This window comes from Photobacterium gaetbulicola (genome assembly GCF_003025515.1).
In the GTDB taxonomy this organism is placed as follows: domain Bacteria; phylum Pseudomonadota; class Gammaproteobacteria; order Enterobacterales; family Vibrionaceae; genus Photobacterium; species Photobacterium gaetbulicola.
This window is the reverse complement of sequence record NZ_PYME01000014.1, coordinates 1-57,671: the sequence shown is the minus strand read 5'-3', so window position 1 is coordinate 57,671 and position 57,671 is coordinate 1. Positions and strand designations below refer to the sequence as shown.

At 49.4% G+C, this 57,671-nt stretch carries 54 protein-coding genes and 2 pseudogenes (1 of these 56 running past the window's edge); 30 read left to right on the top strand and 26 right to left on the bottom strand.

From position 1 onward, the window contains the following. A protein-coding gene (locus C9J03_RS13610; protein WP_044621439.1) for a PTS sugar transporter subunit IIA crosses the window boundary here: on the bottom strand, window positions 1–216 show its start. It extends 228 nt beyond the left edge of the window; 216 of the gene's 444 nt are visible here — the first part of the coding sequence; its start codon is at window positions 214–216; its stop codon lies off the left edge, out of view. A 313-nt stretch (window positions 217–529) separates the two neighbouring features. Here C9J03_RS13610 and C9J03_RS13605 point away from each other — a divergent pair, with 313 nt between their 5' ends. Next, a complete protein-coding gene (locus C9J03_RS13605; protein WP_044621440.1) occupies window positions 530–1,570 on the top strand; it encodes a LacI family DNA-binding transcriptional regulator in 1,041 nt (346 codons plus the stop codon). A 60-nt stretch (window positions 1,571–1,630) separates the two neighbouring features. Here the strand turns inward: C9J03_RS13605 and C9J03_RS13600 are convergent, their stop codons facing one another. Then, window positions 1,631–1,996, bottom strand: a complete 366-nt coding sequence (locus C9J03_RS13600; protein ID WP_039461939.1) for a DsrE/DsrF/TusD sulfur relay family protein — start codon at window positions 1,994–1,996, stop codon at window positions 1,631–1,633. Window positions 1,997–2,131: 135 nt separating this feature from the next. Between C9J03_RS13600 and C9J03_RS13595 the strand changes: the two genes are divergently transcribed. The 7 genes from C9J03_RS13595 to C9J03_RS13560 all read left to right on the top strand — a co-directional run bounded on the left by C9J03_RS13595 (window position 2,132) and on the right by C9J03_RS13560 (window position 9,645). Then, window positions 2,132–2,953, top strand: a complete 822-nt coding sequence (locus tag C9J03_RS13595; protein WP_044621441.1) for a TOBE domain-containing protein — start codon at window positions 2,132–2,134, stop codon at window positions 2,951–2,953. A gap of 631 nt (window positions 2,954–3,584) precedes the next feature. Next, window positions 3,585–4,004: a D-ribose pyranase gene (gene rbsD / locus C9J03_RS13585; protein WP_044621443.1), complete on the top strand. Its 420-nt coding sequence runs from the start codon at window positions 3,585–3,587 to the stop codon at window positions 4,002–4,004. Between the two features lie 40 nt (window positions 4,005–4,044). Next, window positions 4,045–5,550 carry a ribose ABC transporter ATP-binding protein RbsA gene (rbsA, locus tag C9J03_RS13580; protein ID WP_044621444.1) on the top strand — a complete coding sequence of 502 codons (1,506 nt, stop codon included), beginning with the start codon at window positions 4,045–4,047 and terminating at the stop codon, window positions 5,548–5,550. Next, window positions 5,547–6,530: a ribose ABC transporter permease gene (gene rbsC, locus C9J03_RS13575; RefSeq protein ID WP_044621445.1), complete on the top strand. Its 984-nt coding sequence runs from the start codon at window positions 5,547–5,549 to the stop codon at window positions 6,528–6,530. Before rbsA ends, rbsC begins: the two co-directional genes overlap by 4 nt. A gap of 66 nt (window positions 6,531–6,596) precedes the next feature. Continuing rightward, entirely contained in the window at window positions 6,597–7,475 is an 879-nt protein-coding gene (gene rbsB / locus C9J03_RS13570; protein ID WP_044621446.1) for a ribose ABC transporter substrate-binding protein RbsB, read from the top strand. A gap of 200 nt (window positions 7,476–7,675) precedes the next feature. Next, window positions 7,676–8,596 (top strand): ribokinase, encoded by a 921-nt coding sequence (gene rbsK, locus C9J03_RS13565; protein WP_044621961.1) that lies wholly within the window; start codon window positions 7,676–7,678, stop codon window positions 8,594–8,596. A 44-nt stretch (window positions 8,597–8,640) separates the two neighbouring features. Further along, window positions 8,641–9,645: a substrate-binding domain-containing protein gene (locus C9J03_RS13560; protein ID WP_044621447.1), complete on the top strand. Its 1,005-nt coding sequence runs from the start codon at window positions 8,641–8,643 to the stop codon at window positions 9,643–9,645. 491 nt (window positions 9,646–10,136) lie between these two features. On the opposite strand, the gene fabG is transcribed toward C9J03_RS13560, so the two are convergent. Further along, on the bottom strand, window positions 10,137–10,871 hold the full coding sequence (gene fabG, locus C9J03_RS13555) for a 3-oxoacyl-ACP reductase FabG (RefSeq protein WP_044621448.1): 735 nt from the start codon (window positions 10,869–10,871) through the stop codon (window positions 10,137–10,139). 262 nt (window positions 10,872–11,133) lie between these two features. Here fabG and C9J03_RS13550 point away from each other — a divergent pair, with 262 nt between their 5' ends. Continuing rightward, on the top strand, window positions 11,134–12,105 hold the full coding sequence (locus tag C9J03_RS13550; protein ID WP_044621449.1) for a LysR family transcriptional regulator: 972 nt from the start codon (window positions 11,134–11,136) through the stop codon (window positions 12,103–12,105). Continuing rightward, a complete protein-coding gene (locus C9J03_RS13545) occupies window positions 12,056–12,976 on the top strand; it encodes an alpha/beta fold hydrolase (RefSeq protein ID WP_044621450.1) in 921 nt (306 codons plus the stop codon). The genes C9J03_RS13550 and C9J03_RS13545 overlap by 50 nt, the downstream gene beginning before the upstream one ends. A gap of 73 nt (window positions 12,977–13,049) precedes the next feature. Here the strand turns inward: C9J03_RS13545 and C9J03_RS13540 are convergent, their stop codons facing one another. The 7 genes from C9J03_RS13540 to C9J03_RS13510 all read right to left on the bottom strand — a co-directional run bounded on the left by C9J03_RS13540 (window position 13,050) and on the right by C9J03_RS13510 (window position 19,633). Beyond that, on the bottom strand, window positions 13,050–13,571 hold the full coding sequence (locus tag C9J03_RS13540) for a DUF2058 domain-containing protein (RefSeq protein ID WP_044621451.1): 522 nt from the start codon (window positions 13,569–13,571) through the stop codon (window positions 13,050–13,052). A 144-nt stretch (window positions 13,572–13,715) separates the two neighbouring features. After that, window positions 13,716–15,203, bottom strand: a complete 1,488-nt coding sequence (locus tag C9J03_RS13535; protein WP_231580592.1) for an LruC domain-containing protein — start codon at window positions 15,201–15,203, stop codon at window positions 13,716–13,718. Beyond that, a complete protein-coding gene (locus C9J03_RS13530; protein WP_044621452.1) occupies window positions 15,200–15,580 on the bottom strand; it encodes a hypothetical protein in 381 nt (126 codons plus the stop codon). Before C9J03_RS13530 ends, C9J03_RS13535 begins: the two co-directional genes overlap by 4 nt. Window positions 15,581–15,823: 243 nt before the next feature. After that, the gene (astB, locus tag C9J03_RS13525) at window positions 15,824–17,158 is read right to left on the bottom strand and encodes an N-succinylarginine dihydrolase (RefSeq protein WP_044621453.1); all 1,335 of its coding nucleotides are present in this window, start codon (window positions 17,156–17,158) and stop codon (window positions 15,824–15,826) included. 291 nt (window positions 17,159–17,449) lie between these two features. Next, a complete protein-coding gene (locus C9J03_RS13520; protein WP_044621454.1) occupies window positions 17,450–17,836 on the bottom strand; it encodes a hypothetical protein in 387 nt (128 codons plus the stop codon). A 149-nt stretch (window positions 17,837–17,985) separates the two neighbouring features. Next, entirely contained in the window at window positions 17,986–18,909 is a 924-nt protein-coding gene (locus tag C9J03_RS13515) for a cation diffusion facilitator family transporter (protein ID WP_044621455.1), read from the bottom strand. 145 nt (window positions 18,910–19,054) lie between these two features. Further along, complete coding sequence (locus tag C9J03_RS13510; protein ID WP_107291721.1) at window positions 19,055–19,633, bottom strand: DNA-3-methyladenine glycosylase I; 579 nt, start codon at window positions 19,631–19,633, stop codon at window positions 19,055–19,057. Between the two features lie 363 nt (window positions 19,634–19,996). Here C9J03_RS13510 and C9J03_RS13505 point away from each other — a divergent pair, with 363 nt between their 5' ends. Continuing rightward, window positions 19,997–20,278 carry a hypothetical protein gene (locus C9J03_RS13505; RefSeq protein ID WP_039461888.1) on the top strand — a complete coding sequence of 94 codons (282 nt, stop codon included), beginning with the start codon at window positions 19,997–19,999 and terminating at the stop codon, window positions 20,276–20,278. A 136-nt stretch (window positions 20,279–20,414) separates the two neighbouring features. On the opposite strand, the gene C9J03_RS13500 is transcribed toward C9J03_RS13505, so the two are convergent. Continuing rightward, on the bottom strand, window positions 20,415–20,738 hold the full coding sequence (locus tag C9J03_RS13500) for a hypothetical protein (protein WP_044621457.1): 324 nt from the start codon (window positions 20,736–20,738) through the stop codon (window positions 20,415–20,417). An 89-nt stretch (window positions 20,739–20,827) separates the two neighbouring features. Between C9J03_RS13500 and C9J03_RS13495 the strand changes: the two genes are divergently transcribed. Then, window positions 20,828–21,481 (top strand): HD domain-containing protein, encoded by a 654-nt coding sequence (locus C9J03_RS13495; RefSeq protein ID WP_082060502.1) that lies wholly within the window; start codon window positions 20,828–20,830, stop codon window positions 21,479–21,481. A gap of 57 nt (window positions 21,482–21,538) precedes the next feature. Here the strand turns inward: C9J03_RS13495 and C9J03_RS13490 are convergent, their stop codons facing one another. The 4 genes from C9J03_RS13490 to C9J03_RS13475 form a co-directional block, all read right to left on the bottom strand. Continuing rightward, complete coding sequence (locus C9J03_RS13490) at window positions 21,539–22,726, bottom strand: cystathionine beta-lyase (protein WP_044621458.1); 1,188 nt, start codon at window positions 22,724–22,726, stop codon at window positions 21,539–21,541. Window positions 22,727–22,885: 159 nt separating this feature from the next. Continuing rightward, window positions 22,886–23,782 carry a protein translocase subunit SecF gene (gene secF, locus C9J03_RS13485; RefSeq protein WP_044621459.1) on the bottom strand — a complete coding sequence of 299 codons (897 nt, stop codon included), beginning with the start codon at window positions 23,780–23,782 and terminating at the stop codon, window positions 22,886–22,888. A 1-nt stretch (window position 23,783) separates the two neighbouring features. Then, entirely contained in the window at window positions 23,784–25,604 is a 1,821-nt protein-coding gene (gene secD / locus C9J03_RS13480) for a protein translocase subunit SecD (RefSeq protein WP_044621460.1), read from the bottom strand. 200 nt (window positions 25,605–25,804) lie between these two features. After that, window positions 25,805–26,446 carry a hypothetical protein gene (locus C9J03_RS13475; protein WP_146149083.1) on the bottom strand — a complete coding sequence of 214 codons (642 nt, stop codon included), beginning with the start codon at window positions 26,444–26,446 and terminating at the stop codon, window positions 25,805–25,807. Window positions 26,447–26,757: 311 nt separating this feature from the next. On the opposite strand from C9J03_RS13475, the gene C9J03_RS13470 reads away from it, so the two are divergent. The 5 genes and pseudogenes from C9J03_RS13470 to C9J03_RS13450 form a co-directional block, all read left to right on the top strand. Then, the gene (locus C9J03_RS13470) at window positions 26,758–27,630 is read left to right on the top strand and encodes an NAD(P)-dependent oxidoreductase (protein ID WP_044621461.1); all 873 of its coding nucleotides are present in this window, start codon (window positions 26,758–26,760) and stop codon (window positions 27,628–27,630) included. Between the two features lie 301 nt (window positions 27,631–27,931). Further along, window positions 27,932–29,374, top strand: coding sequence for a xanthine dehydrogenase small subunit (xdhA, locus tag C9J03_RS13465; protein ID WP_044621462.1), 1,443 nt, complete (start codon window positions 27,932–27,934; stop codon window positions 29,372–29,374). Beyond that, window positions 29,367–31,766 carry a xanthine dehydrogenase molybdopterin binding subunit gene (gene xdhB, locus C9J03_RS13460; RefSeq protein ID WP_044621463.1) on the top strand — a complete coding sequence of 800 codons (2,400 nt, stop codon included), beginning with the start codon at window positions 29,367–29,369 and terminating at the stop codon, window positions 31,764–31,766. Before xdhA ends, xdhB begins: the two co-directional genes overlap by 8 nt. A gap of 55 nt (window positions 31,767–31,821) precedes the next feature. Beyond that, entirely contained in the window at window positions 31,822–32,622 is an 801-nt protein-coding gene (gene xdhC, locus C9J03_RS13455; protein WP_044621464.1) for a xanthine dehydrogenase accessory protein XdhC, read from the top strand. Continuing rightward, window positions 32,619–33,896 (top strand): annotated as a pseudogene (locus tag C9J03_RS13450) (nucleobase:cation symporter-2 family protein); the annotation flags it as partial. The gene xdhC and the pseudogene C9J03_RS13450, both read left to right, overlap by 4 nt. A gap of 152 nt (window positions 33,897–34,048) precedes the next feature. Here C9J03_RS13450 and C9J03_RS13445 read toward each other — a convergent pair. Then, window positions 34,049–34,531 carry an outer membrane beta-barrel protein gene (locus C9J03_RS13445; protein ID WP_044621465.1) on the bottom strand — a complete coding sequence of 161 codons (483 nt, stop codon included), beginning with the start codon at window positions 34,529–34,531 and terminating at the stop codon, window positions 34,049–34,051. Between the two features lie 359 nt (window positions 34,532–34,890). Between C9J03_RS13445 and C9J03_RS13440 the strand changes: the two genes are divergently transcribed. Further along, window positions 34,891–35,103 (top strand): hypothetical protein, encoded by a 213-nt coding sequence (locus tag C9J03_RS13440; protein ID WP_044621466.1) that lies wholly within the window; start codon window positions 34,891–34,893, stop codon window positions 35,101–35,103. An 88-nt stretch (window positions 35,104–35,191) separates the two neighbouring features. Here C9J03_RS13440 and C9J03_RS13435 read toward each other — a convergent pair whose 3' ends face one another. The 3 genes from C9J03_RS13435 to C9J03_RS13425 form a co-directional block, all read right to left on the bottom strand. Further along, window positions 35,192–36,400 carry a NupC/NupG family nucleoside CNT transporter gene (locus C9J03_RS13435; protein WP_039461861.1) on the bottom strand — a complete coding sequence of 403 codons (1,209 nt, stop codon included), beginning with the start codon at window positions 36,398–36,400 and terminating at the stop codon, window positions 35,192–35,194. Between the two features lie 544 nt (window positions 36,401–36,944). Further along, window positions 36,945–38,879, bottom strand: a complete 1,935-nt coding sequence (locus tag C9J03_RS13430) for a monovalent cation:proton antiporter-2 (CPA2) family protein (protein WP_044621467.1) — start codon at window positions 38,877–38,879, stop codon at window positions 36,945–36,947. Beyond that, window positions 38,876–39,502 (bottom strand): NAD(P)H-dependent oxidoreductase, encoded by a 627-nt coding sequence (locus C9J03_RS13425; protein WP_044621468.1) that lies wholly within the window; start codon window positions 39,500–39,502, stop codon window positions 38,876–38,878. Before C9J03_RS13425 ends, C9J03_RS13430 begins: the two co-directional genes overlap by 4 nt. A 613-nt stretch (window positions 39,503–40,115) precedes the next feature. On the opposite strand from C9J03_RS13425, the gene C9J03_RS13420 reads away from it, so the two are divergent. Then, entirely contained in the window at window positions 40,116–40,652 is a 537-nt protein-coding gene (locus C9J03_RS13420; RefSeq protein WP_231580593.1) for a hypothetical protein, read from the top strand. A 166-nt stretch (window positions 40,653–40,818) separates the two neighbouring features. Here C9J03_RS13420 and C9J03_RS13415 read toward each other — a convergent pair whose 3' ends face one another. The 4 genes from C9J03_RS13415 to C9J03_RS13400 form a co-directional block, all read right to left on the bottom strand. Then, complete coding sequence (locus tag C9J03_RS13415; protein ID WP_039461843.1) at window positions 40,819–41,586, bottom strand: amino acid ABC transporter ATP-binding protein; 768 nt, start codon at window positions 41,584–41,586, stop codon at window positions 40,819–40,821. A gap of 15 nt (window positions 41,587–41,601) precedes the next feature. Continuing rightward, window positions 41,602–42,699 carry an amino acid ABC transporter permease gene (locus C9J03_RS13410; RefSeq protein ID WP_044621469.1) on the bottom strand — a complete coding sequence of 366 codons (1,098 nt, stop codon included), beginning with the start codon at window positions 42,697–42,699 and terminating at the stop codon, window positions 41,602–41,604. Window position 42,700: 1 nt separating this feature from the next. Beyond that, complete coding sequence (locus C9J03_RS13405; protein WP_082060504.1) at window positions 42,701–43,972, bottom strand: amino acid ABC transporter permease; 1,272 nt, start codon at window positions 43,970–43,972, stop codon at window positions 42,701–42,703. Window positions 43,973–44,070: 98 nt separating this feature from the next. Continuing rightward, window positions 44,071–45,060 (bottom strand): amino acid ABC transporter substrate-binding protein, encoded by a 990-nt coding sequence (locus C9J03_RS13400; RefSeq protein ID WP_419761167.1) that lies wholly within the window; start codon window positions 45,058–45,060, stop codon window positions 44,071–44,073. Window positions 45,061–46,344: 1,284 nt separating this feature from the next. Here C9J03_RS13400 and C9J03_RS13395 point away from each other — a divergent pair. Then, the gene (locus tag C9J03_RS13395; RefSeq protein ID WP_039461831.1) at window positions 46,345–46,788 is read left to right on the top strand and encodes an SRPBCC family protein; all 444 of its coding nucleotides are present in this window, start codon (window positions 46,345–46,347) and stop codon (window positions 46,786–46,788) included. A gap of 140 nt (window positions 46,789–46,928) precedes the next feature. Then, the gene (locus tag C9J03_RS13390; RefSeq protein ID WP_044621470.1) at window positions 46,929–47,480 is read left to right on the top strand and encodes a GNAT family N-acetyltransferase; all 552 of its coding nucleotides are present in this window, start codon (window positions 46,929–46,931) and stop codon (window positions 47,478–47,480) included. A gap of 22 nt (window positions 47,481–47,502) precedes the next feature. Here the strand turns inward: C9J03_RS13390 and C9J03_RS13385 are convergent, their stop codons facing one another. Continuing rightward, the gene (locus tag C9J03_RS13385; protein ID WP_044621471.1) at window positions 47,503–47,994 is read right to left on the bottom strand and encodes a GNAT family N-acetyltransferase; all 492 of its coding nucleotides are present in this window, start codon (window positions 47,992–47,994) and stop codon (window positions 47,503–47,505) included. Between the two features lie 609 nt (window positions 47,995–48,603). Between C9J03_RS13385 and C9J03_RS13380 the strand changes: the two genes are divergently transcribed. After that, window positions 48,604–48,912, top strand: coding sequence for a hypothetical protein (locus C9J03_RS13380; RefSeq protein ID WP_039461980.1), 309 nt, complete (start codon window positions 48,604–48,606; stop codon window positions 48,910–48,912). 91 nt (window positions 48,913–49,003) lie between these two features. On the opposite strand, the gene C9J03_RS13375 is transcribed toward C9J03_RS13380, so the two are convergent. Beyond that, window positions 49,004–49,555 (bottom strand): hypothetical protein, encoded by a 552-nt coding sequence (locus C9J03_RS13375; RefSeq protein WP_044621472.1) that lies wholly within the window; start codon window positions 49,553–49,555, stop codon window positions 49,004–49,006. A gap of 202 nt (window positions 49,556–49,757) precedes the next feature. Here C9J03_RS13375 and ovoA point away from each other — a divergent pair, with 202 nt between their 5' ends. The 8 genes from ovoA (at window position 49,758) to C9J03_RS13335 (ending at window position 57,545) form a co-directional block, all read left to right on the top strand. Beyond that, a complete protein-coding gene (ovoA, locus tag C9J03_RS13370) occupies window positions 49,758–51,878 on the top strand; it encodes a 5-histidylcysteine sulfoxide synthase (RefSeq protein WP_044621473.1) in 2,121 nt (706 codons plus the stop codon). A 146-nt stretch (window positions 51,879–52,024) separates the two neighbouring features. Then, complete coding sequence (locus tag C9J03_RS13365; protein WP_044621474.1) at window positions 52,025–53,197, top strand: carbohydrate porin; 1,173 nt, start codon at window positions 52,025–52,027, stop codon at window positions 53,195–53,197. A 149-nt stretch (window positions 53,198–53,346) separates the two neighbouring features. Beyond that, complete coding sequence (locus tag C9J03_RS13360; RefSeq protein WP_044621968.1) at window positions 53,347–53,652, top strand: DUF1289 domain-containing protein; 306 nt, start codon at window positions 53,347–53,349, stop codon at window positions 53,650–53,652. Window positions 53,653–53,882: 230 nt separating this feature from the next. Further along, complete coding sequence (locus C9J03_RS13355) at window positions 53,883–54,119, top strand: hypothetical protein (RefSeq protein ID WP_231580594.1); 237 nt, start codon at window positions 53,883–53,885, stop codon at window positions 54,117–54,119. Between the two features lie 104 nt (window positions 54,120–54,223). Continuing rightward, complete coding sequence (locus C9J03_RS13350; protein ID WP_044621476.1) at window positions 54,224–54,670, top strand: META domain-containing protein; 447 nt, start codon at window positions 54,224–54,226, stop codon at window positions 54,668–54,670. Window positions 54,671–54,750: 80 nt separating this feature from the next. Next, the gene (locus C9J03_RS13345; RefSeq protein WP_052829698.1) at window positions 54,751–55,854 is read left to right on the top strand and encodes a hypothetical protein; all 1,104 of its coding nucleotides are present in this window, start codon (window positions 54,751–54,753) and stop codon (window positions 55,852–55,854) included. Between the two features lie 82 nt (window positions 55,855–55,936). After that, entirely contained in the window at window positions 55,937–56,413 is a 477-nt protein-coding gene (locus C9J03_RS13340) for a CreA family protein (protein ID WP_044621969.1), read from the top strand. A 295-nt stretch (window positions 56,414–56,708) separates the two neighbouring features. Then, a complete protein-coding gene (locus C9J03_RS13335; RefSeq protein WP_044621478.1) occupies window positions 56,709–57,545 on the top strand; it encodes a hypothetical protein in 837 nt (278 codons plus the stop codon). Window positions 57,546–57,583: 38 nt separating this feature from the next. On the opposite strand, the pseudogene C9J03_RS27170 reads toward C9J03_RS13335, so the two are convergent. Next, window positions 57,584–57,671: pseudogene (locus C9J03_RS27170) on the bottom strand (group II intron maturase-specific domain-containing protein); the annotation flags it as partial.

Here is a 57,671-nt window from a genome sequence, read left to right as displayed (position 1 = left end):
ACCGTTTTCGGGGCGAGCGTGCGGCATTGCGATCCCTGGACCGATGACGTAATAAGGCCCCATTTCTTGGTGTGACTTGAAAATTGCCTCAACGTAGCTTGGTTCGATAGCACCATTGTCAATCAGCGGTTGGCAAGCCAACTCAATCGCCTGTTGCCAGTTTTCAGCCGAATCATGAAGGCTAATTACATCTTGGGTAAGCAGTTCTTTCAGCATCGCTCTTCTCGTTTCTTCAATGGGTAACTTGTGTCGTTGGGGCCACTTTAACGATCGGACTGGATAAATAAAGCGATCAAAATCACATTTGGTAGCGCTATCTGATAGCGCTACCAAAATTTGTGATAGCGCTACCATTTTTAATCTCACAGAGCTGGCAAACCAATTGGAACCTTGGTATCAACAAGGTTAAAATGCATGTTTCACAATAACGCAATCAGGATGTTAAAATTAAGCATCTGATTTTTAAATGAAAATAGCATTGCTAACCAACTTGAATTAGCAATGCTATTTTATGATGTAGGGAGATTCGATGGCTGAGCCTCGAAAACGTCGCAGCACAGGTCGTGCAACACTCGCGGATGTTGCCAAACTCGCAGGTGTGGGCTCGATGACAGTATCACGGGCACTGCGTACCCCAGAGCAGGTTTCTGACAAACTGCGCGAAAAAATCCAACAAGCCGTCGATGAGCTTGGCTATATTCCCAACAAAGCCGCCGGCGCGCTCGCTTCAGGCCAGAGCGATACGATCGCCATGCTTATTCCGTCGATGACGGAGAGTGCCTGCGGCCAATTCACTGGGCCGTTTCAATCCCACCTGGCTAAGCGTAATTACCAACTGCAAATTAGCTATACCGGCGGTGTGTTAGAGCAAGAAGAGAAAATCCTCACCAACATTCTGGCCAGTAGCCCAGCGGCTATCGTACTGTTTGGCAGTGAGCGTTCGGCAAAAGGACGGAAGTTACTCGAAGCCTGTAATATCCCCGTACTCGAAGTCAATGAAATCACCCCGTTGGCCATAGATCTCAATGTCGGTGTCGATCATTACCAAGCGGCAAAAGTCTTGACCCAGCAGCTAATCGCCCAAGGATTCAAGAACATTGGCTTTATCGGTGGCCATGGTGACCAGGCGATCCTCAACAAGCAGCTCAGAGGCTGGCAGGCAGCGATGCTCGAAGGCTACTTGACCCCAGATCATTTCCTGACCTCCCACGGGCAAGCCAGCATCGAGTTAGGTGCAGAGGGGCTCGCAAAGTTGCTACTGCGAGAGCGGGAGCTAGATGCATTGATCTGTACCCATGAAAACATTGCCATGGGTGCACTGTTCGAGTGCCAACGCCGGGTGATTAAAGTACCGACATCGATGGCGATAACCTGCCTTGATGGGGCTGACTATTGCCAGCAAAGTTACCCTGGTATCACGGCTATTCACGTCGATTATCCAGACATGGCGATCAAGGCATCTGAGCTGCTGGTTGAGAAAATTGAGGATAGCGACACACCTGCGGGCTCGGCTGGCAGTGTCAACATCGGTTTTCAGCTGCTGAGCCGTGCGAGCAGCTATACCGGCTAACACCTATCAATCCACTGACCGAAGGCATACAGGGCTGAATACCATCAGCCCTGGCTCTGATCAGAATGTCACGACTTTGTCGGCCTGTAGCGTCCAGAGTGATAAATCATCCAATGTACCAATTTCGGCACCTTCGATAAGTGGCAATGACGACAGTCCGCGGGCGTTGCAGCAGGTTTTGCACAGTTTCACTTCGGCACCTTGGGCGATCAGAATCTCCAGCATCTGCTGGACATGGTACCCTTCTCCCGGCGCTTGGGCTGGCAGTGCACAGCTGACGGCATCAGACATCAAAAAGATTTTGATTTCAGTCTCGGCTTCACTTTGCTCACCAAGATTAATCGCCAGCCGCAAGCCATTGAAAGAGCGCTCCGAGCCATAGGGTGCATCGTTTAGAATAAACAGTAGGGTTTGCTTTGGTTTCATTGTTCCGCTTTCCTTCATATCTTGATTTTTTTGTTTTATAAATCAATCACTACTAAAAGTCAGGTATACTCTACGGAAAAACACCGCAACGATTTATGATCTGGCACACATTGGCACAAAGGGACGGACAACACTATGGATTTCGACGCAACGCTTACCTTGTCGCAACAAGGCAAAATGTTCGCCAATCCCCGCCGCATCGCCCTGCTAAAAGCCATTGCCTCGTCGGGTTCGATCAGCCAGGGGGCCAAGCTCGCAGGGATCAGCTACAAAGCCGCATTCGATGCCGTAAAGGAAATGAACCACCAGTCTGAACTTCCTCTCATCGAATCTGAAAAAGGGGGAAAAGGCGGTGGTGGCGCTTCACTGACGAATCATGGCCAGCGGCTGGTACAAATGTATGAGCTGCTGGAACAAATCCAATCGATGGGGTTGGAAGCGCTCAACGACGAAAGTGTACCGCTGCACAGCCTGCTTGGTGTCATGAGCAAGCTGTCGCTGCAAACCAGCGCCAGAAACCAGCTCTTTGGGACCATTGAGCAGATAGAAAACCATGCCCTACATGATCTGATCACTGTCGTATTGCAGGGAGGCATAAAGCTCACCGCCACTATCACCCATGGCAGCACAGTTCGGCTGAACCTGCATCAGGGGAAAGATGTGGTAGCCCTGATCAAAGGGCCGGCCATCGATATCAAACTTCCCTCGTCAATGCCTGAGGCCCAGCCCGATCAAGACACGTACGATACCACCTCGGGGCATAACTGGATAATGGGAAGAGTCAAAGCGATCGATGCCGACGACAATTCGGTCGAAGTAACCCTGACACTCAACCAAAACGATGAGATTTGTGCCCTGATTGATAAAGGAAGCGAAGACGTGACGGGGCTCAATATTGGGGACGAGGCCTACGCTGTCTTTCCCAGTGCACAGGTTATCTTGGCAACGCTAAGCTAGTCTGAAAATCGCTAATTGAATTTGATACAAGAGTTTTGCAACGGATTGTAGACCTCCCCTTGCTGGAGGCAACTTTCTAGATAGCGATAATCCAGGTATTGAAAGGCAAAAAGTAGAAACACTGACAGCACCATTCCAAGCAATGACATCCGCATCAACCACAATTTCTTCCTCTTCATCGCATATAGCATCACAGCTACTGAAACTGGGGCAATACTGAGCAAGACAGGTTGAAGCTGGAGTACGGTTACCATCACGATCAGTCCATTTCGGTGATTAAAGATCTGCGCCTAAGCTATTTGCAGGCGTATATACGCTGCAATAATAAGCCTTTCGCCCGCCAAATTTCAAAGCAAACTCCCCCCCTTTGCAAAACCTTACATAAAAATCACATAGCCCCTGCCGCCATGATTCCCAATGCACAAAAAACATTCACCAAAAGGATATTTCTTCTGAGCCCAATCACATTTTTCAACCATAATTAGTGCGCATCGAAACGTTTGCTTTTACATTTATCGCCATCGAAACGATTGCGTAATCGTTTCGATGGAAGATTAAGACACGGATGATACGGCCAAGGTTGGCATACGACGTTAGAAGCATCACCACCATCAATAACTAAGGTGCAAGCATGAAAAAGAGCGCACTCATCAACTCAGAATTGTCCTATCTGGTTGCCACTCTTGGCCATACCGATGAAGTCACTGTGTGTGACGCGGGTCTGCCAATCCCAGATGAAACCCAACGCATTGATCTTGCCCTTATCCCAGGTGTTCCCACCTTCATCCAGACAGTAAAAGCCTTGCTGGGCGAGATGCAGATTGAAGGCGTGGTGATGGCAGAAGAATTCAAGCAAGTCAGCCCAGAGCACCACGATGCGCTGATTGCCCTAGTCAGAGAAGAAGAAGCGATGTGCGGGAAAACCTTCAACATTGCTTATGTGCCTCACGAGGCGTTCAAAGTACATACCCAGAACAGTAAAGCGGTGATCCGTACTGGCGAATGCACCCCATATGCCAATGTCATTTTCCAAGCCGGCGTCGTGTTTTAAGCGCACCCGTAGTTGCAGAGACCAGTTGCAAGGACTCCCTATGACTCAGCCAATTTTAGAACTCAAAGACATCGAAAAGGCATTCCCCGGCGTAAAGGCGCTGGACAAGGCCAGCCTGAATGTCTACCCGGGCAAGGTAATGGCCTTGATGGGTGAAAACGGTGCTGGTAAGTCAACACTGATGAAAGCGTTGACTGGCATCTACCACATGGACGCTGGCGAGATTCGCTACCAAGGCCAGACGGTTAACTTCAATGGCCCCCGCCATTCGCAGGAGGCTGGGATCAGTATCATCCACCAGGAGCTGAACCTGATCCCGGAATTGACCATCGCCGAAAACATCTTCCTTGGCCGCGAGAAAACCAACGCGTTCGGCGGCATCAAGTGGTCACAGATGTACAAGGAAGCCGATGCCCTACTCGCCCGGCTGAATGTGAAGCACAGTTCACGTACCTTGCTGGGCGACCTGAGCCTTGGCGAACAGCAGATGGTCGAGATTGCCAAGGCCCTGTCGTTCAAGTCTCAGGTCATCATTATGGATGAACCGACGGACGCCCTGACCGACACCGAGACAGAATCCCTGTTCAAGGTGATCAATGAATTGCGTGAAGAAGGCACGGGTATTGTTTATATCTCCCACCGTTTGAAAGAGATCTTCGAGATCTGTGACGACATCACGGTGTTGCGTGACGGCAAGTTCATCGGCCAGCGTGCAGTTGCCGATATCGATGAAGACACCATGATCGAAATGATGGTTGGCCGCCGCCTCGATGAGCAGTACCCGCGGATCGACGTCAAACACGGTACCACTTGCCTCGCAGTGAAAAACCTTAACGGCCCGGGCGTCCACGATGTCAGCTTTACTTTGGATCGCGGTGAGATCTTGGGGATCTCTGGCCTGATGGGGGCGGGCCGCACTGAGCTCATGAAAGTGATTTACGGTGCCCTTGAACGTGAGTCAGGTGATGTGGTCCTCGATGGCAAGGTGATCAACCCGCTGACCCCGCAAGACGGCCTGGCCAACGGCATCGCCTATATTTCCGAAGACCGGAAAGGGGATGGTTTGATCCTTGGCCTATCGGTGAAGGAGAACATGTCGATCTGTTCGCTCGAGCAGCTGTCAAAAGGCATCCAGCTTCGGCATTACGACGAGGTCACTGCCGTCGAGGACTTTATTCGCCTGTTTAACATCAAGACACCGACCCACAACCAGATCATCGGTAACCTCTCTGGCGGTAACCAGCAGAAAGTGGCCATTGCCAAGGGCTTGATGACCAAACCTAAGGTATTGATTTTGGACGAACCAACCCGCGGAGTCGATGTCGGTGCCAAGAAAGAAATCTACCAGCTAATCAACCAATTCAAGTCAGAAGGAATGAGCATCATCCTGGTTTCTTCTGAAATGCCGGAAGTACTCGGCATGAGTGACCGCATTTTGGTCATGCACGAAGGCAAAATCAGCGGTGAATTCATGGCTGAAGAGGCCGACCAAGAAAAACTTCTCGCCTGCGCTGTGGGTAAACAAATCAACGAGGTAGCAGCATGAGCAGCAACGCTATGACCAAACAACAAAACTCAGGTAGCGCCAAGCTATTTAGCAAAGAGTGGCTAATCGAGCAGAAGTCTCTGATTGCGCTCATATTCCTCATTGTCGTGGTGTCATTTCTGAACCCGAACTTTTTCACTGTCGACAATATCCTGAATATCCTGCGTCAAACCTCGGTCAATGCCATCATTGCGGTGGGTATGACACTGGTTATCCTGACCGCCGGTATTGACCTGAGCGTCGGCTCGGTACTGGCTTTATGTGGTGCTTTTGCCGCCTCACTGATTGCGATGGAAGTCCCAGTCATGATTGCCGTGCCTACTGCCCTGCTGGCAGGTGCAGCTCTCGGTGCTATCAGTGGTGTCATTATTGCCAAGGGCAAGGTCCAGGCCTTCATTGCCACCCTAGTCACCATGACCCTGCTACGCGGTGTCACCATGGTATACACCGATGGTCGACCTATCTCTACTGGCTTCACCGACGTTGCTGACAGCTTTGCCTGGTTCGGCACCGGCTACGCGATGGGTATCCCAGTGCCAATCTGGCTGATGGTGATTGTCTTTGCCGCGGTATGGTACCTATTGAACCACACCCGTTTCGGTCGCTACATCTATGCCCTCGGCGGTAACGAATCAGCAGCTCGTCTTTCTGGTATCAATGTGGATCGCGTCAAGATTGGGGTCTATGCCATCTGTGGTCTGCTCGCCGCGCTTGCCGGCATCATCGTGACCTCTCGCCTGTCTTCGGCACAGCCGACAGCGGGTATGGGCTACGAGCTTGATGCTATCGCCGCGGTTGTTCTTGGCGGTACCAGCCTTGCTGGTGGTAAAGGCCGCATTATGGGTACCCTGATTGGTGCACTGATCATCGGCTTTTTGAACAACGCCCTAAACCTATTGGATGTCTCCTCCTACTACCAAATGATTGCGAAAGCAGTGGTTATCCTGCTGGCAGTCCTAGTAGATAACAAAAATAAGTAACACAACCTCTGTTCGCGGGTAGCCCCCTGCCCGCCTCCACCCGACATATGTAGAAAGGAAAATAGAATGAAAAAGTTAGCAACCCTGATCTCTGCCGCTGTACTGTCAGCTTCATTCAGCTCTACGGCTGCCGCGCAGGACACGATGGCAATGGTTGTCTCCACGCTGAACAACCCATTCTTCGTTACCATGAAAGAAGGGGCTGAAGCCAAAGCGAAAGAGTTGGGCTATAACCTGATTGTTCTTGATTCACAAAACGATCCAAGCAAAGAGCTTTCCAATGTGGAAGATCTGACAGTTCGTGGCGTGAAGGCAATTCTGATCAACCCGACCGATTCCGATGCGGTTTCCAATGCTATCCGCATGGCCAACCGCTCTAACATCCCTGTCCTCACCCTGGACCGTGGTGCCAGCCGCGGTGAAGTAGTCAGCCACATTGCCTCTGACAACGTGGCCGGTGGTGAAATGGCCGGTAAGTTCATCATGGAAAAAGTGGGTGAAAAAGCCCGCGTTATCCAACTAGAAGGTATTGCCGGCACCTCTGCAGCCCGTGAGCGTGGTAAAGGCTTCATGCAAGCGGTTAATGCAAGCGGCATGGAACTACTAGCGAGCCAACCAGCGGACTTCGACCGCACCAAAGGCCTGAACGTGATGGAAAACATGCTGGCGGCTAACCCTGACGTACAAGCAGTATTTGCCCAAAACGACGAAATGGCGCTGGGTGCCCTGCGGGCCGTCCAGGCATCGGGCAAAGATGTCCTGATCGTTGGCTTTGACGGCACTGATGACGGTATCGCTGCGGTTAAGCGCGGCAAACTTGGAGCGACTATCGCCCAGCAGCCAGACCTAATTGGTGCACTGGGTGTGGAAACCGCCGACAAGATGCTGAAAGGCGAGCAGGTTGAAGCAAACATCCCTGTTCCTCTGAAAGTGGTTTCAGAGTAAAGAGAAGGCATGAGGCCAGTGGCGATAGGCAAAAGGTTCAAAGCCAATCGCCAATCGCCGGGCAGGATATAACAGATCTTCAGGTTATATCCTGCCTCCCAACAACCTAGAAGTGTTCAGAATCTATCGCTTAGCAACTATCTTTTTTGCCAACTGCTAAGCCATACATTTTGGCCAATGAGAATGAAAAAGGTCCCAATATGAATAAATTAGTCGTTCTTGGCAGTGTGAACGCCGATCATGTTCTGCAAGTTGCTTCGTTTCCTCGTCCGGGAGAAACACTGCATGGCCACAGTTACTGTGTGATCCCCGGGGGGAAAGGGGCAAACCAGGCAGTAGCGGCCGCCCGCCTGGGTGCCGATATCGCCTTTATCGCCTGTGTCGGTGACGATAGCTTCGGCCACGAGATGCGTGACACCTTTGCCAGAGAAGGCATGAATACCGATGGCGTGATGATTGAGAAAGATATGCCTACCGGTATTGCGATGATCCAAGTGGCGGCAACCGGAGAAAACAGTATCGCTATATCGGCCGAAGCCAATGCTTGCCTGAGCCCGGCTCGCATCGAGCCTCACCACAACCTGATCAAGCAGGCCGATACGCTGCTGATGCAACTGGAAACCCCGATGGCGACCATCGAAGCGGCAGCAAAAGTGGCAAAGCAAGCTGGGACTCGTGTGGTACTAAACCCAGCCCCTGCCCAGCCATTATCGGATGACTTATTGCAACATATTGATATGATTACGCCTAACGAGACTGAGGCAGAACTGCTAACCGGTATCAAGGTGACAGACACTACCAGCGCCCAACAGGCCGCCGATGCCCTGCACGAGAAAGGCATCAAGCACGTTATGATCACCTTGGGCAGCCAAGGTGTGTGGGTCAGCGAGAACGGCCAAGGCAGACAAGTACCGGGCTTCCGTGTCGATGCCAAAGATACCACGGCTGCCGGCGATACCTTCAACGGTGCGCTGCTGACCGGCCTGCAGGAAAGCAAGGCGATGGATGACGCCATTCGTTTTGCCCATGCTGCTGCCGCGATTTCAGTCACTCGAATGGGTGCTCAAACCTCTATTCCACACCGCCGTGAAGTGGAACGTTTTCTTATTGAGCACCAGTAAGTAATTGGTACCGTGCCCGCCTGGGCACGGTTCAGGGAGAGCCTATGGCGACAATCAAAGATGTAGCAAAGTTCGCAGGAGTCTCGACTTCTACGGTTAGCCATGTCCTAAATAAAACCCGCTTTGTCAGTGAAGACATTTCTACCCGTGTCATGGCGGCAGTGAAAGAGCTGAACTATGCCCCGTCAGCTTTGGCGCGAAGCCTTAAGGTTAACCACACCCGTACTTTCGGTATGCTCGTGACCACCTCGACCAACCCTTTTTTCGGCGAGGTGGTAAAAGGGGTCGAGCGCCGTTGCTACGAGCAAGGCTACAACCTGATCCTGTGCAATACCGAAGGCGATCTAGCCCGTATGCGTGACAGCCTCGATATCCTGCTGCAAAAACGGGTCGATGGACTGCTTTTGATGTGCAGCGAAGTTGACGGTCAGGCATTCGATCTATTTTCTCGCCACCAACCGGTACCAACCGTGGTGATGGACTGGGGCCCGATCGATTTCCCGAGCGATAAAATCCAGGATAACTCGCACCATGGCGGTTATCTGGCGACCAAACACCTCATCGACCAAGGACATACCCAAATTGGCTGCCTAACCGGCCCGCTTGATAAACTCACCGCCCAGCAGCGCTTGTCGGGGTATGTGCAGGCGATGGAAGAAGCCGGATTGGAAGTCAACAAGAAGTGGATTGCCTCGGGCAACTTCGAGTGTGAAGGCGGGGAAATCGCCTTTAATGAAGTATTTGCCAGGGGTGAACTACCAACAGCCCTGTTCGTCTGTAATGACATGATGGCGATGGGTGTGATCAACACCGCCAGCAAAAAAGGACTTCGCGTACCGGAAGATCTATCAATTGTTGGCTACGACGATATCAAGCTGGCCAAGTACATTACCCCGTCACTAACGACAATCCACCAGCCCAAACACCGATTGGGGCAACAAGCCGTCGATATCCTGCTCGACAAGATCCAGAACAAGCACGAAACCAATACGGTGATCCAACTCGAACCGACACTGGTAGAACGCGATAGCGTCAAGCGCGTTCACTAATGTACCTTCAACACTAACAACGGAGCCCAGTCTCGTGGGCTCTTTTATCTCCTGCAAGTCGCTATTTCCGCTTCCTACTCCTCTGCCCGTCAAATTAGGCATCCGCCGTTACCATTTTGATAGTGATTAATATTAGTTAAATGATCTGTTTATAAATAGTGAACACTATTTTATTGACCAAGCGCCCCATTCAGCGTACAACTGTAAGCCAAGTTTTCACGGTATATCTTTGGCTCTCAACCCAACAGCCCGTTCAACCCGGCTAAAGGACAACATCATGCTAAATAGCATTACGCACTGGATTAAACTTCGCTTGCTCCGTTCATCCCTATCCAATCAATGGGAGAATGATTTCTTTAGCTGCCACTTTTGATCTGAAATAGCCCAACGGCGGGCGACACGGCATTACCGGCGCAACAGATTTAATAACCGCGCATAAAAAATCCCCTGCCGTACCGCAGGGGATTGTGACGTTACCTGAAGCGAATAAGTTAAATCACCAACCCACCATCAATTTTCAAAGTTTGGCCGGTAATAAAGGCCGAGTTGTCACTCGCTAGGAACAAGGCACCGTTGGCAATGTCTTGCGGTTTGCCCATCCGGCCTAACGGTGTTTTCTGCCGCATGAAGTCCAGCACTTTTTCCGGTAAATCGACAGTCATTGGAGTTTCGATAAACCCAGGAGCAATACAGTTGGCCCTGACTTGGGCCCCCTTGCGAGAAAACTCCTTCGACCATCCTTTGGTCATGGCAATCACGCCACCTTTAGTAGCCGCATAATTAGACTGGCCAATATTACCATCAGTACCGACCACTGAAGACATGGTTATAATTGACCCCGAGCCACCTTCAATCATCACGGGTGCAATGGCCTGGGTCATGTTGAACACGCCCTTGAGGTTGACATCCGAGACCAGATCCCAATCTTCCTCAGTCATTTTTTCTATCAGGTTATCTCGTGTCACACCCGCATTATTAACGAGAACATCAATTTTGCCGTGTTCCGACTTCACCTTTTCCACAAATTGAGCAATATTGGTGCGATCGCAAACATTCAACTCAACCCCTTTTACATTCGGGTATTTTGCTTCCAAGTCAGCCATTGCAGCTAAGTTCATGTCGCAAGCATATACTTGCAGCGCATCCTGCTTGGCAAAGGTTTCAACAATGCAGCGGCCAATACCTTGGGCACCACCTGTCACGATACACACTTTATTTTCTAGCATTTTTATATTCCCCTTAATGAATACCAAACTGTTGACATCTAAACGGTTAGAACTGGTATTAGCGAGTGCCTGCAGTTGTGACGGGCAACACAACTCACTGTATTCTGGTATTTTAGAAGATTCCCCCCAAACAATTACTCACATTGATGCAAATCACATTTGCGAATATGGGACGTCATTTGGCGATATAACTATGCTGTCATCATTTTTCGGCACTTTTTTGCTATAACTATATGGGGGTAAATGGATTTTGGGGGTGCACATGCTGGACAAGGTTGTCTTCTTTCTTCATGTTGTCAGAACCGGTTCGATCAGCGAAGCGGCCAAGCACAACAACATCTCTCCTTCCGCCGCCAGCCGCTGGTTAAATGAACTGGAAGAGAAAATGGGGGTGAGTTTACTCAAGCGCACAACACGGAAAATCACCCCTACCCAAGCTGGGCAACGGCTATTCGACAGATTCAGCCTATTGCACACCCAGATAGATGATGTCTTCAACGAAGTCCAAAACATGAGCAGTGAAGACAGAGGGACCATCAAAATTGCCAGTACGCCGCTCTTTGCCAAGCACTACCTCAGCCAAATCATCGGCGAATACCTCCAGCTTCACCCTTCGATAAACTTTGTCGTCCTGGAAACGGCCTTCGAGGTTGATCATGTCCACGATGTCGATTTTGCCATTCGTGCCAATGCCACCTACCGCGGATTTCAAGACAAAGACAGCCTGCTGGTGAAGCGGTCGCTACTAAGGGAGCCCCTGATGGCATGCTGCTCGCCGGACTATATAGAAAAAAACGGCAAGCCAGTTGTCCCCGATGATCTCAAGCATCACCGCTGCCTGTATGCCAGCACGCTGGTTGGTGGCAACCGGTGGATCTTCGAACTCGACGGGGAGTATTCAACGGTAGAGATCCCCCAAACGGTTGAGGCCGATGACAGCGAGATCCTCAAAAATATCGCAATTAACGGCGGCGGGATCGCCTACTTACCGATCAGTTTGATCTCCCAAGAGCTCAGCCGGCAGACCTTGCAGCCGGTTTTGGAGAATTACGTCAGCAGCCAATTTGAGCTCAACCTCTATTTCAAACCACGAAAGTATATGCCGGCTCGCTGCGCCAATTTCAAGGATTACCTGATTGAGCGAGTCCCCGAAATTAAACGGCTAAAACAACAAGGAAGCTCTCATGGCCGACATGCCAACAAGCCTTCAGATATGGCTAAAATCATTCAATGATGCGCTTGCAGAGGCTAAACAACTTGGCATACCGCCGACCCCAGAAATGGCCCGGTTAGGGCTAGCAACCATTACCCAGCAATTTGTTACATCACGGGTGGATATCAGCCGAGTATTTGATACCCATATCCACGGCACGTCAATTCCATGCCGAATTTACCACCCATCGCCAGAGCATGAGTTGCCGATATTGCTCTTTATCCATGGTGGCGGCCATATGTGTGGCAGCATTGAGGTCTATGATCCGATAAGCCGCCGCCTCGCCCACCATAGCCAGCACATTGTTGTGACAATTGATTATCGGCTCTCCCCCGAGCACCCTTATCCCAAAGGCCTTGTAGACTGCATCATGGGCCTGGAAGAAATGATTAACACGCTAAAGCCCTTACCTATCGCCTTTGAGCCAACTATTTCTCTGGCAGGCGATTCGGCAGGCGGGGCATTGGCTGCAACGCTGGCCCAGCGCAATCCTGATAGCGTAGACAAATTGGTCTTGATATACCCTAGCCTCGACTACACCTTCTCCTGCGAGTCATTAATTGACTACCGTGAAGGCTTTATCTTGGAAACCGCTAAAATACAATGGTATTTCGACCAATATTTCCAGCTTGGTGAAAACCGCCATGAAGCTTCGCCACTGTTTGGGGCGTTACCCAGTAACCACCCCGCAACCACACTCATAACAGCCGGGTTTGACCCGATACAAGACGAGGGAAAGCGGTATTTCGAACGCTTGCAGATACTAGGGGTAGAAAGTACCCATCAACATTTCGACGACATGACACACGCGTTCCTAAACTTGGAGGATCTGGTCTCAGAGCATTGCGCAGCGACTTACCGGCATATCTCTGACTTCCTTAACCCACAATGATGATTGTGAGGAAACAGCTGAAAACAAAAAGCCCAGCAATGCTGGGCTTTATCAATCACTAAGAATCAAACCGTTACCACATTAGATCATCTGGGATCTGGAAATCTGCGTATGGATCATATTCATCAACTTCCTGCTCAGACACAGTATTGTTGACAATAATCGTCTCTTCATCGCGCTGGCTAATCTTGTCTGCAACCACGCCTGGGATCACGGCATAGCTCTCAAGGTAACGGGCAATCGCTAAACGACCACTCACCAGTTGGTCTTGTGTCGGCTTATCGACATAAATCTTCTTCACCAAAGTACCGTCGGTAAAGTTATAACCGATATCGCCATCAGCCAATTCGAGTTTGTTCATTTCGATCAACTGCTTGACCTGAGAAGCGATGGCTTTCTTGTTGGCCTCATCCTGCTTCTGGCGGTTCAGCTCTTTATCCTGCTCCAACTGGGCTGCTTTGTTGGCTTCAACAGCCGCTTTGGCTTCATTACGCAGAGTACGGGATTTTTTGGACTGCTTGCCCGCTTTCTTCAGTTTTTTCTTGTCAATAAGACCAGCTTTTAGCATCTGCTCTTGAAGGGATAGTTTCGCCATTTCGACTCCGTCACGGGCAATCTTAGTTAAACAGGTAAACCAACAGGCCAAGTTAAACCCTTAGCCTATTGGTTGTGCCATATTATCCCTGCGCAATCAGTTTAAGGTCAAGTCATTGGACAATTTCCACCATAAAAGCGTGTTTTAATCCCATTTCCAAAAGGCCTTGCCGATCTGCTTGATTTTGTCTTGTGCCGGAGCGTTATACCAGGCGTCCTCTTGCTCGCCATTACTGGTAACAAACTCTAGGAAAGTCGTGTATACGCCGCCCAAATCCTCCCGCTCGAGGGGCGGCTCCCAATCTTCAGGAATAATAATGGCAAATGGGTAACCCTGCTCGTTCTTGAAACCACCAATGGCCTCTGCGTTATTCACAGAACTGCCTAACCGAGAAGCATACTCGGGTAAGTGAATTTCATAACCGGTGTTTTGTACATACAAGTAAGGGTCATAAGGAGGTAAAGAGATGCTTGAAATCTCGATAGGGGTATCAAAATCAAAGGCAACACTAAACTTATGGCCTTTTATCAAGTCGATATCGATTTCTGTATTGGCAAATTCCGAGCTGGGGCTCCTCATTAACGACTTCGTCCCCTGCAGCAGGCGCTTGTCAAAACTTCCCGTAAGGGAGAATGTTTGCGGGTAGCCACTTTCTTGTTCGGCAGAGTCCGGCTTGAATAGGTTCAGGGTACCAGTGCCTGATGCGGCATCCGGCAAGCCAATGTGCAAATGCCAATCGTGGGTATAACCTGATCCCCTCGCAATCATATAACCATAAACAATCAATGAGGTCACTTGCTGCCCTGTCATCCCATAACCCACGCGATAGCCCACGACCAAATCATTGAAATCATAGTCGCTCTTAACCGGGTAATTATCCTCATAGGCTGCCACGTAATACTCCACGGAAGAAGGGTAATACACCCACGAATCAGTCTCACTGCCTATTTGATTCTGGGTGATCACCAAAGGCGCCTCATCTTGTCCAGGGGCTTCTTCGGTAAGAGTTGCAGCATCTGTTTGACTCAGCATAGCAAGATCTTCAGGCCCTGCCGTAAAATCATAAAAGGCTTCAGGGTCACCCAAAGAAGTATTGGTTTCCAGAAAGGTAATCTCCACCACTACTGACGTGGCATTCTCCAGCGAGACATTAACAGGAATCGTCAGTACCGCGTCAAACGACGTCCCCTCCCATCCAGTATTCGACGTCAGGGAAGAGGAGCCCGTTCTGCCAATCAGGGTATAAAAAAGAGTCCGATCCGTTTGCCCGGCTTTCGCCAACAAGCTTTGAGTCGGGGTGGAAAAATCAGTAAAGGTAAAGGTATTCCCGTCAGAAACGACCGTCAAAGTAACTGACTCAACGGCGACACCTTGGCTCGAGGCTTTCTCTGTGCCGTTTGCTGCTTCATTGACATCAACCGCCAATACCAAGCTATTATTATTCTCAGCCCGCAAGTTTTCCAAGGTTGCAGCCGTCGGGTTATTTTGCTGTATCAGAGCGTTAAACAAATCAATACTGCCACTTCCCTGAGTAGACACAGTATCTTTGAGCAAAATGGATTGCTCAGCGGCCATCGCTTGAGACAGCATCGATATCGCCCCTGCAAAATACATCAATAGTGCTTTATTCATAGCGTGCTCTCCCCTGTGACAGCTTTGTCACCCGCAAAGTCACTGAACAAGTCATACCTAACCACCTGCTCCTTAACCGGCACTGATATCGGAAAGGCGAACAGAGCTTGCTTGTCGATTTGGCCCAGGTACAAGGTATTGCCGGAAGAGAGGTAAACTTTGAGGTAAAGCCGGTTGCCGGAGAATTCAAAGTCCGCAGGGTTTATTTCAAATAAATAAGTTTCAAACTGCTGAAATCTAGCATCCGTAGGCACTGTATTTTCACCAAGCAGTGTTGTGGTTGGCTTTTCTTGCTGGGATTGAGACGAAGTGCCGTCGTCCCCACCTCCACATCCTGCGAGAACCAGCAAAACCAATAAGTGATAACAATACTTCATCTCGTTTACCCCATATCATCAACAGGGCAACTCAACCATGTTTCATGCCAACTCTATTTTTGCTCTATATCAGTAACTTAATAACCATTAAGACCAATTCTCTTGCAAGTTAACTCATTTTCTGCAAAAGAAGATGCAAAATGAATATTCCTGATAGATAAAATGTTTCAAAAACAATGTGTAAGAGTTTGCAGGAGCTCGGGCTGGAAAAAGCAGCACAAAAATGTGCTGCTTCATTACGCATTATTGCTGGAAAGGATAGACCGAGCCCAAGCCAAGGATTTGGCTTAGCTCGTCAAGGGCCGTGCGTGATTCGACCAGCAGAGAAGGATCTGCCAAGTCAGCCTCAACCAACCGATCGCGATAGTGCGCCTCCACCCATTGGCAAAGCCGGCCGTACACCGCATCGGACATCAGGGTGCTTGGGTTCACCGCCGCCAACTCCGGTTGAGTCAATACAACACGTAACCTCAAGCAGGCAGGTCCACCACCGTTCGCCATGCTCTGCTTCAAGTCGAACACTTTGATATCGTCAATGCCCTGCTTATCGGACAAAAGTTGCTCCAGGTAGGCCCAGACTCGCGGATTGTTGCGACACTCTTCAGGTAAAATAAGTACATTTTTGCCGTCAGGCATAGTGACAAGCTGGGAGTTGAACAAATAACTGGTGACGGCATCTTCAATCGAAACGCTCTTGGTAGGGACCTCGATAATGCGCATATCACCCGACAATTTAAGCTTGAGCTCATCATACACAGCCTGCTGGTCCAAAAATGCCTGCTCATGACAGAACAACACATTACGGTTACCGACGGCAATCACATCATTGTGAAACACCCCCTGGTCTATCACCTCTGGGTTCTGCTGAGCGATCACCACCTTGTCACTATCAAGTTGGTGCAATCTTGTTACCGCTTCACAGGCTTCAAAGGTATGGCGGGCGGGATACGTTGTCGGCTTGGGAAAACGACCGTCGAAGGCATGGCGACCGAAGACGAAGAACTCTACCCCCGGTTGGGCATAATCATGACAAAAGCGGGTATGGTTGGCCGCCCCCTCGTCACCGAAATGCTCGACACTCGGCAAGGCCGGATGATGAACAAAATAGTTATCGTCAGCAAAAGTCGCTGTCAGGATCCGGCCTGTTACTTCATGCTCGATTGATCGGTGGAACTTATTGATTAGGTTCGCTGGTGTAAAATGGACTTTCCCGTCCATGGTGTCAGCCGAAGGCGAAACCGTTGCCGCATTGGCCGTCCACATACTTGAAGCGGAGCAGCAAGCAGCAAGCACTTTCGGTGCCTGTCTCGCCGCCTCGGCCAATACGCTTTGATCGCTGCCGTTAAAGCCTAAACGGCGTAATGTGGCAATATCAGGCCTCTCCTGCGGTGCAAGTATCCCCTGTACCAACCCCATATCGGACAGGGCCTTCATCTTGGCCAGTCCCTGCAAGGCAGCCTGCTTAGGGTTCGAGGGGGTCGCTTGGTTCTTCGCCGAAGCGACATTACCGAAAGACAGCCCGCTGTAATTGTGAGTAGGGCCAACTAGGCCATCAAAATTTGCTTCAACTGCGCTCATAGACATTCCATGTTTGATTACCACAGCCAAACAATAACAAAACCACTACATTTATAACAAGCTCAGCACAAAGCGCTGATCAGGACAGCTCAAAAGATAGAAATGGCTTCTTACGGCATGGCTATGCAAACACAGGGAGGTCCTGGCAGCGGGATCTTTCCTGGAATAAAGGCGTCATATCCACTTTCTCTAAGATCATGAACATATTTACGCGCTTTAGACTCAAAAAAAGCGGGCTTTAAACCAGCGGCCTTTTGATTAAAATGTGCGCTGGATCATCATAAAATATGTCTAATCATCCCACTCGACAACATGTCCCGCATCGTAAATACCATCACTGTAAGCAGGGGAAAAATTAATAAAGATATTCTCCTTCGCAACCGGCAAGATATCCGCCAATGTATCCGCTATGACTTCCAGCATAGTGGCAACCTGCTCTTCGGTATTGAAGTTGGGTGCAACAAGGTGCACCAACAAGGGGTGGGTTCGGTCTGGCTGGCAGTCAACCACGCGGCCATTGTGGGCATAGTGATGGGGAGGGAGATAATCCCATGTCACCATAACATGTTTCAAGTCGATCTCACTGGTTTCAGCAAGCGTTTTGGAAAGAACACCAAGGGCGGCGGGAATACTCACTTCCTGGGCGAAAGGCAAGGATTTGATTCGAATTAACGGCATGGCACATCTCCTTCCCGGCCATACCCGGCAGCAACATTGCTGCCGGGTAACTGGTACCGAGTGACTTCTTTGAAGATAGCTAAGCGCGTAACTGTTACACCATCTCGTTTTTAAGAATTGACCTTTTTTGTCACCTGCCGCAAGGCAAATTAATCACAACTCTTATCTTCGCAACACGGATTGATCACCCGTTCGGCACAAGTGTATGGCTCAATGTGGATAATCACATCAACCAGCTCATCAATCTGAGACAATATGTGCGACTTGAATTTTTCACTGACGGTATGGGCATCTTCCACTCGCATATCTGGGTGCACTAACATATGGAAGTCCAACAAAATTGTACTACCAGTGCGTCGGCTGCGGATAGCATGCACTTCTTTGATCTGAGGTACTTCGCTGGCATAGCCTTGGATCTTAGCCTCAATACCATCATCTCCCTGTGCCTCGGTCAGCTCCAAGATAGCAGGCCACAGAATTTCAAACGCCGCTTTGAGGATCATCGCCGTTACGATGAGTGCCGCAACTTGATCGAGGTAATGCAAATCAGGAAAAACATAATTCGCCACAACAGCGACGGCGACAGGCAGAGAACTCAGCGCATCGGTACGGTGGTGCCAGGCATTGGCATGGAGAGAGCGGCTATTGATTTTCTTGGCTTGAATAACGGTCCAGCGGTACAGTAACTCTTTGACGACAATTGAGGCAATCGCCGCCCAGAAAGCCAGCATACCCGGGGTCGCATTGGCTTCATGCCCCAGTGCAGACAACGAATCCCAGCCGATACCAATACCAACGACTAGCAGCAAAATACCGATAAAGATATTGGTAAAAGTTTCGAACCGACCATGGCCATAAGGATGGCCTTCATCGGCAGGAGCTGTCCAGTAACGCGATCCAATCAAAATGGCGGTATCTGTGATCAAATCAGAAAAGCTGTGCACGCCATCGGCAACCAACGCCTGGCTGCCTGTAATTTTACCTACTGTGATCTTCAAAACCGCCAAACTGACATTGACGATTGATCCAATCCACGTTGCACGGTGAATTATTTTTACCGGATTTTCAGCCATTATCCCAACTTCTTACAAGGTTAAATTACCCAAGCCACCTCACACAGCCAGGATAAACGAAAGTGGCATATAATACGCGTCCTCTGACAGACAAACCAGTTTCTCTTCCCTATTACTGCAATAGGCCAAAGCTATCGATACCGAATCATTCCTGCTCTTCGATAACTTGTTGGTGGCAATGGCAGGAGACTAAATGGTCGTTAACCATGCCAACGGCTTGCATAAAGGCATAGCAGGTCGTTTCCCCAACAAATTTGAACCCTCTCTTTTTGAGAAAGCGACTCATTTTCTTTGAAGCATCGGTAGAGGTGGGAATATCGTCCATTGACGGCCAGTGATTGATCACTGGCTTGTGATCGACAAATTGCCATAATGCGTCAGCCAAGGATCCGTACTCGATAATTAGTGCTTGTGTAGCACGTGCATTATTAAATACCGAGCTAATTTTCCCTCTGTGCTTAATAACGTCGTAGGTGGAAATAATTTTTTCCACGTGATCTTCATCAAAATTTGCCAGCTTAGACAAATCGTACTCCTCAAAAGCCAGCCTGTAAGCGTCACGTCTTTTGAGGATGGTGTACCAGCTGAGTCCCGCCTGGGCTCCTTCAAGGGTTAGAAACTCAAACAAGTATCTATCTGATTTATTTACTCTTCCCCACTCTCGATCATGGTATTCCCGCTCGATAGGCTGCTTCATCGCCCAATCGCACACACCCGTCTCCATCACCCCTCCTTATCTATGGCCCTTACTCTGTGACATAATATGCTGTGATAATCCTGAATTTTATTCAGAAAAAGAATTTTACAATAGGCTTATATTTATAACACTCTTCATCATATTCATCTTCTTGATAATATTCCCGCAAGGAATTAATCTGGGGTTGTTTATTGACAAGCTTATCGATTACTTGGGATTAAAGTGACAGGACAAGTTAATTTGATTTTTGGATATGCATACGAGTTTCAATTTTTTGCAATGTACGTCACATAACCCTAGATAAGACATGTAAATCAAATTGAAAAATAACAACTTCATTCCATAATGGGAAAATCAATACGCAGTTATTGGTTAGGGAAAAGGACTTTTATGAGAAACATCGCCGATTTTATCGAGCAACTAGAAAAAGGGAATGACCCGTTTAACGTTTGGGTATATTCCAGTAAAGGTCAATACAGTCAATTCAGCAAGCAAGGTAACAAAATTTCAACACCGTCTCTGCAGCGGGCGTTGAACAAACACCTCCAAGTTGTGGTGGAAATGAATAATGAATCAAATGAAGATGCATTTTTATTGCTGCCAGAAGTCCATGCTGTTGTACCGGTTTCGTTCCGTGACGGACAAGTACAATCACTGACTAGACCAAACTAAATAAGACATAACATTTTGTGACGAACGATTAATAACGATACATGGCTAGGTAAATCTGAAACACAAAATGATAATGACTTAACCAAAAACAGACCTTCGCGGTCTGTTTTTTTATGGGGACGGGGTCTGTGGCACGCTAATTGGCATGGATAAACGATGTCGGCATCAGTACCCGCGTGCCCGACTGACAGGCTTGATTACCGTCATCCCAGCCCTGATTGAATTTCGTATCGCTTCCATCTAAGGTTTCATCTTTACCAAAGACCTTACCGTAATTCCCCGTCACGCCAAGCGCACTGTCACACCCTTGGTTATAGCCATAATGGTAGATACTGTCATAAGGCACATCGTATACAAAGTCATCAGGAAAAAGCTGGTAGCTTTCCAGCTCTGAGCTTGAACAACCAAGTATTGTCACTGGGAGTATGACAATAGCAGCCCAATACCCTGTCTTTTTCATAACTTCCCCTTTAGTATGGCGTTTACTAAATAGTAGCCAAAACCTGCGCACACCGGTGCTCAAGAAAGATAATTAAAGAAGAGTCCTGCATGACCTCCAGCCAATACCTGAAATTAGAACAAGATCTCGAGAGCTATATCCGCTCTCTCGAAACTGCTGACCTGGCCCATGACTTAAGCCACATCAAGCGGGTTGTCGCCGCAGCCAAGCAATTAGGCGTACAGGAGAAAGCCAACCTGGACGTTATCATTCCGGCAGCCTGGCTCCATGACTGTGTATCTCTGCCCAAGGATCACCCTAAGCGAAGCCAAGCATCAAAAATGGCGGGCAAAAAAGCTGTGGCGCTCCTGCGAAGCCTCCAATACCCAGAACACTATTTCAGTGCCATCGCCCATGCAATAGAAGCCCACAGCTTCAGCGCCAATATCACACCTGAAACTTTAGAGGCAAAAATAGTGCAGGACGCCGATCGCATTGACGCGCTCGGTGCTATCGGCATTGCACGGTGCATCCAGGTCAGCACCGGTTTCAATTCCGCGCTTTACGCAACTGACGATCCGTTTGCCGAGCACCGAGAACTCAATGACAAGGCCTATTGCATTGATCACTTCCACACCAAGCTATTCAAACTATCAGCCACGATGAATACCCAAGCAGGCCGGCAGGAAGCCGAGCGGCGGACAGAATATATGAAAGGGTTTCTCCGCCAGCTGGGCCATGAAATTGGCGAGGCCGGACAATAACCGCGAACGAAAAAGGCCAGCATTGCTGGCCTTGTCATTGGATTCGCGTTGCCGCGATTATTGATTCAATACCGCGTTAAAACGCTCGAAACCGCGCTCCAAATCAGCAATCAGATCGTCCGGAGATTCCAGGCCAACATGCAGTCGCAGTAGCGGCCCGGCGAAGTCCTTCTTGGCGACCGTACGCAGCGAGTTGATGTTTTCATTGGCAAGGATCAAACTCTCGAAGCCCCCCCAGGAGTACCCCATGCTAAAGTGCTCCATGCCATCTAGCAGCGCTGTCAGTGCCTCGGTATTCCCGCGGTTTAACACAACAGAAAACAAGCCATTGCAGCCTTTGAAATCACGCTTGTAAAACTCGTGGCCCTCGCAACTTTCAAATGCCGGGTGACGGACATGGTCAACTTCTTCACGTCCCGCCAGCCACTGCGCGACTTTGATGCTGTTTTGCTCATGCTGTTTCAGGCGAACCCCTAGGGTACGAAGACCCCGCATCGCCAGGTAGACATCGTCCGGAGAGGTGCACTGACCGAGCAGGTAGCTGTTTTCACGCAGTTGATCCCAACAACGCTCATTAGCTACTGCGGTTCCCAGCATGACATCGGAATGGCCGACAATGTACTTGGTTGCCGCTTGAATCGAGATATCCACGCCGTGTTCAAATGGTTGGAAATTAATCGGAGAGGCCCAGGTATTATCCAGCATCACGACCAAATCATGCTCATGGGCAATGCGTGCCAAGGTCGGAACATCTTGGACCTCCATGGTAATCGAGCACGGTGACTCGAGGAAAAGTACCGTGGTATTGGGTTTGATCAGATCACGGATCCCTTCACCAATCAGTGGATCGTAATAGGTGGTTTCCACTCCCATCTTATCAAGCATTTTGTCACAAAAATCACGGGTCGGCTCATAGACACCATCAACCATCAAAATATGATCGCCCGCTTTTACAAACGACAGAATTGCGCTGGTGATTGCTGCGGTCCCGCACGGATAGAGTGCACAACCGACACCACCTTCCAACTCGACCATGGCATCTTGAAATGCAAAGTGGGTATTGGTACCTCGTCGGCCATAGAATAGGGTTTTGTTGGTACGGTGAGCCGCTGCGTGCTTCATCTGCTCAACCGATTCGAACACAATGGTCGATGCCCGGCTAACTGGCGGGTTGACCAGTGACTGTGTCCATTGCTCAGAGCGTCCTGCGGTAACGATCTTGGTCTCTAGTGATTTTTTTCCCATCTCGCGTCTTTTCCTTTCAATCTTGGCGCTAGTCTCCATTCATTTGACGTTACCATAGTTCCAGCTTGTTGGGTACAAGTGGCTTGCCAGGAAATAAGCAACAGAAATGACAGTAAAAAAGGGCCCGAAGGCCCTTGTCGAATATTCAATGACGGCTTGTTACGGCTCTTGTGAAACCGGCTCCAGCTTGTAGTGTGACGCATTGAGTTTAAACAACTCTGGCAGCGCGGTGCCGACCGAGACCGAAGACCAGGTGCCCGTCAAAATACCGATGAACATCGCAATGGCAAACCCTTCCAGCGCCCCACCTCCCAATAGCCACAGAGAGCCGACAGTCAGCAGTGTCGTACCCGACGTGATCATGGTGCGGGAAATCGTCGCCGCTATCGCTTCGTTATTGATGTCTTCAATCGGCTTGTCCGGTTTTGACATCAACAACTCTCGGATACGGTCGGCAATGATAATCGAGTCATTTAACGAGTAACCCAAAATAGCCAAAACAGCGGCCAGCACCGTCAGGTTGAACTCCATCTGGGTCAGGGCGAAGAAGCCCAGGACGAAAATAACGTCATGCGCCAGGGCAAACACCGAACCCGACGCCAGGCGCCACTCGAAGCGATAACTCAGGTAGCCAAGGATACACAGTATTGCAATCAGCAGAGCCAGGCCGCCCTGCTCCGCCAACTCTTGCCCAACCTGCGGGCCAACAATACTGGTATTTAGCACCTGAAGCTGCGCATCAAGACTGTGCATTGCGGCGGAAACATCCGGCGCTTCGCCTTGCTCGGGAATGGCATAACGCAAGACCCAGCGTCCCGGCTCGCCGGCCGCGATGACACTGATATCCTGACCCAGCTCGGTATCAAGCTGCTGGTTGATTTCGTGGCTGGTTAGCGCACTGTTCGTTTGGATTTCCGTGACGATACCACCGGTGAAATCCAACCCCCAGTTCAGGCCTTTAACCGAAATAGCGACCAAAGAGCCAATCAGCAAAATAATCGAGACGACACTCGTGAAGTGGCGCCATTTTGTTGCATTTTTCATAGTAATCAACATATTAAATTCGCACCTCACGTCGAGCATCACGACCCCATACCAGATTAATAATGGCGCGGGAAGCAAAAATACCGGTAAACATACTGGTCAACAGGCCGAGCCCCAGAGTCAGGGCAAAGCCTTGAATCGGGCCATTACCGATGGCGTATAGCACAACGGCAGTGATCATCGTGGTGAAGTTGGCATCGAAAATAGTGCTAAAAGCACTGCTGAAACCACGGTCTATGGCCTGGGCCAGGCTACGGCCCTCCCTGAGCTTGTCGCGAATACGCTCGAAAATAAGTACGTTGGTATCAACCGCCATACCGACGGTCAGCACCAGACCAGCGATACCCGGCAACGTCAACACGGCTCCGGGGATCATGGCGAGCAGACCAAACAGCATCACCATATTGAAGATCAGCGCAACATTCGCTACCCAGCCCAGGCGTCGGTACCACAGTGCCATGAAAATCAAGGTCAGGCCCATGCCCAGTGCCAGTGCCGCAAAACCATTCTCAATATTCTCCGCCCCTAGAGTTGGGCCGATAGTTCGCTCTTCAACAATGGTAACAGGAGCAGTCAGCGAGCCGGCACGCAGCAGCAATGCCAATTGCTGAGCGTCCTGGATAGAGCCTGCACCGGTGATACGGAAGCGGTTACCCAGTTGGCTCTGGATGGTCGCGACACTGATGATCTTGCTTTCCTGTACCGCATTGCCCTCGCTATCGCGGCTGTATTCACTGAACGCGGTCGCCATTGGCTTGCCGATGTTCTGACGCGAAAAGTCAGACATGATCTTGCCGCCAGCGCTGTCGAGGTTGATGTTCACCTCGGCCATACCCATTTCGCCAAAGCTGGCACGGGCATCGACGATATGATCACCGCTCAGGATTGGCTTGCGTGCTACGCGTACCGGATTGCCGTGTTCATCATTGATTGTCATCGTACTGCCGCTGCCCAGTTCACGGACCGGGTAGAAAGCCAAGCTGGCGGTCGCACCGATAACACTTTTTGCCGCAGCCGGGTCTTGAACCCCCGGCAGCTCAATGCGGATACGGTTTTCCCCCTGACGCTGAACCAAGGCTTCAGTGATCCCCAACTCTTCAATACGGCTACGCATCGTTTGCAAGTTTTGCTGAACGGTTAGGTTTCTGAGCTGAGTTTGCTCATCAGCTTTCAAGGCGAGTTTCACACCATGGCCCGACTCGTTGGTCACTTGCCATTGAGGGTAGTTTTGACGGATGAACTGACGAACTTTGCCATTGGCCTCACTGTTTGGAAGGCGCACAAGCAAGGTATCCGAAGCGACCGATTCGATGCGGGTATTACGGATCCCCTGCTGGCGAAACTCCTGGCGCAGCTCATCTTGCAACAGTTCAGCCTGGGCCTGGTAGACTTGGTTCATATCCACATCTAGCAAGAACTGCACGCCGCCGCGAAGGTCGAGGCCGAGCTTGATCGGCGCAAAGCCCATGCTCTGCAACCATACCGGCGCAGCCGGGGTCATAGCCAAGGTCAGCTGCGAATCGCTGTTAGGCCCCATTGCCTCGGCCAGCACAGTACGGGCAGCTGTCTGCTGAGATTCATCGGCAAGCACCACCAAGGTGTTATCGGATTGCTGGTCGATACGCTTAACCGCAATGTCATGCTGCTTCAAGGTGTGTTGCAGTTGAACAACATCAGGTACCGGCACTCCTTTGGCCGAAACCTCTACGGCAGCATCTTCGCCGTACCAGGTCGGAATAGCGCTTAGCATCATCACAACCAATGTGACAATTAGGACAACATACTTCCAAGCGGGGTAATGGTTGATTAACCGCTGAGGGGCTTTTTTTCTCATATTCTATACCACTGGTTTGCTTGCCCATCTCATTGAAATGAGCAGCGCCTGTTTTCCGAAAATTGGATAACAGTATCAATTACCGCCCCTGCCCATTCTCACGGCAATACTCAGCAATTAAGCACTGGCATTGATGGAGTGCTAACAGGCAAGGTTCAACATTCCTGGCCACTAACAGGCCAGATTAGATCGATGGCGGACTACGCCATTGGCAAGCGATGGTGGTAAACGGTATAGATGAGGTTGGACTCCTTCCAACCGGAGATCCGGCCCGAAGGAGGAGTGGTATTCAGCATCCAATCCAAAGACGGCAGCATGTCGACCTGGTAGCCCTTAACAAAACTGGGGACCGGCTCGACAGGCAGTTCAATAGCCAGTTGATAGGCCGGCTCAATCTCTTCTGGGTCGTGACGAAGCAAGTTGGCAAATCGGCTGGATGCCGCGATTGCAAGATCTAAACTACGGCTGTGATTGGAGTGCTGGTTGTCATTGGAATGGGAATGACCGAAATTATGTCCTGCCTCAGTCAAATCACCCTGATCCATCTTAAATAAAGCAGAGAGATCAGTTTGAGAAACCTTTGACGGCGAGGACTGGAGCTGTGCAGACTGAGGCCCGTCGAGCAGGCTTTCTAATCCGCTAGCAGCATCGGAAAGCAGCGATGGAGTTTGCTCATCGGGCTGCTGCAAACGGATACCGTGGGCGGTGGCAAAAAAACGGTCAAAAGATGCCGATTGCGCCAACTGCTTAGAAAACGCCATTGGCAGATAGTCACTGGACGTACTATCGACACCATGGCCCACACTATGATCCTGTGCTGGAGTATAGCTTGATACAGGCATGGCTGAGCCTGCATGGCTAGGCCATACAAATCCCAAACATACTATCAGCATCAAAGTTCTCAGCACAGAAGCCAGCATAAATCAGCCATTATCAGAATAACTTTGCGCATAATAGGGCTACCGCTAGTGAACCACAAGAAAAGATTGCGCTTGCCCACATTTTTTTAGTTATTTTTTGACAGCCCCAATTGTGCTATATCTCGTGGTTATTCAATAATATTCTGTTCTTTCATCGAGATACAGACGTTACAATACAACACTGTTCATCATCACCGTTACGGTACAACGGTCATCATAAGGGAAGCAAATTCATGACATCACACAAAATCGCATTTATTGGACTGGGCACCATGGGCTTCCCGATGGCTGGACACCTTGCCAATGCTGGCCACCATGTAACCGTTTTTAACCGCACCACTGCCAAGGCCGAAAAATGGGTTGAAACCTACGCCGGCAGCTATGCATTAACACCTGCAGCCGCGGCCGAAGGGGCCGATTTTGTCTTTACCTGCGTCGGCAACGATGATGATTTACGCCAAGTATATTGTGGCGAAGATGGCATCCTGGCTTCAGCAAAGCCTGGCGCCATTCTTATCGACAACACGACCGCCTCTGCTGAGGTCGCCAAAGAAATTGCCGAGCAGGCCCAAGGTTGCCAGCTCAGCTTCCTTGATGCACCGGTTTCCGGGGGAGAGGCCGGTGCCGTAAATGGCTGCCTGACGGTGATGGTGGGCGGGGATAGCAAGGTGTTTGAACTAGCCAAGCCGGTAATAGACTGTTTTGCCAAAGCCGCAACCCTGATGGGCGGGGTCGGCTATGGTCAAATCACCAAGATGGCTAACCAACTCTGTATTGCAGGGATTCTGCAGGGCCTATCCGAGGCTATTACCTTGGCGAAAGCAGCAGGACTGGATATCGCCCAGATGACCGAAGTCCTCAAGCATGGTGCGGCCGGGTCATGGCAGCTTGAAAACCGCGCTCAAACCATGGCTGAAGATAAATTTGACTTCGGCTTTGCCATCGACTGGATGCGAAAAGATCTGGGCATTTGCTTTGACGCTGCCGAGAAACTCGGTATTGATCTCCCCCTTGCCAAGCAAGTCGACCAAGAGTATGCCGAACTACAACAGCGTGGCTTCAACCGCGCGGATACTTCGGTGCTTATCAAACAATTTGATAAGTAAATGGCCCGTTTGGGTAGCGCATCTTGCTGTTGCCACCCGATAAGTCACAGCAGGGCTGATTGACCTTAAAGGAGCCTACGGGGAGAAGACTCATGTCAATGACCTCCTCGTACGCTCCTTCCGGTAGCCTAGTACCCCATTTAAGCCACTAGCAAAAACTCACCCCGCCATCCCTCTCAACAACGCTCTGGCCGCCACTTAGAACAAACCAAGATCCTCGATAAGATCTTCTCCCTTTTGCACAAGCCCCTGCCATACTTATACAAATCTCCTTTCATCTTCATCTAATTAAGGAGTCGCCTTGATCACGTTCTTACTCAATCAGGAGTTGCGCGAGGAAAAGCGGTTATCGCCAAATATGACAGTGCTCAATTACCTACGCACTTGTGTCAACAGAACCGGCACCAAGGAAGGCTGCGGATCGGGCAATTGCGGAACCTGCACCGTAGTACTGGCCGAGTTAACCGGTGATGACCAGTTGCTCTACCGTGCCGTCAACGCCTGCACGGTATTTGTCTCGGCGCTGCATGGCAAGCAGTTGATCACCGTCGAAGCGTTAAAAGACCAGGACGGAGCCCTCCACCCCGTCCAGCAGGCACTGGTAGATTGCCATGGCTCACAATGCGGTTTTTGCACGCCTGGAATCGTCATGTCAGTGTTTTCACTTATCAAGAACACTTCCCAGCCAAGCCGCCAGCAGGCTATCGAGGCGCTATCGGGCAACCTTTGCCGCTGCACTGGGTACCAACCCATCCTCAATGCCGCCCTGTCGCTGGCGCAAAGCCAAACGATCAAGGATCAATTTAGTGAGCAGGAGCAATCCACTATCGCCAAGCTCACCAGCCTCCGCCATGAGCCGGGTTATCTGTCGGTCGAGAGCCTAAGCTGCGATATTCCCTCGACAACCGATGCACTGGCCAAACTACTGGAGGACAAACCGCAGGCCCGACTCATTGCCGGTAGCACCGATATGGCAATGGAAGTGACCCAGCAACATAACAAGATTGATGCCCTTATCGACATCAGCCACGTATCAGAGATGAAAACCATCACTGAAGATGACGATAGGCTGATCATCGGCGCCAACGTACCGCTCAGCGACTGCCGTGATCGCCTCAAACAATACTACCCGGACTTCGGCGATCTGCTCGGTCGCTTTGCCTCACAGCAGATCCGCAACCAGGCAACCCTTGGCGGCAATATCGCCACCGCTTCACCGATCGGTGACAGCTTACCGCTGTTAATAGCCCTCAATGCCTGCCTCAACCTGCGTCAGGGCAGCACGACTCGTCACCTCCCACTTGAACAAACTTTTACTGGATATCGGCAAACCGCTCTGCAGCCTTCCGAGTTTATCGAAAGTATTAGCATACCCAAGCCAGGAGATTTGATTTTCCATTGCTACAAGGTCTCAAAGCGCCTCAACGACGACATTTCAACTGTCTGTGCCGGCTTCAATATCGGCATTGCCAATGGGGTGGTCACCTCCGCGCGGATCGCATACGGCGGCATGGCCGAGATACCCAAGCGAGCGGCACACTGCGAACAGCACCTGCTGGGCAGCCCGTGGGACAAAAGCACCATCGAAGGCGCGATGCTCGCCCTGGACTCAGATTTCACGCCTTTATCGGATTTCAGGGCCAGCGCGCGCTATCGTCGCCAGATAGCCGCCAACCTGCTTTACCGATTTTTCATCGAACAGCAAAACGGTCAAATCGACACTAGGGTGACCACTTATGGCTAATCAAAACCGTCCTGCCAACACCGATGTATCGAAAGCAGGGTCTGACTTACACTCGGGGATTGGCCATAGCCTCCAACACGAAAGTGCAAGGAAACATGCCACCGGCGAAGCCGTCTTTGTTGATGACCGCCTCGACCTGCAGGATCAGCTCCACCTCTATGCCCGGCTGAGCCCCCACGCCCACGCCAGGATCGCCGCACTGGATGTCCGCCCGTGCTATGAGTTCGACGGCGTTGCACTCGCGGTCACCAGCAAGGATATTCCAGGCGAGATAGATATCGGTACCATCTTTCCCGGAGACCCGCTGCTTGCCGACGCCGTAGTGGAATATATCGGCCAGCCAGTGCTGATCGTGGCCGCCGATGCGCCGGAGACCGCCTACCGGGCCGCACAAGCGGCTATCATCGAATATGAGGAATTACCGGCAACACTCGGCATCAAGCAAGCGCTGGAAAAAAAGCAATTAGTCTGCGACAAACGTTGGCAACGCAGGGGCGACGCCAAGGCCGCCCTCGCCAGGGCCCGCCATAAAATCGAGGGGGAAATCAATATTGGAGGCCAAGAACACTTCTATATGGAACCCCAGGCCAGCCAAGCTGTGCCGACAGAAGACGGCGGCATGACCGTCTATGCGTCGACCCAAAACCCGAGTGATGTCCAGCGACAAGTCGCCAAGGTCCTCGGCACCCAGATGTGCAATGTCGTGGTCGATACCCGCCGCATTGGCGGTGGCTTTGGCGGGAAAGAAACCCAGGCCGCAGGACCGGCCTGTATGGCGGCGGTTGTCTCCCACCTCACCGGGCGTCCGGCCAAAATCTGCCTCTACCGCCAAGAAGATATGCTGATGACCGGCAAGCGCCACCCCTTCTACAACCGCTACACTGTCGGCTTTGACGACAGCGGCGTCATAGAGGGAATAGAACTTACCCTAGCCAGCAACTGCGGCTATTCACCCGATCTCTCGGCCGCCATCATGGACCGGGCCATGTTCCACAGTGACAATGCCTATTACCTTGGTGATGTCACTATTGATGGCTATTGCTGCCGGACCAATATTGCCTCCAATACCGCCTGCCGTGGCTTCGGGGCGCCTCAGGCCATGGTGACCATAGAAACTGTCATGGACCAAATCGCCAGCTACCTCGGCAAAGATCCGCTCGAAGTTCGCAAGCGTAACTTCTATCAAGACGATAACGGACACAACACAACCCACTACTATCAACCCGTTCGGCATAACCTTCTGCATGCTGTTACCGAGCAACTCGAAACCAGCAGCAACTACCATGCTCGACGCCAGGCTATCGCAGAGTTCAACCGGAACAGTCCGATCCTGAAGAGAGGGCTGGCAATCACTCCGATAAAATTTGGAATCTCCTTCACCGCCTCTTTCCTCAACCAAGCTGGCGCCCTGATCCACCTCTATACGGACGGCAGTATTCATCTCAATCATGGCGGTACAGAAATGGGACAGGGGCTAAATACAAAAATCGCCCAAGTCGTAGCAGAGGAATTCCAGGTCGATATCGCCCAGATCCAAATCAGTGCCACCCGAACCGATAAGGTCCCCAACACCTCGGCGACAGCCGCTTCTTCCGGTGCCGACTTAAATGGCAAAGCGGCGCAAAATGCCGCCAGAACCCTCAAGCAGCGGCTGATCACCTTTGCAAGTGAGCACTTCCACACTCATGAACAGAAAATCGCCTTTCGCAACGGCGCCGTCCACATTGGAGAAAACGTTTTACCATTCAAAGAGTTTATCGAACTGGCTTACCTCAACCAGATCGCGTTATCAAGTACGGGGTTCTACCGCACACCAGAGGTCCACTACGACGAAAGCCAGGCTCGCGGCCGCCCCTTCTTCTACTATGTCTTCGGGGCAGCCTGCAGCGAAGTTATCGTCGATACCCTCACTGGCGAGTATAAAGTCCTGAGGGTTGATATCTGCCATGATGTCGGCTCATCATTGAACCCGGCTATCGACAGAGGTCAGATCGAAGGCGGCTTTATCCAAGGAATGGGATGGTTAACGACCGAGGAGCTCATCTGGGACGACAAAGGCAAGCTGATAACGGATGGCCCATCCAACTACAAGATCCCGACGATTGCCGATATCCCTAGCGACTTTCGTGTCAGCCTGCTGGAAAACAACCACAACCCAGAGCAGACCATCTTTCACTCCAAGGCCGTCGGAGAGCCCCCGTTCATGCTGGCAATTTCAGTAGTGGGGGCACTAAAACACGCTATTTCATCGACCTCGGAGAGCGGTACTCTTCCCGAACTTGACACACCGGTCACCTCGGAGCGGGTACTCCGGGCAATCAGCCAACTGCAAGCCAGCAACCAAAACTCAACAACAGCAAACAACGCCAGCCCGACAAAGAGCTCCCAATAGTGCAGCGGAGGACAGGTGAAAACAAAAGTGCGCAGCAAACCAGCAGGTTGTTTCTATGAGTGGCGATAACTGGATCCATGAACTGGCCCGCCTTGATGAACTGGGTGAACCCTGCGTGATGGTCACCGTACTGGATGAGCAAGGCTCGGTGCCGCGCACTGCCGGAACAAAAATGCTGGTGACCCGCGATGAAGTCTTTGCCACCATCGGAGGCGGCCACCTGGAGTATAAAGCCGTTGAGATAGCCCGAGAGATGCTGCTTGCCGGAAATTCCCAGCTCAAGACCGAACGCTTCCCCCTCAGCGCTCGGCTCGGCCAGTGCTGCGGGGGAATAGCCACGCTTTGCTTCGAGCCCATTGTACAGCACCACTACCATCTCGCGCTGTTCGGTGCCGGCCACGTCGCAAAAGCGGTCGTGAATACCCTCTCCTCACTGCCCTTTGAGATCAGTTGGATCGACCAGCGTGAGTCAATCTTTCCGGCTCGACTTCCATCCAGGGTTACAAAGATCATCAGTGATGACCCGGTCGCGGAAGTCAGGGCGCTCCCTGCAGGCAGCTATTATCTGGTGATGACCCACAGCCACCAGCTTGATCTCATGCTGGCACAAGCCATTCTCCGGCGTCAGGATATTGCTTATTTTGGCTTGATAGGCTCTGACACCAAATGCAAAAGGTTCTGCTACCAGCTAAGCCAGCGAGGCTTTAGCCAACATGACATCAACCGGATGATCTGTCCTGTTGGGCTGAGTGAAGTTGGGGGGAAACATCCGGCAGAGATTGCAATATCCATTGCCGCCCAGCTCATTGCCAACTACCAGGCCAGCCAACCCCACCAGATAAACAAGCAAGAATGAAACTACTCTATACCCTCAACCAGCGCCCCCCTCTGGGGCTGTCGCTGATACTGGCTATCCAGCACTTGCTAGCCTCCATCGGCGGCATTGTGACCGTACCTCTGGTCGTCGGCACCGCCGTCGGACTCCCCCCGGCGGAAGTGGTTGCCCTGATCAATGCTTCGCTGTTTGTTTCTGGCGTCGCGACCATTATCCAGTGCATCGGTATCGGTCCTGTCGGGATCCGCTTACCGGTTGTTATGGGGTCTAGTTTTGCCTTTCTGGGGGTTGCCATTGCCATCGGCAAGGAAGAAGGGATCGCCAGCATTATGGGCGCAGCACTTGTCGGATCGCTGCTGGTCATTGCCGCCAGCTTTTATATGGACAAAATTCGTCGGCTCTTTCCATCGGTGGTAAGCGGCGTAGTGGTCACTCTCATCGGGCTGACCATCTTGCCTGTTGCTATCAAATGGATAAGCGGTACTGCAGAGGACAGCGCTGAGTTTGCCTCCTTGGGCAAGCTGCTATTGGCGGCTCTCTCACTGGCCATTGTGGTTTTGGTCACTGTCTTCGGAAGGGGAAGCTTGGCCGCTGCCGCCATTTTCTTCGGACTTGCTGGCGGCTACCTCCTTGCTCTTGGGCTGGGAATGGTCGAACTGCACCACGTCACACAGGCCTCTTGGTTCGGCCGGCCAGTTCCCCTGAAGTACGGCCTGCATTTTTCATGGGGCGCAATCTTAAGCATGAGTCTGGTATACATCGTTGTGATTGCGGAAGCCACCGGTGACTTCATTGCGCTAGGCCGAAACTGCCACACGGAAATCTCTGGTGACGATCTCAAACGCGGCTTACTCGGGGACGGCCTTGGCAGCAGCCTTGCCGCCTTACTCACCGCCATGCCTCTCGCCTCTTTTAGCCAAAATGTCGGGATTGTCAGTATTACCGGCGTTGCCAGCCGGTTTGTCGTGGCAATGACTGGCGGACTGCTAATCCTCTCCAGCCTTTTCCCCAAATTTGCCGCCCTTGCAGTCACCATTCCCAAACCAGTGATTGGCGGTGTTGGCTTGGTGATGTTTGGGATGATCGCGTATACCGGGATCCGAATCCTAAGCAAAGCCCAAGACACCAAACGCAATGCACTGATAGTCTGTATTGGCCTGGCCTCGGGTTTGGCCGTTATCTTTGAGCCGCGGCTGCTGCACCAGTTACCCGATGAACTGGCAACGTTTTTTCACTCAGGCATTGCCACCGGCACTATCGTCACGGTCATATTGAATGCGGTTTTACCGCAATCCGATACGGAAGGGTGATTTGCACACGAGGCAATTAATTCCACGAAAACATCACAAAAATATCAAATTAACCGAAACAGGCAATACTATTGAAATGAAAAAGGGATAAGAGCAGACACCCCATTATCCCCTTAAGGTATTAATATAATATCAACTTAAAGCTTGATATCCACTGCAAGATAAAACGAATCGAGCTGTGACATATTTCGGTCTTTCCAATCATCCCAGGTATCAATGACACGATACCCCATTTCCATGCTGTACTTATCGTTAATTTGATATTGCACACCGGTTTGAGCCCCGAGGCTCCAATCATTACCCGCATCCTTGAATACGGCATAACCCGCACTACCACCAATAAACCAGTTCCACTTTTGATTATCTGAAATACTTACCAAATAATCATACGAAGCAAATATATTTGAATCCTTGGAGTCCGTCGCATAAGCATAAGTACCTGTCAATCGATGCTTATCGTTAATAACCGTACCCACACGCAGGTTAGGTTCAAACTGATGGCCTCCGTTGTACATCACACCATCACTTACCCCCACCCCCACAAAAGTCTCATATTCAGCGGCGGAAACAGCGCCAGACAGCAAGACTGCAGATGCCATGATTAGACCTAATGATTTCATTGCGTACCTCTTTAGTAAAAAACAGTGTTCAAAATGTAATTACAAGGTACGAGCAAAAAGCCATTAATCATAGTAAAAAGTGTTTAATTCACATTAATTAAAACATAATCAAAATAACAAAAAAAAATCTAATAAACCCGAATTAAGGCATCATTGCTAGACAACCATAGTAAAAAACCATGAACCAAAAACATCTCAAACATTTTAGATGAAGAATTATTCACAACTTAAATATGCTTAATATTTTTATAATTGTTGCTAGATTCACATTTCGACTTCTTTCTGCTTTTCATAAAGAATTAATGAAGTAAATTATTTCCATATTGAACCAAAGGATATCAAATAATCATGAGATAAAAATGATTAGAACTTATGCCCGCTTGTCGAAAGATCGACCTTTCATCCATGTAATTAATGTAACTGTGACGATTCTGGTATTTGTTTTCTGCTGTTACCAACTGTTAGCGAATGAACGCATTACTTTTAGCCTAGGCTTTATCTACGTTGCCTTCATGGTCACCCTGTTCAGCAAAGCTTTCGCTTACCGTCAAAAGTACTTATGCCATGAATAACTATCAAACAACGCAAGTTGTAATACCCCATACAACAAAGCCGCCCATTTGGGCGGCTTGGTTGGATTAGCTATGGCTGTAAGGTTAATTACAGGCTGATAAAGATACCAGCCAACGCCGCACTCATCAGGTTAGCCAGTGTCGCAGCCAGTACAGCTTTAATACCTAGGCTTGCCACATCACCGCGACGCTCAGGGGCCATCACGCCAATAGAGCCAATCTGGATAGCGATTGAACCAATGTTAGCGAAGCCACACAGAGCAAACGTGATAATCACCTGGCTATGCTGTGAAAGAGTCTCTTTAATGCTGACGAAGTCTAGGAAGGCAACAAACTCGTTCAGGATCATTTTCTGACCGATGAACGCGCCAGCCTGTAGCATTTCAGAAGCAGGAACGCCGATCACAAAGGCCAACGGCGAGAATAGGTAACCAAGAACACCCTGCAGCGTCAGGCTTTCGAAACCAACCCAAGAACCTACCATTTCAAGGCCGGCATTCGCCATCGCAATCACACTGACAAAAGCAATCAGCATAGTACCGATAGCCACCGCGACTTTCATACCGTTCATGGCACCTGCAGCTAGCGCATCAATCGCATTGCTGTGATCACTTTTCGCCATTTCAATATCAGTTTGCTCAACGGCAACGCTTTGCTCTGGAACCAGCAGTTTAGCCATCATCAAGCTGCCCGGCGCAGCCATAAAGCTCGCGGCAATTAGATACTTAAGCTCAACACCAAGACCCGCGTAACCGCCCAATACGCTACCGGCAACCGACGCCATACCACCAGTCATGACGGCGAACAGTTCTGAACGAGTCATTTGCGGTAGGAACGGTTTCACCAACAGCGGCGATTCACCCTGCGACAGGAAAATATTACCCGTGGCAACCAGTGATTCGGCACGGCTTGTACCCAGCGCACGCTGAATACCACCACCAATCACTTTGATGATCCATTGCATCACACCGAGGTAGTAAAGAAGGGAGATAAGAGCACTAATGAAGATAACAAGAGGAAGGACGCGAATAGCAAAGATAAAACCGGAAGTAGCTAGATCACCAAACAGGAACTTGATCCCTTCATCGGCAAAACCCAATACGCTAGCAACACCACTACTCATTGCCCCCAGCATCTTTTGCCCAACGGGAATATACAAGACCAAGGCAGCAAAGCTGGCCTGTAACAACAACGCCCCACCAACCGTGCGCCAGTTGATTGCTTTACGGTTTTCAGATAGCGCGTACGCGCACAATACCAGTACCAAGATACCGGCCAAACTAATTAACAACTGCATTATTTCGTCCTGTTGCTTTGACTATGTGTTGGGAAATCGAAAAATGAAGGTGTTACTGCCTGCAATACCAATGGGGACATCGCCTTCGGGGAGAAAGCTGAACAGGAAGGTCCTGAGCAAAAGAGCCCAGAAAATGTGGAATTGTCCGTCCATTTGTAAAACATACAAGTCACCTAATTAACAAGCTAAGTAATGCCGGTCCAACTCCGTGGGTCATTCACATGTCCATGGTGACAGCTTGTAACTAAGGTGGCTGAGCCTCTATGGCTCTGGCCGGAAGCGGAGTATATAGAGATATAGATCACATTAACAACCCAAAAGGGTGATTTTTTCGTGATCTGTGTTTAATTGGGCAAAGATTCAGCAAATGTAAGAAAAGATTTCCAGATGTCAATCTTAAGCAAAAAAAAGCAATCGTTTACTATTTTTCGGGCGCTTTCCTTTCCATTGCTTTTCTGATATCTAGCAGAATGCGTGCAACCCAAGCTACAGAATTGCCTTGCTGCGCATCTCTGGCTTTTGCTGTTTTCGCTATTGGCCAAGACTAGTCTTGATCTTTTTGCATTTCCGCAATGACATCGATATAGCCTTTCGGTGGCGGAGTCCATCCCCGCTCGGATGACGCATGTTTATCATGCCTGTCGGCCTTCATTTCGTTGCTGAGCGCTTCTTCAAGCTGCATAAACAGATCGCGGTACGTTGCATTGAATTTGCTCTCTTCGGTATTGTCCTTCCACGCTTGGTAGAGCGCTTCCTTACTCTTAGCTTCGGTTTCGACGAAGGTTTGCCGCAATTGCTCGGCTCGGAATGGATGGATACCCAGCTCCTTCATGGCTTGAGTTCCCAATGTCAGTGCAGAATGGTAGGTTTCGCTGATGATAAAATCCGCTCCCGCAAAACGCAGCGCGTAATGGTGTCCCCGATCGTAGGCCCGTGCCAAAATCCGGATATGGGGATAGGTGTGTTTCACGTACTCGGTCAACTCGACCGCCCGTTCTTGGTCATCAATTGCAATAACCAGCAACTTGGCGTCTTCAATACCTGCGGTGTGCAGCAAGTCAGGACGGGTGGCATCCCCATAGTAGCTTTTGATTTTTATGGCTCGCATGTTGTCAATTTGCCCGGCTTCATGATCGAGCACGACTGTCTTGACGCCGTTTGCAACCAGCAAGCGGTTAACTATCTGTCCAAAACGACCAATCCCAGCAATAATCACAGCTCCCGTTTCATCAATTTTATCGGCTTCGCGCTCGTTACTCTTCGCTTCAAACCTCGGTAGAACCACTTTATCAAAGAAAATGAACAGTCCCGGGGTCAAGAACATCGAGATAGCAACAACCAAGGATAATACTTGCGCAATACCTGCCGGCAGCACATGGTTTTGCACTGAATAGCTCAGTAAAACAAAACCAAACTCACCGGCCTGGGCCAAGCTCAATGTCAGCAAATAGCGATCGCTTCCCTTTACCCTGAAAATCAATGCTAGAACAAACAAGACTGTCGCCTTGACAGCCATCACCCCTAGAGTGATCGCTACCACCATGCCGACATTGCTGAACAAAACAGAAAAGTCGATGCCTGCGCCAACCGTAATGAAGAACAGACCGAGCAATAACCCTTTGAACGGTTCAATGTTCGACTCCAGCTCATGGCGAAATTCACTGTTGGCCAACACAACACCGGCCAGGAAGGTTCCCAAGGCCGGTGATAATCCGACCAGGCTCATCAAGGCAGCAATACCAATCACCAGCATGAGCGCGGTAGCCGTAAAAATCTCCCTCAATCCCGCACTGGCCACAAACCGAAACAGCGGACGACTTAAGAAGTGACCACCCACTACCACCGCAGCGATGGCCCCTATTACGACTAGCGCATACCCCCAGCCCGGCAGGCCTTCCACCAGGCTCAGTTCCTCATGATGTTCGGCCGCCTGCTGCGCCAATTGCTGGGCTTTTGCTACCAGTTCAGGCAGTGCCAGCAACGGGATCAACGCCAGCATTGGGATCACAGCGATATCCTGGAACAGCAATACCGAGAAGGCATTTCTGCCTCCCTCCGTTTTGGCTAGCCCTTTCTCGTTGAAGGTCTGCAGAACAATCGCCGTTGATGACAGGGAAAAGATCAATCCAATCGCCAGCGCCAGGGTCCACCCCAGCCCCAACGCCATCGCAATGGCCATCACCACAACGGTGGTAAGCCCGACTTGCAGCCCGCCCAAACCAAGCAGTCGATGCCGCATATCCCATAGCATTTTAGGCTCTAGTTCCAACCCGACCAAAAAAAGCATCATCACAACACCAAATTCGGCGAAGTGCTGAATGGCGAGCGTCTCATCACCCACCAAGCCCACCACGGGACCAATAACCACACCGGCTATCAGATACCCCAGCACCGAACCTAGGCCAAGCCGCTTAGCTATCGGAACGGCGACCACAGCGGCGCACAGATATATAAATGCCTGAATAAAATAGACCGTCATGCTGGCTCCTCCGTGATCAGACTGTCGAGATGATCGTTGAGCTTGGCAACTTCACCGGCCTGCTCAAAATCAATTCGATCGTCCCTCAATGCCAGTAGCAGTCGCTGCCAACCGGCTATGTGCTTGCCCACCCGCTTCTCCTCTACGGCGGTGCGAGCGCCGAACAATGCGTAGGGCGCGAGATAGTGCATCCCCGTCAGTACCGCTGTTTGTTCCAGCGGATGCAGCAATTCTCTGATGGTGTAATGATTAAAGCCCTGTTCGCAGTAGGCTGAGGCAGGCCCCCCCGCGGACAGCACGCAGAGGAACTTCTTACCCTGTAGAGCCGTTCCCTCTGAACCATAAGCAAAACCATATTCCAGCACCAAATCCTGCCACTCTTTCAAGATGGCCGGGGTGGAATACCAGTACATGGGGAACATGAACACCACGATATCGTGCTCCCTCAGCCTTTGCTGCTCCTTGTCGATATTGATCCTGAAGGTAGGATATTCATGATAGAGGTCAACCGTGGTTACCCCTTCGATGCCTTGGCACGAGCAGAACAAAGGCCAGTTGATTTCAGAGCGGTTGACAGAAGGATGGGCAAAAAGGATAAGCACTTTGTTCTTGACCCCTGACATAAACATCCTCTCGCTGGGAATGGAAATAGCAAGCTGCGAATAAGCCGCATTCGCCAAAACTCTTACAAGACAACAGCCTACATGCAACATATAGGTTTTTATGGTTGCATTAAGTGTAGACTGACAAAGAAAAAAAGGGCGCCTGGAAGAGCGCCCAAAGGAAGTTGTGCTAATTGCTTACATCGTTTCCAATCTCGGTATCCAAGGAAAGGACGCAATGTCCCAGGGGAGGTAATGGATACCAAGCTTGTTGCCCGAAACGCATAAATAACTAAGCAAAGGTGGTGCCAAGTTTCATCAGCCAGCTTTAAGCATCGAAAAAGTGCCTGTTTTATTCGTTTTATTATCGGAAATCTCTATTATTTAAACGATAAATACGCTTTTGGGCCACTTATCGCGTTTTTTTGGCATTGCCGTTGTCAATACATCGCTTTGTATAGTAATAATCTATCTCTTATTTATTATTCAGATGATTACAAAACGTGCACGGTGCACCAAAAGAGATCATTAGGGAGCCATAACGGCATTGGTTATGAATGCAAACTCACTCAGCGCTCGTTTAAAGACAAGAGCCTCAACAGACCAGGCCCAAACAACCGTGGCATTTCGCCATATGTCCATATGGCTACTCCTGATCTTGCTGCCCGTAAACCATAGCGTCGCTAAGTCTGTTATTATCCCCCAGCAGTTACTCAACCATACCGACTCCTACGGTAATGTATCCCTGCGCCGTTCTGCCGAACTGGTTTTGCCCGATCCTTTGGTTGTCGCGGGTAACCTTAATCTCGAAAATAGCCAGATCCGCCGCCTGCCCAGCACCCTGACGGTCAACGGCAACCTGAACCTGGCCTACAGTAATATTGAGTACTTGCCCGCCCAGCTGTATATCGGTGGGTATCTCAACCTTGCCCACTCGAAAATAATCGCCATCAGCGAAGGATTACAAGTCAACGGCGACCTCAGCCTTATGGGGACCCAGTTAACCAAACTGCCGACCCGACTCTATGTCGGTGGGGATCTCTACCTGGCCAACTCCATGATCAGCGAACTGCCCCCCTTCCTGGTTGTCAAAGGCAATATCTATCTGGGTGGCATCACCATTCCCCACATTCCCGAACATGCACAAATAGAAGGGACTATTTACCAGTAAAGGGCCCGGGAAAGTTCACATTCTGAACGGTCCGCCAAGACCGGATAGACAGAAACTGGGCCTTGTTTGCGGCACAAAAAACGGCAAAGAAAAAAAGCGCCCTGAAGGGCGCCAAGGGAGGTTAAAACGGACACTACGTGGTCTCGTCGTCCACAAAGGAGATTGACTAATGAATAATCTGCTGCAAGAAAGCTTGGGTGCGGTCGAACTGCGGATGACTGAAAAAGGCTTCCGGCGCGTTCTCCTCAATAATCTCCCCTGCATCCATGAAAATCACTCTGTCGGCAACCTCGCGGGCAAATCCCATTTCATGGGTCACGCAAAGCATGGTCATCCCTTCGGCGGCCAGCTCCACCATCACATCAAGTACTTCCCTGACCATTTCAGGATCCAGCGCTGAAGTCGGTTCGTCGAACAACATCACCTGCGGCTGCATCGTCAGGGAACGGGCGATTGCGACCCGCTGCTGCTGCCCACCTGATAGCTGCCCCGGAAACTTATGGGCCTGATCGGCAATTCTGACGCGCTTTAGATACTCCATCGCGAGCGCCTCCGCCTCCTGCTGAGGCATTTTCTTCACCCAGATAGGAGCCAGCGTACAATTTTGCAGCACCGTCAAATGCGGAAAAAGATTAAAATGCTGGAAACACATCCCCACTTCCCTGCGGACCAACTCGATATTTTTCAGATCCTCTGTCAGCTCTGTGCCCGCCACCTTAATTTGCCCGCGCTGGTGGGCTTCAAGGTGATTGATACAGCGGATCATGGTTGACTTGCCAGACCCAGATGGCCCGCAAATCACGATTTTTTCGCCCTTTTTTACCTCTAGGTCAATATCTTTGAGAACATGGAATTCACCGTACCACTTATTGACTTTCTGCAAGCGGATCACCGAATCTTCCGGTACCGACTGATAAACCGTTTTTGTATACATACTCAATTCCTTGTATCAATTACTATGCCCGGTGTTCAGCTTACCCTCCAGGTAAATGCTGTAACGCGACATTCCGAAACACATAATCCAAAAAACTAATGCGGCGAAAACAAAGCTCTCGGTCGAAAACCCTAGCCAAGCCGGATCACTATTGGCTGACTGTGCAATCCCCAAAACATCGAACATACCGATGATCAATACCAGGCTGGTATCTTTCAACAGTGCGATAAAAGTGTTGACGATAGAAGGGATGCTAATCTTCAGGGCCTGGGGCAAAATGATCAGCCGCGTTGATTTCCAGTAACTCAGACCAAGCGCTTCCGCAGCCTCAAACTGCCCCTTGGGAATAGATTGCAAGCCACCACGAATAGCTTCTGCCATATACGCCGCATTAAATAGCACTACGCCAATCAAGGCCCTGATCAGCTTGTCGATCTCGGTCCCTCCCGACAGGAATAACGGCAGCATAACCGAGGCCATAAATAGCACGGTGATCAGGGGGACACCACGCCAAAACTCGATATAAACCGTGCTCATGCTTCGCACTATCGGCATTGACGATCGGCGGCCAAGCGCCAAAACCACGCCGAGAGGCAATGACACCACAATACCCGTCAGGGCAATAACCAACGTAATCAACAGCCCGCCCCAAAGATGGGTTTCCACGACAGGCAAGCCCGCCAGGCCGCCGTAAAGCAAGACAACAGATAGGACAGGAAACACGGTCAAGGCAAACACCAGCCCCGCTTTTTTCACTGAGCCTTTGCCCAACAGAAGTACGGCTATAGTAGCTGCCAGCCCCAACATAAATGTCATAGGGCGCCAACTCTCATCGCTTGGGTAAAAACCAAACATGAACTGGTCAAACCGAGCCTGGACGAACACCCAACACGCGCCGTCACGGCCACAATCTTCACGGCTTAATCCAACCCAGTCAGCATCGAGGAACGCCCATTGAAAAAGGCTGGTCACCGCAGCAAATATCACCCCAGCGATCGCTCCGGTGATCAAGGTATTCAAAGCTGATGAAAACAAGTTTTCCCTCAGCCAGGCAGAAATACCGATCATCTTTGATGGTGGGGCCTCAGGAGGGGAAAAATGAAAAACTTTCATACTATCTCTCCACCAATGCCATTTTTCGGTTATAGATATTCATCAACAGCGAGGTCAACAAACTAAACGCCAAGTAAACCGCCATGGTCATAGCGATGATCTCAATCGCCTGCCCGGTTTGATTTAATGTGGTACCCGCAAACACCGACACCAGGTCCGGATACCCAATTGCCATTGCCAGCGAGGAGTTTTTCACCAAATTCAAATATTGACTGGTCAAAGGAGGAATGATGACTCGCATTGCCTGCGGGATCACGACAAGCTTGAGCACCGTTCCTGACGGCAAGCCTAAGGCATTCGCGGCTTCCGTTTGCCCCTTACTGACAGCCGCGATCCCTGAACGAACTATCTCGGCTATAAAGGCAGCGGTATATATAGCCAAAGCGATCAACAGAGCAAATAGCTCCGGCATAACATCAATACCGCCACGAAAGTTGAACCCCTTTAAGGCTGGATACTCGACCCCAACCGGTTGCCCGGCCAGATAGAAAGCTGCTGCGGGCAATATCACCATCACCAACGCGCTCAAGCGCCATGCCGGTAAACAATGTCCTGTTTGCTGTTGCCGACGATGGCTGAGCCTGTGGATAGCAACAGCAATGAACAAACCTAGCACTCCGGCTCCAAGAACCCAACTCGCACCGGGATATAACTCCAGGGCCGGCAAGAACAGTCCACGGACATTAAGAAATATGGCATCGGCTAACGACAAGCTATCACGGGGGGAAGGGAGTGCCTGTAGTACGACCGTATACCAAAAGAGGATCTGCAACAGCAGAGGAATGTTACGGAACACCTCAATATAAACCGCAGCAATTCGGCTAAGCAGCCAGTTCTTGGATAGCCGCGCGACACCGATTACAAAGCCCAGAACAGTGGCTAAGGCAATACCAAGCCCGGCAACCAAGGCAGTATTGAGCAAACCGACAACAAATGTTGCGCCATAAGTATGGGTCTCATCGTAGGGGATTAACGACATTCCGATCCCAAAACCTGCCGTTTGGCCTAAAAAATCAAACCCTGTTGAAATCCCCCGCTGCGACAGGTTAGCCAGCGCATTGTTGATGGCAACGTAGACCAACAGACCGACGCTGACTAACAACAGTACCTGAAAAAACACGGCTCTCGCAGATGGGTTGTACAGCACCCGCTTTACCGTTTTGGGGAGGAAGTTGTGGGTTATATCAGTCGATAATTCTGCGGCTACCTTGCTGCCTGCCGGCTTTTGGGCAAGATCAAGTCGCGAATCCAACTCTAAGTTACTTGTAGACATCTATGCACCTTTACCAATACGTTAATTCCCTGTGCAATATCAAAAAAAGGGGCCAGCTTCCCAGCCTCAGCTGGCCCCCATTCCAGCCAACCTAGCCATTAGCGAACAGGAGGGGCATACATAATCCCGCCGTCATTCCACAACGCATTCAAGCCCCGCGCAATCTTGAGCGGTGAGCCCGTACCGACAGTTCGTTCGAAGCTGTCGCCGTAGTTGCCCACTTGCTTCAACACCTGATAAGACCAATCATCTGCAAGTCCCAGTCCCTGCCCTTTAGGACCATCAACCCCCAGCAAGCGCAACACATTAGGATCGGTAGACTTTTTCATGCTGTCGACATTGGTCTGATCGATCCCGTACTCCTCGGCATTGACCATCACATTCAATGTCCACTTGGCGATGTTGAACCATTGATCATCACCCTGGGCAACGACTGGCCCCAGCGGCTCTTTGGAAATCACTTCAGGCAGCACAACCGCCGATGAGGGATCGGCCAATTTGATGCGTAGTGCATAGAGTTGAGACTGATCAGATGTCAGTACGTCACAGCGACCAGCTTCAAAGCCTTTTACTGTTTGGTCCGAGGTATCAAAAACAACCGGTTTGAACGACATTCCATGCATCCGGAAGTAATCAGCCAAGTTCAGCTCAGTTGTCGTACCCGACTGGATACACACAGAAGCGCCATCTAGCTCTTTGGCCGAGGCGATTCCCAACTCCTTGCTCACCATAAACCCTTGGCCGTCATAGTAGTTGACCCCAACAAAATTAATACCTAGCGCACTGTCACGCTGCATGGTCCATGTGGTATTGCGAGAGAGAATATCAATTTCGCCAGACTGTAGGGCGGTGAAACGCTCCTTGGCTGTCAGGGGGACAAACTGTACCTTGCTGGCATCTTGCAATACGGCAGCGGCGACAGCTCGGCAGTACTCAACATCTATTCCTTCCCAGTTTCCCTTTGCATCGGTACTGGAAAACCCCGGTAACCCTGTACTCACCCCACACTTTAACACTCCGGCTTCTTTTACCTTTTTCAATGTCGCTCCGGCTGAATCCGGTGTCGCCATCGCACTACCCGATACCATCAGCGCTGAAACCAGCAAGGATATAGAAACACTATTTATGACTTTTTTCATATTGGACATCCTGTCTACCATTAGAGATAAGCTTTTGTTTTATTGTGCAGTCTCACTATTGCAACAGGTGTGCCACCTACCTCCAAAGTATTAACTTATAGATAAATTCACCATTAACTGCACCATTAATGACAGAAATAACCATAGAACCAGGTACCAACACGACGCTTTACGATAGATTGGAAATATTACGTACTGAACGAACCGCTATGGTGCATAAACGCATCAAATCAGGTCATCTATTTAGACAGGGATTTGCACCAGCAATAAGCAAAGATAAATTCAGATGCGTGTTAATCACTACAACGCTACCTGCAAAAATAAAATAGACGTCTTTGGGGATACCGTCAGAAAATAATGTCTTGATTAGAACAACAAGGAAAACGTTTGCGTATAAAGGTAAATAAGTAAATTGATCGGGGGGATAATGATTGGGGGTTAAATAAATATATGCCAGAAACACTGGATCACGGGTGCTTCTGGCTTTACTTTGTATTAACTGATTTTAAATCAAAGTATTAGCGCGATTGCGCAACAATAGAATTACTTAGATTTTGATTTCAAGTTACTTGTTTGTGACTGATGGTAGAACCACTGTCGACGGTTTCTGTTTGACATAATACACCTCTCATTTTCCTAAACGAGTAAGGTTGATATTTCTCTTTAATAATACCGTTCTTACTCATCCTAACCGTTTTACTTTAAACTACAGCCTGTGACATCCTTATGACAATTCAGTAAAAGTAAAACGTCAAACCTCTTCGCAATCCAACGGGTAAGATACACATACTTGTAGGAGCACATCTTATGCCAACATTGGAATACCGAGGAATTAAAGAACTGTGATATAGCTAGAGGAGATTGACTTGACCTTAATTAACGGTTTAAGGAGCCCTGTATGGAATTTCTACCTCTGTATAGCAATCAACAGATTCCAATATAAGAGGCTACCAAGGCTTTTGCAATACTCTTTGGCATTTTTTTTGTGATAGATATCATCTATTTTCGACAATACTTACATATTGTTCAAAATAAACCATTATAGGATATTGATTTAACTAGCTAAAATATAACTCTGTCAATATATATCCCCTCCAAACGTATGGTTTCCAAATCAAGAAATTCATGCACTAATCAGCAGCAAAACCACACCACTAACACCGCAAAAACATGATATTGACAAAACCACAACAACCAATAGAATGGCATAATAGTCTACGCGGAGAGGTTACCATGGGCATGCACACTATAACCTTAGAAAAAACCGCAAAAGTACCAAAGAAAGTTCTATTTCAGCTACTTACTGACCACGACAAACTGGGTCGCTTCTTTGATGGTCAATACAGCCTAATAAAAAAGGGCAAGCCAGAAAGCAACGGCATCGGCGCAATCAGAGAAGTATCAACCGGCTTATTTACCGTTCAAGAGCAAGTTATTGATTACAAAGAAAATGAGCACCTTCATTACAAAATCATCCAAGGCGCCCCCGTGGATGAGCATGGAGGTTGGATCAAGTTCAATTCCCTGAATGCTCATGACAGCATGATCCACTACCGAGTGAAGTTCACCCCAAAAGTGAAAGGCACGGGTTGGATTATGAAGTACCTATTTGAAAAACAATTAAAAAAAGCATTAGACAATTTAGCTACCTACAGTGAAGAACACTGGCAGCCTTAATACTATCCTTCCAAATCACTGAATTATCACACTAATGCTCTAATTGTTTCATATTTATCCTCTAATTTGATCCAGTCGCTATTCATCAGAGCCTATAAGGGCTTTACTAATAGCACCAGTAGCCACCAAAGAGGATTACTATGCCACACCAACCATTACTAACGACGAAACGCTTGCTCCTACGTCCACTACAGCTGTCTGACGCCAAGCGGGTACAGGCACTCGCTGGCGAAGCGCAGGTAGCCAACGGTACGCTTAACATTCCCCATCCGTACACCGATGGTGTCGCCGGCCAATGGATAGGAAAGCATCTCGCAGGCTGGCATCAGGGTCAGTCCGCCATCTATGCCATTACCCTGAAGTCGTCCCAACAATTAATCGGCTGTATCGGCCTTCACAACATTCAAAATGATAAAGCTCAGCTTGGCTATTGGATTGGGGTTCCTTACTGGGGACAAGGCTTCTGTACCGAAGCAGCAGAACGCATTGTCGAATTTGGCTTCAAACGGTTAAAACTGGATACTATCTATGGCCAGCACTTCAGCCGCGAAACCAATCCTGGGAAAGTCATGCAAAAAATCGGCATGAAGCATGTCATGACCAAAAACGACGCCGTCAGGGTAAACATGATCACCGAGAATATGGAGTACTACGAAATTCAATCCCCCCAAGCACTTCCTGTTGTTAGCTAAGTACTGGCTTTCCCGTAACGCGTCACACCCGCAGCCTTGCCATATGGTAAACATCAACGTATTCGCCATTACGCAAGGCGTAGTTCCTCGCAGTCCCTTCGATAACAAACCCTAGTTTCTCATAAAGCGAGACTGCACGGGCATTGTCCGTATATACCGTAAGCTCGATACGGGTGATCCCTACCCAGTTCTCAGCCAAATCAATCAACTCCGATAGCAGTGCACTACCCACCCCTTTGCCCTGGTGATCGTCATGTACCGCCATACCAAGGCTTGCAACGTGGCGCCGTCGAGGGTTTTGCTCAACCACCATCCCTGCCTGGCCGACAACCCTGCCATCCATTTCAGCAAGCAGGCTATACACATTTGAAGGTAGGTTCTCTAGGCGCCGCTCCCATAACTCAATAGACGGATGAGGCAACTGCAATGTACCGCTGTAAGCATTACGCCCTGCGAATAAATCACGAATGGCTGGGATATCTTCCTTCTCAACATGCCTAATAGTAATTGGCATAGGCATACTCCTTTTGTGCTGAATACCAGCTTTTAAAACAACACATAAAACAATGAAATACAATGATTTTATAGAAAACCTCCGTAAATATTACTATCAGCCACGCAGGCTGCGTACCTCACCGTGTCTATGAGATAAATATAGTCAAATAGCTTCTTTATAAAATTCAGCTAATTTGAGATTATTTTATAATTGAAATATTTGACTGATCTTATTCTTTTCTCAGGCAGTAATAGAAATAAACTCTGTCCAGAACGGGATTGAAAAATGGCGATATTTAATTGTTTTTTCTTTAAATCTCATAACCATAGCTTAAAACACCACAAATTTTGTGCCTTTTTATGAAATCCACTAGCTATACTGAAAATGAGGTTAATAGGCCTGTTCGCATAAGAGAAACAAAATTACTTTTGCAACAAGCCACATTTAATGCTCATGGGAAAACATGGTTAATAGTTAAACCACTGAATCTTAAGTGGATAAAAAAAACAATAAATCTGATGAAAGATACGATTTAAAGGCGGGTCTTATAGGTTGAACGTGAACTTAAATGCTAATAAGTACACAAACAACAATATGGCCAAAGCCATAGAAAACGAGGTGAAGATTATGTCTAGCTTGAAAGTACTAACTGCAACTGCTGTGATTGTAATGTCTTCTTCAGCCTTTGCTGATATCCGTGTGGCAGATACCCACAACGGTGCATGGGTCACTGTAACTGAGAATGGTCAGCCGGCAGCCAACGCGACCGTATCGGTTGCCAACGTACCTCAACAACGCCAAAGCTATAAAACCGATGAAAATGGTCGGGTTTTCATTCCATTGACTCTGGAAAACTCTCGCTCCATCAAATATAAAGCAACTACCGAGGGTGGTAAACAGTCATCCCGATTTGCATTCCACTCTACTAACAAATAGCTGATGGCAACCTGTTGTGCAAAAGTCCTCTTAGGAGGGCTTTTCGTTTTGTGACCACCAGCACAAAAACCTTCGGACAGCAAAGCCAGCATTAACTGTCCTTGCTCCAATTTAAATCCCGAGCCAACACCAGTGCTAGACCGAGCATCTGGAGGAACAACGCCAAACTCCTCAGTCGAGAGACTGCCTCAGTTTTCTTCGCGTTCTCACCAATCAATGCTTGATTAGTCAGATACAAATTATTGATTTTCTCTCTGTGCTCATCCTGAACGACATCTAGCGCCGCCATCAGAGCGGGTACCCCTTTAATATCAGGGACTATGGAGGCATCCGGTAACCAATAAGCCATATCACGTGCAAGGTGTGCCGCTATCTCTTCGGGGACAGAGGCACCCACAATTTCGGCGGCATTCAGAACCTCCAATAGGTGCTCTCGCTTGCGCTCAACGGTTTCCAGCTGCTGCCAAGTCAACTGGATCAGCTTATCATTATTTTGTTGGAGCTGGGCAATCTCATTTGTCTGACGGTTTAAATCATCGATATAGAAATTGGTCAACAGCGCCGAGACAATATTGAACAATAGCCCCACCGCGACAAGCGTCCACGTAGGCACCCGCCACTTTTTAAATGAAATCTGTCCCATTCATTGTTCCATTTCATCGATAAAACAGTTAGCACCTGAAATTATGGCAAACATATTGATACTTTTATGCCAGAAAAATAAAACCAGTATTTCTTGTTGTGACAACTCTTTCTATTGCCAAATTTTTGTTTGATGACAGCGGATTTCATTGTCTATCCTTTAATTTCAAGCTGTCGAGAAAAACAAAAAGGAAAGCGATTCAATGGATAAGGTTCCAATGTATGCGACTCGTACCGTTCCTCTTACAGGCCATGACATCGAACAAAAGCGCCAAGAGCTAAAACTGGCCTTTAATCACACCTGGGACCTCTATGAATCTCTTTTCAGTGTGATTAACAATGACCAGGCTTATTTTGTCAAAGCTGAGCCCCTCCGCCATCCGTTGATCTTCTATTTTGGCCATACGGCCACCTTCTACATCAACAAGCTCAAGCTGGGAAAATTCATAGAGCGCAGAGTCAATCCGCATTTTGAATCCATGTTTGCCATTGGAGTGGACGAAATGTCATGGGACGATCTGGACGAGACCCATTATCAGTGGCCTAGCGTGGATGATGTCAAACAATACCGCAATAACGTGAAAAGCCTCGTCAATAGCGTTATTGATGAGCTTCCGTTATCGCTGCCGATCAGCGAAGAGGATCCAGCCTGGATCATCCTGATGGGAATCGAACACGAGCGCATCCACCTTGAAACCTCGTCGGTGATCATTCGCCAGTTGCCCCTTGCCGATGTCACACCTTCCCCTTTCTGGCCAGCTTGTACCGATACCAATGCCGCCCCCGACAATCGCTTACTGAGTGTCGCCGGCGGCCATATCTCCCTTGGCAAAACCGATGAGGAAAACACCTACGGCTGGGATAACGAATACGGCAGCCAAACCTACCAGGTATCTGACTTTAAGGCCTCGAAATATCTGGTATCCAACCAAGAGTTTCTCGCCTTTGTAAAAGCCGATGGCTACCGCCACCCGCGCTATTGGAATGATGAAGGCAAGGCATGGCTTGCCTTTACCCAAGCAACCATGCCACGCTTCTGGCGTAAAAAAGATGGTCAATGGTTACAGCGCAACCTCACGCAAGAAATACCTTTGCCCCTAAACTGGCCTGTCGAGGTCAACCAACTAGAAGCCAAGGCATTTTGTAACTGGAAAGCGGAGCAAAGCCAGCGCCCCATCCGGCTGTTAACAGAGGCTGAGTGGTATCTGCTGAGACAGAACATCGAAACAGATTCCCCGCATTGGGAAGAGGCCCCGGGTAATATCGAACTTGGCTATTATGCCTCATCCTGCCCTGTCGACCGGTTCGATCACGAAGGGTTTTGTGACATCATCGGTAACGTCTGGCAATGGACTGAAACCAGCATTGATGGCTTCCAGGGGTTCAAGGTGCACCCGCTGTATGATGATTTTTCCACCCCTACATTTGATGGCAAGCATAACCTGATCAAGGGCGGCTCCTGGATATCTACCGGCAATGAATCTATCAAAGCCTCAAGGTATGCATTCCGTCGCCATTTCTACCAGCATGCTGGATTCCGGTATGTCGAATCCCACCAGGCTCCCGAGACAATGGCCAGCTTGAATATCTATGAAACCGACGAACTGATTTCACAATACTTGGAATTTCACTATGGTCCTGAGTACTTTGCAGTACCAAACTTCTGCATTCATGGCGTACAAGCCTGCTTACGGGAGATTCAACTCACCCAGCACCATCGCGCACTAGACATTGGTTGCTCGGTCGGACGAGCATCCTTCGAGCTTGCCAAAACATTCGACCATGTCGACGGCATTGATTTTTCAGCACGTTTTATTCAGCAAGCCTACTCGCTCACCGAGCAAGGGGAAAAGCGCTACACCATCAGAACAGAAGGTGATTTGGTCGAGTTCAAATGTGTGACTCTGGCCGAGCTTGGTTACCAGGATATCGCCAACAAAATCAATTTTGTCCAAGGGGATGCCTGCAACCTCAAGCCGCAGTTCGGCCAGTACGACTTAATCTACGCGTCGAACCTCATTGACCGTCTGACTAATCCCAAACAGTTTCTCAGTACCATCCACCAGCGGCTAAACCCTGGCGGCTATCTCGTCATCGCCTCGCCATACACCTGGCTCGAAGAGTATACCGACAAGGCCAATTGGCTCGGCGGCATCAAAGTTAACGGCGAGAACTTCACCACCCTTGACGGGCTAACCGAAACCCTCATTCCCCATTTCGAGCTTGTCGCCGTGAAGGAAATTCCCTTCGTGATCCGAGAAACCAAACGCAAGTTCCAGCACAGCCTGTCGGAGATGACGATTTGGCGTCACCGATCGACATGAGGTAATGAACCTATGCTCATGGATAACCGCTGAGTTAGCTTTGAGCATTAATACTATAGTGCCCAACTGTCACGAAATGATAATTCCGAGAATTTAGAGAGTTGTAAAATCTTGCGAATTTTAATTAGATGACAAGAGCACCACAAATGAACACCAATTTAACAAAAATATGCCTGTTATCATCGTCGCTGTTTGCCATCACCCCGTCTTTGGGCGGAGATTTTGGTGGGCCTGGCGCAGTTGAGAACAGGCTGGAGGAAAGCTCTGCAAACTTTGGCCTTGAGTACATTGCGCTTGGCGTAATATCGCCTTATGGCGCAAGCGGCAATAATGTGAATCGAGCATCTGGCGTAGTGCAGCTGTACGGTGAATGGAATCCATTTAGTACAAATGGCGGACTTATTTTTAAGGTTGGCCATCGCCACCGCTATACTGACACGCCGGTTGCTGATATTGCTTTTGCAGATGATGTGACTGGCGGCCCCGAAGGGATCGGTTATGTTGGCTCGATTGGATCTATCTATACGGATGTCGGGTTTCTGGTCTCTAACCTGCATTGGAGGCAAAGGTTTAACGGCGGTAGGACCTCTGTCAAGCTTGGCTGGCAAGACGTTACTGATTTCGTTGATGCTTATGCCTTGGCAAACCCTGTCGACGGCTTTAACAACCTTGCATTCTCTACCGGTTCTGGGGCTATGGGGATTCCAGACGAAGGTGTATTGGCATTATCAGCAGGCCACATGGTTACGGATAACGTTTATATCGTTGGCTCCATCGCCGATGCAAATGGCAAGTCAGAAGACATTTTTGATGGCTTCAATACTGCATTCAACGACGGCGCATACTTTTCAACGCTCGAAATAGGGTTGACTGTTTCACAAGACCGGATCTATACCGATAATGTTCATATCACAGTTTGGGATTTCGGAAAGGATACACGGCATAGCAATGCAACCGGTGAAGGCGGGAAAGGGGTCAACTTCTCCGCAAGCTGGTTTGCAACCGATAATATAATGCCATTTATCAGAGGCGGATTTTCCGATGGTGATGTTGCAATGTATGATAAATCTATCAGCATGGGGGTTGGCTACTTTGGGCTTGGTAAACCTGAAAACACCCTTGGGTTAGCCGTGAACTGGGCAGAAACAAATGGTGTTGCTTTTGGCGGAGATGAACAATTCACCGCAGAGCTATATTACAACATGCAGGTGGGTAAGCATTTGCAAATTACACCAGATATCCAATACATCAATAAGCCAGCGGCATCCAGTGAGGACAACACTCTCGTGTTAGGATTAAGAGCGCGACTTTTCCTCTAGCTAAAATTGATGCATCCAGCCCTGCGAAAGAAGAAACCATTGACAAACGGGGTGATATAGCCCCGTTCAATCGTCCCTTTTGCAACTTGAAGTCACTTGGGTATATGTTATGTTGTGCACATCTAGCCAACATTAAAGTCATATCAGCCGTGAAAACCCCTTGCGTAGCAAAATGTAAAAACAATGACGGCATCTGTAGCGGATGCCACCGAACGATGCCTGAACTAGCCGCGTGGCCCGCCATGAGTGATTCTGAGCAACAGCAAAAAATTGATGAGATCCAAGGACAGCAGTCCACACACACCTGCAGCCAATGCGGCAAACCGGCTTACTGTGAGATCAGTGCCGGCAAAGACACCTGCTGGTGCTTCGAGCTAGCCAAGCGGGATACCTCTGGGCTCCCGCCGGGCACTTGCCTATGTCGTCAATGTTTAGAGAAGCTACCACCTCGCTAAACATCCACACCACCAATAAATCACCACAATTCATTCACCAACAAAATGAACAATAAAAACATAAGCTTAATTGTTAGCTTGTTTTTAATGAACAGTGTATTATAATTCATTCGAACCAAATTTGGCATACTGAAATGACTGTAGTAAGAGTATTGTTTTGTCTTATATCTGCTCTCATCCCTTTGGTTGCAACAGCAAGCAACGTGCTGCCCGACAATGAACGGATCTGTATGAGAAAGATGGAAACCTTACTCAGCCAGCAGCAAATACTGTTCAGCGATAGCCAAGCCCCCCCCGAAGTTCGGCGGCTAGCAGAGAGAGCAATTGATACTAGTCGCGAGGCATTTGCATTGCACGGCAGCTATTGCGATGCACAACGAGCACTGAAGCAGTTTGAAGTAGACAAGGACAGTGGCTTCCACTACAAACAAGGCGAAGTCAACTTTTTTGGCCGGGGCCACTATTGATAGTTCTAGGTAACTGGTTGGCAGTGCTACTATTATTCAAAACAACTTTTCAACAATTTGGTTGATTGTAAGCCCAAGCAAGGCAAACCTTTGAGGTAATGTATATGAACAAGTGGCTACTGATTTTGGCACCCCTATTCTTTCTTCTCACAGGTTGTGACACTAAGTTAGAAACGGGTTTTTCGGCCCAGAACCTTCAACAAAGCTGGGTACTGACAAAAGTCGACGGTAAAGATATCACCATTACCGAACCTCGCACGGTGCCGGGAATGGCCATCGATGCTGATCTCAAGGTATCCGGTTTCGGCGGATGCAATCGGTTCTTTGGCCAAATTGAACTGGCTGATGCAAATAGAATTCGCCTGACCGGCATGGGATCGACCAAAATGGCCTGCATTCAAGATGATCAGGCAACAATCGAAGCCATCATGACGCAATCGCTTCAAGAGTGGAATAATGCTGCTTTGGAGAACGATACTCTTACCCTGACCTCAGAGCAGCATATTCTAACTTTCACACCTGAAAAAGTGGCTGACGAAGACGGCCAGTAAGTGCCAACCCACTTGAATGCTACCCCTCGCGCAGCCTCTCTGGCTGCGCGTCGTTTTAGATGACCGAGTTACGCCTAGTTATGAAAATAAACAAGCGACAAGCCAAAACCCTCAATGAGGCAATCACCCAATGGGAGAAAGACGAGCGGATCAATGCTGATACCGCCAAGTCACTGCGCAACAGCTATGAGGTCGTTGGCTTTGACTGGAAACTGCTAGCCGTCTACTCATTCTGGATCGCCATCACCTGCTTTGTTATCTCTATCGGTGTACTGTTGGCAGACGACTATCTGATGGCATTGCTGGCAACCCTGATAGATACGCCAGCCAGCGTCCTGTCGGTCATCAGTGCGGTATTGGCTGCGGGATCGTTCGCCTTTGGGGTAAAACGCCGTCGTCGCTATCCAGAAAAATACTTCAGCAATGAAGCCATGTATTTCTTTGGCGTATTGTGGACTGCAGTATCCGTTGGGTTCCTGCGGGAAACCGCATGGTTTACCGAAACCCATGTTGCTTTCTTTTTATTGGCCCTGACACTTATCTACGGCGTGATTGGTTTTCGCCTCTCCAGCATGTTGGTTTGGATTTTTGCCCTCCTCAGCTTCGCCGCTTGGGGTTTAGAGCAAACGAGCTACTTTGCCGAGCCTTCTGCCTACTTTTTGGGGCTTAATATGGCATGGCGCCTTGTCGTGATCGGCTTGCTGGTACTGGCTACGGCCTGGTGGTTCGGACGTCAAAAAATGGCCGGGACAACCATTTCAGCAAACCAGGGAAGTTCAACTACACCTCTCCATAAATTTGCCTATTTGCAAGAGCCTACCCGATTCATCGGACTGTTCTATTTGATGTTTGCACTCTGGCTGGTGTCACTGGTCGGCAACCATACCAATGCTGCAACGTGGTCGAAGGTTTCTCAGGTCTCGTTCTTGCCTTGGGCCCTGCTATCCGGCCTAGTATGCCTGGGCTTGCTCTATCACGGCATCAAGCATGCCGACAAGCTGACCCGCAGCTTTGGGATCATCTTCTTGCTGATTAATCTCTATACGCGCTACTTTGAATACTTCTGGGATGCGATGCACAAAACCGTATTTTTCGCGCTTTTGGCACTGAGTTTCTGGCTCATCGGCACTAAAGCAGAAAAATTATGGCAGTTGAGCCATATCAAGGAAAACGAAGAAGCATAGGTAGGCGTTGGCAGCAAGATAGGGATTAGAAATGAGCGCCAAGTTGCTGCTATCATGGTGGAAAAATGTTGGAGAAAAAACAATGAAATCAAAACTACTGCTTGCGGGGCTGCTTGCCGTAACCACGGCGCTGAGCGGTTGCTCTGATGATGAAGTCGGTGACGTCAGCCTAGGTATGTTCACCATGAAGGATATCAAAATCGGGCACCTAAAAGATGACGTGGTAACAGGTGTTACCTGCCATATCGCATCGATTGAGGCCAATTTGAGCCTTGCCGATCCAAGTGACAGCTCTATTTCTTGTCGCCAGACGGGTGACATTACCCCAGAGATGATCGCACAAATAGACAAGTCCAAATCGGGTGAAGTGGTCTTCAAAAAATCCAAAAGCATTTTCTTCAAGACCATGAAAGTAAGGCGTATTTATGATGCCGAAAATCAGACCCTTCTGTATGTGTCATATACCACCAAAGAAACAGAGGGCAGCTTCAAGCACAGTCTTTCTACCGTGCCACTATGGGGAACCAAGGCGTATCGAGCTCCATCACCGGCTGAATAACTCTCACCTATAGCAGGACAGAACATAGAGGGGAAGATACAACGTTCCCCTTTTCTTTTCCTTCTACACAATGACCGTCTGCTGCGTTTCCGCCCTTGCAAAATCGGGCAAATCCACCCCAAACTGACCAACCGGACAAATAATAATATGCGCTGGCAGTCACCATAAATTATCCCAGTCCGTGCATTTTAGAAGCACTTCATAAAATCTGACACATGATACGACACATGCAGCTAACTGCCACCAACCAGCTGTTAAAATTGATAATTCAAAAAACATCGAAAAAGGAATTAAGATGAATTATTTATCAAAAAGTATCGCCATTACCTTAACGGCATTACTCATTACAGCTTGTGGCGGTGGCGGAAGTGGAGAAAGCAAAGGCTCAAACAATAATAACAGCTCAGAAAATACTGGCAGTATCGTCACCCTCCCGGCAACGTCGCAAGATATATCTTCAAGTAGCGGTCATAACACGAGCAAGTTGAATTTCAATACCAACATCATTGTTGACAGCCGCGACAACTCGGTTAGTGCAACCACCAAGATTTACAATTACGCCGATCATCAGACAGGGCTGCGTGTTGATCAAAGCGATAGTATTGCGATATTTGCTGATGGCCAAGCTGTCACGCTCAGTGAATATTTCTCTATAGATATGGGTACCCAATATCATTTCACACTGCCCATCAATGCCAGCAGTTATGAATTCCAATACACTCGAAATGGTACGATTGTCGCCCAAGGCAGCTTAGACTCCCTACCTCAAGCTTTTGGTGTATCTGGGACTGTTAACGGTGATGATATTTCCATCTCACTCCATAAGAACGCCGACCATACCTACGAGTACCTCCTAGAAAGCCTAACTTGCCAATACAATATTGACGATATGACAGCAGTAGTACGGAATATCCATTCTCGCAATGGTGAAGGGGTATTAACTGGCGATTACAACAAGAAGATCAGCACCCTTTTTGACACGACCCTTGACAGTTTGCAATCAGAGTTCGGCACTTGCACGGTTGAGGTTGATTTTTCTTCTGAGTCGAACAGCATAAACCGTGTACTTTCTAGCAAAAATATTTCAATTTTTTCCTTTTCTACTCAACTAGCCGTACTTAAGTTGTTCTGACAAATCGAGTAGGAGGAGGCCTCACGGCCTCCGTCCTCTCACACCACCGTACAAGCGTGGGTCGCATACGGCGGTTCCGAATATATTTTCAGTGACTCATACCCATCTCTCAATGAGTACATGCCC

Coding starts and splice junctions, on each gene's coding strand:
- C9J03_RS13510 (WP_107291721.1), bottom strand. CDS start 19,633: ATGGAGACGGGTGTGTGCGATTGGGCGATGAAGCAGCCTATCGAGCGG.
- C9J03_RS13375 (WP_044621472.1), bottom strand. CDS start 49,555: ATGGGACAGATTTCATTTAAAAAGTGGCGGGTGCCTACGTGGACGCTT.
- secF (WP_044621459.1), bottom strand. CDS start 23,782: ATGTTGATTACTATGAAAAATGCAACAAAATGGCGCCACTTCACGAGT.
- C9J03_RS13490 (WP_044621458.1), bottom strand. CDS start 22,726: ATGGGAAAAAAATCACTAGAGACCAAGATCGTTACCGCAGGACGCTCT.
- C9J03_RS13605 (WP_044621440.1), top strand. CDS start 530: ATGGCTGAGCCTCGAAAACGTCGCAGCACAGGTCGTGCAACACTCGCG.
- C9J03_RS13440 (WP_044621466.1), top strand. CDS start 34,891: ATGATTAGAACTTATGCCCGCTTGTCGAAAGATCGACCTTTCATCCAT.
- rbsK (WP_044621961.1), top strand. CDS start 7,676: ATGAATAAATTAGTCGTTCTTGGCAGTGTGAACGCCGATCATGTTCTG.
- C9J03_RS13335 (WP_044621478.1), top strand. CDS start 56,709: ATGAATTATTTATCAAAAAGTATCGCCATTACCTTAACGGCATTACTC.
- C9J03_RS13380 (WP_039461980.1), top strand. CDS start 48,604: ATGTCTAGCTTGAAAGTACTAACTGCAACTGCTGTGATTGTAATGTCT.
- C9J03_RS13595 (WP_044621441.1), top strand. CDS start 2,132: ATGGATTTCGACGCAACGCTTACCTTGTCGCAACAAGGCAAAATGTTC.
- C9J03_RS13545 (WP_044621450.1), top strand. CDS start 12,056: ATGGCCGACATGCCAACAAGCCTTCAGATATGGCTAAAATCATTCAAT.
- C9J03_RS13350 (WP_044621476.1), top strand. CDS start 54,224: ATGAACAAGTGGCTACTGATTTTGGCACCCCTATTCTTTCTTCTCACA.
- C9J03_RS13390 (WP_044621470.1), top strand. CDS start 46,929: ATGCCACACCAACCATTACTAACGACGAAACGCTTGCTCCTACGTCCA.
- C9J03_RS13500 (WP_044621457.1), bottom strand. CDS start 20,738: ATGAAAAAGACAGGGTATTGGGCTGCTATTGTCATACTCCCAGTGACA.
- C9J03_RS13395 (WP_039461831.1), top strand. CDS start 46,345: ATGGGCATGCACACTATAACCTTAGAAAAAACCGCAAAAGTACCAAAG.
- secD (WP_044621460.1), bottom strand. CDS start 25,604: ATGAGAAAAAAAGCCCCTCAGCGGTTAATCAACCATTACCCCGCTTGG.
- C9J03_RS13425 (WP_044621468.1), bottom strand. CDS start 39,502: ATGTCAGGGGTCAAGAACAAAGTGCTTATCCTTTTTGCCCATCCTTCT.
- C9J03_RS13470 (WP_044621461.1), top strand. CDS start 26,758: ATGACATCACACAAAATCGCATTTATTGGACTGGGCACCATGGGCTTC.
- rbsD (WP_044621443.1), top strand. CDS start 3,585: ATGAAAAAGAGCGCACTCATCAACTCAGAATTGTCCTATCTGGTTGCC.
- C9J03_RS13410 (WP_044621469.1), bottom strand. CDS start 42,699: ATGAAAGTTTTTCATTTTTCCCCTCCTGAGGCCCCACCATCAAAGATG.
- C9J03_RS13385 (WP_044621471.1), bottom strand. CDS start 47,994: ATGCCAATTACTATTAGGCATGTTGAGAAGGAAGATATCCCAGCCATT.
- C9J03_RS13530 (WP_044621452.1), bottom strand. CDS start 15,580: ATGAAGTATTGTTATCACTTATTGGTTTTGCTGGTTCTCGCAGGATGT.
- C9J03_RS13430 (WP_044621467.1), bottom strand. CDS start 38,879: ATGACGGTCTATTTTATTCAGGCATTTATATATCTGTGCGCCGCTGTG.
- C9J03_RS13520 (WP_044621454.1), bottom strand. CDS start 17,836: ATGCCGTTAATTCGAATCAAATCCTTGCCTTTCGCCCAGGAAGTGAGT.
- C9J03_RS13345 (WP_052829698.1), top strand. CDS start 54,751: ATGAAAATAAACAAGCGACAAGCCAAAACCCTCAATGAGGCAATCACC.
- C9J03_RS13445 (WP_044621465.1), bottom strand. CDS start 34,531: ATGAAATCATTAGGTCTAATCATGGCATCTGCAGTCTTGCTGTCTGGC.
- C9J03_RS13415 (WP_039461843.1), bottom strand. CDS start 41,586: ATGTATACAAAAACGGTTTATCAGTCGGTACCGGAAGATTCGGTGATC.
- C9J03_RS13400 (WP_419761167.1), bottom strand. CDS start 45,060: ATGGTATCGGGTAGTGCGATGGCGACACCGGATTCAGCCGGAGCGACA.
- ovoA (WP_044621473.1), top strand. CDS start 49,758: ATGGATAAGGTTCCAATGTATGCGACTCGTACCGTTCCTCTTACAGGC.
- xdhB (WP_044621463.1), top strand. CDS start 29,367: ATGGCTAATCAAAACCGTCCTGCCAACACCGATGTATCGAAAGCAGGG.
- rbsB (WP_044621446.1), top strand. CDS start 6,597: ATGAAAAAGTTAGCAACCCTGATCTCTGCCGCTGTACTGTCAGCTTCA.
- C9J03_RS13435 (WP_039461861.1), bottom strand. CDS start 36,400: ATGCAGTTGTTAATTAGTTTGGCCGGTATCTTGGTACTGGTATTGTGC.
- C9J03_RS13420 (WP_231580593.1), top strand. CDS start 40,116: ATGTCCATATGGCTACTCCTGATCTTGCTGCCCGTAAACCATAGCGTC.
- C9J03_RS13540 (WP_044621451.1), bottom strand. CDS start 13,571: ATGGCGAAACTATCCCTTCAAGAGCAGATGCTAAAAGCTGGTCTTATT.
- rbsC (WP_044621445.1), top strand. CDS start 5,547: ATGAGCAGCAACGCTATGACCAAACAACAAAACTCAGGTAGCGCCAAG.
- C9J03_RS13340 (WP_044621969.1), top strand. CDS start 55,937: ATGAAATCAAAACTACTGCTTGCGGGGCTGCTTGCCGTAACCACGGCG.
- C9J03_RS13365 (WP_044621474.1), top strand. CDS start 52,025: ATGAACACCAATTTAACAAAAATATGCCTGTTATCATCGTCGCTGTTT.
- C9J03_RS13550 (WP_044621449.1), top strand. CDS start 11,134: ATGCTGGACAAGGTTGTCTTCTTTCTTCATGTTGTCAGAACCGGTTCG.
- xdhC (WP_044621464.1), top strand. CDS start 31,822: ATGAGTGGCGATAACTGGATCCATGAACTGGCCCGCCTTGATGAACTG.
- fabG (WP_044621448.1), bottom strand. CDS start 10,871: ATGCTAGAAAATAAAGTGTGTATCGTGACAGGTGGTGCCCAAGGTATT.
- C9J03_RS13355 (WP_231580594.1), top strand. CDS start 53,883: ATGAGAAAGATGGAAACCTTACTCAGCCAGCAGCAAATACTGTTCAGC.
- C9J03_RS13475 (WP_146149083.1), bottom strand. CDS start 26,446: ATGCCTGTATCAAGCTATACTCCAGCACAGGATCATAGTGTGGGCCAT.
- C9J03_RS13495 (WP_082060502.1), top strand. CDS start 20,828: ATGACCTCCAGCCAATACCTGAAATTAGAACAAGATCTCGAGAGCTAT.
- C9J03_RS13405 (WP_082060504.1), bottom strand. CDS start 43,972: ATGTCTACAAGTAACTTAGAGTTGGATTCGCGACTTGATCTTGCCCAA.
- rbsA (WP_044621444.1), top strand. CDS start 4,045: ATGACTCAGCCAATTTTAGAACTCAAAGACATCGAAAAGGCATTCCCC.
- C9J03_RS13515 (WP_044621455.1), bottom strand. CDS start 18,909: ATGGCTGAAAATCCGGTAAAAATAATTCACCGTGCAACGTGGATTGGA.
- C9J03_RS13560 (WP_044621447.1), top strand. CDS start 8,641: ATGGCGACAATCAAAGATGTAGCAAAGTTCGCAGGAGTCTCGACTTCT.
- astB (WP_044621453.1), bottom strand. CDS start 17,158: ATGAGCGCAGTTGAAGCAAATTTTGATGGCCTAGTTGGCCCTACTCAC.
- C9J03_RS13535 (WP_231580592.1), bottom strand. CDS start 15,203: ATGAATAAAGCACTATTGATGTATTTTGCAGGGGCGATATCGATGCTG.
- C9J03_RS13505 (WP_039461888.1), top strand. CDS start 19,997: ATGAGAAACATCGCCGATTTTATCGAGCAACTAGAAAAAGGGAATGAC.
- C9J03_RS13600 (WP_039461939.1), bottom strand. CDS start 1,996: ATGAAACCAAAGCAAACCCTACTGTTTATTCTAAACGATGCACCCTAT.